This window comes from Streptomyces sp. NPDC088387 (assembly GCF_044753385.1).
In the GTDB taxonomy this organism is placed as follows: domain Bacteria; phylum Actinomycetota; class Actinomycetes; order Streptomycetales; family Streptomycetaceae; genus Streptomyces.
Genome location: NZ_JBIVNC010000010.1, coordinates 283,591 through 335,365, shown reverse-complemented (window position 1 = coordinate 335,365; position 51,775 = coordinate 283,591). Strand labels below are relative to the sequence as shown.

Sequence of the window (51,775 nt, the reverse complement as noted above, 5' to 3'; positions counted from 1 at the left end):
GACTTGATGATCGTGCCGACCGTCTGCCGCGGATTCAACGACGAGTACGGATCCTGGAAGATCATCTGGATCTCCGAACGCACCGGCGCCAGTTGCCTGCGGTTGGCGTGGGTGATGTCCTCGCCGGCGTAGGTGATGCGGCCCTCGGAGGGCTCCAGGAGGCGGGTGATCAGCCGGCCCGTGGTCGACTTGCCGCAGCCGGACTCGCCGACCAGGCCCACGCTTTCGCCGACCCCGACGGTCAGGTCGATGCCGTCGACGGCCTGGACCGCGCCGACCTTGCGTTTGATCGGGAAGCCGCCGTGGATCGGGAAGTGTTTCGTCAGGCCCCGGACGTCCAGCAGGGGCGTGGTCTCGGTCATGGCATGGGGTTCCTAGCGTGAAGTGCCGTGTTGCGCGGGTCAGTCGACCCGGGCCGTCGTGTAGTCCGCGAAGAACTCGCGGCGCTGTCCGGCCGTGAGATGACAGGCGGCGCCCCGGCCCGCCGTCAGGTTCAGCACCGGGCGCTCGCCGGCGCAGCGGCCCCCGGGCACCTGCTCGGCGAAGGCGCAGCGCGGATGGAAGGGGCAGCCCGGCGGCGGGTCGAGCAGCGAGGGCGGGGTGCCCGGGATCGGCGCCAGCGGCACGTCCACCGGCCCGCGCAGACTGGGCATGGAGCCCAACAGGCCAAGGGTGTACGGGTGTTGCGGGTCCGTCAGTACCTCGGCGCGGCTGCCGCGCTCCACGCACCGGCCCGCGTACATCACAAGGACGTCGTCCGCCATCTGCGAGATGACGCCGAGGTCGTGGGTGATGAACACGATCGCCGTGCCGTACTCGTCCTGGAGTTCACGCAGCAGGTCCATGATCTGGGCCTGCACGGTGACGTCCAGGGCGGTGGTCGGCTCGTCGGCGATCAGCAGCCGGGGGTCGCAGACCAGGGCCATGGCGATCATCGCGCGCTGGCGCATACCGCCGGAGAACTGGTGCGGGTAGTCGTCGACCCGCACCTCCGGCTGCGGGATCCCGACCCGCCGCAGCATCTCGACGGCCCGCGCGCGGGCCTCCCGGCGGGACGCGCCGGTGTGCTTGCGGTACGTCTCGGCGATCTGGACGCCGACCGTGTGGTACGGCGACAGGGAGGCCAGCGCGTCCTGGAAGATCATCGCCATCTTGTTGCCGCGCAGCCGCTCCAGCTCCCGTTCGGGGGCGGTCAGCAGCTCGGTGCCGTCGAGGACGATCTCGCCCTCGATGGCCGTGCGGCGGCGGTCGTGCAGGCCGAGGACGGTGAGGTTGGTGACGGACTTGCCGGAGCCGGACTCGCCGACGATGCCGAGGGTCCGGCCCGCCTCGACGTCGAAGGAGAGCCCGTCGACGGCCTTGACCACACCGTCGTCGGTGGAGAAGTGCACGTGCAGGTCGCGGACCGACAGGAACGGGGTGCCGGTGGCCTCGCGGGTGCCGTCGGTGACGGCCGCTTGAGTGGTCATGTTCGCCTCTCCTACGCCAGCCGGATCCGTGGGTCGATCAGCGCGTACACGGCGTCCACGACGATGTTCGCCACGACGATCGCCGCCGCCGCGACCAGCACCACACCGAGCAGCAGCGGCAGGTCGTTGTCGCGTACGGCCTTGATGGACAGCGCCCCGATGCCGTGCAGTCCGAAGGTCTGCTCGGTGATGATCGCGCCGCCCAGGAGGTAGCCGATGTCGAGGCCGAGAATGGTGACGATCGGGCCCATCGCGCCGCGCCAGGCGAACCGGAAGAACACCGTGCGCCGGGACATGCCCTTGGCGCGGGCCGTACGGACGTAGTCCTCGCTGAGGGTCTCGACCAGCTGGGAGCGGGTCATCCGGGTGTAGTTGGCGGTGAAGATCAGCGCGAGCACCAGCCAGGGCAGTAGCAGGCCCTTGAACCAGGCCGCCGGATCCTGGGTGAAGCCGGTGGCGTCGGAGGGGCGGGCGAAGACGTGCCATTGGTCGGAGAGGTAGTACATGGCGACCACACCGACGATGTAGATCTGGAGCGAGGAGCCGATCAGGGACGCCGAGGAGGCGATCTTGTCGAGCGGGCGGCCCTGCCTGACCGCCGCGATCATGCCGGTGCCGACGCCGGCCACGACGAACACCACCGTGGAGCCGAGGGCGAGCGAGAGGGTGGTCGGGAAGCGGTCGGTGATCAGGCCGAGCACCGGCTCGTGGTTGGTGAAGGAGTAACCGAGGCAGGGGGCCGGGCAGTTGCCGAGCCCGGCGTAGTCGCGGCCGGCGAAGACGCCGACCAGCCAGTGCCAGTACTGCACCGGGAGGGGTTCGTCGATGCCGAGGTTGCGCCGCACCAGCGCGAGCGTCTCGGGCGTGCAGAGCTTGCCGCAGGCGGTGCGCGCCGGGTCGCGCGGGGCGACGTAGAACAGGACGAAGGTGAGCACGCTGATGATCAGGAGGATCAGCAGCGCGCCCAGCGTCCGGCGGAGGAGGAAACGGGCCATGGTCGTCGATCAGGCCTTGGCGTAGAGCTTGTAGAGCAGGAACGCGGAGAACAGCGGGTCGAACTGGCTGCCGCCGACCTTGTCGCCGTACAGGTAGTAGCGGCGCTGGTAGGTCTCCGGGATGATCGGCGCCTCCTTCTGCATCAGCTGCCGGTCGAGGGAGGCCCAGGCCGCGTTGGCCTTGTCGGGGTCGGTGATGACGGCGTCCTGCCTGATGTCGGAGTTGACCCAGCCGACGTTGAGCTCCGAGACGTTGTTGGCGCCGTTGGCGATCGTCGTGCCGTCGAACAGCGGCTGGAGGATGGTGTATCCGGTGGGCCAGTCCGGGGACCAGCCGAACCACATCACGTCGAACTGGTTGTCGATCTGCTGGACCTGGTCGTAGTAGCTGGTGGACTCCACCGGCTTGATGACCGGATCGAAGCCGGCCTTCTTCAGCGCGTCCGCGATGACCACCTTGGTCTTCTCGTAGACGTCGTTGCCGCCCTGCGGATACGTGTAGACGATCTTCTGGCCGAGCGCCCCGGCCTCCTTCAGCAGCGCCTTCGCCTTCTCCGGGTCGCCCTGCGGCTTGGTGAGCTTGCCGTACAGGTCGAACTTCTGGCGGCCCGCGATGTCCGGGCTGAGGATCGTGGTCGCGTAGTCACCGGCCGACGGGCCGCCGTAGATCGTGCGGATCTGCTGGAGGGGCCAGGCGTGGTTGAGGGCCTGGCGGATCCGGACGTCCTTGATCCGGCGGCAGTTGATGGCGTAGTAGTACAGGCCCGACAGCAGTCCGTCGATCGTGCGGGCCTTGAGGTCGGCGTCGCCGAGCACCTTCTGGATCCGCTCGGCGGGGACACCGCTGTAGGCCATCACCGCGAACTCGTCGTCGCCGGAGTCGGCGATCAGCCGGTCCGTCGCCTGGAGCGCCTCGGGGCCGAACTCGAAGGCGAACGTGTCCGGGTAGGCCGTGCGGATCGGGTCGGTCGCCGGGTTCCAGTGCGTGTTGCGCACAAACGTCATCGACTTGTCGACCGAGTGCTGCTTGATCCGGTACGGACCGCAGGAGAACGGGTCCTTGTCGTAGTTCTGCTTGGTGTCGTGCTTGACCGGCACGGCCCCGTAGGAGTGCATTGCCAGCGTGTAGTTGAGGTCCGGGCGGGCCGTCTTCAGATGGAAGGTGATGGTCCGCTTCGCCGGGTCGGTGACGATCGAGGACAGGTGCTTGCCGCTGTACGGGCCCTTGTAGACCGAGCGGAAGTCGCTGGTGCCGGTCAGCGCGGACTGGACGTAGGTCGCGCCCTCGGTGGTGAAGCTGGCGAAGCCGCGCTCGATGCCGTGGCGTACGTCGTCCACGGTGAGGTCGCTGCCGTCCTCCCACTTGACCCCGTCCTTCAGCGTGAAGGTCCAGGTCCTGCCGCCGTCGGACATCGTGCCGGGGTCGGTGGCCAGGTCGCCGACCAGCTTCATCGAGCCGTTCGAGGCGATCTTGTAGCCGGTCAGACAGCGGACGTAGAGATTGGCCGCCGTGGAGTTCCAGGCGAAGTAGATGCGCTGCGGGTCCAGATGGGAGAAGTCGTCCGGGCCGAGCGCGTGGATCGTGCCGCCCTTGCGCGCGCCGGACACCTCCGGTGCCGGGCCGGTGGAGTCGTCCGCGGTGCCGATGGTCACCGCGGAGTAGTCGGCCGTACCGGCCGCGCCGCCGCCGCTGTCCGACGTACCGCCTCCCCCGCCGCCGCTGCTGCACGCCGAAAGCAGCAGGGAGCCGCCGGCCGCGGCCACCGAGGTGGCGATGACGAAGTTTCTGCGGGAGAGGGGCGAACCGGAGAGAGACATGACTGTCCTGTCTGAAGGGTGGGTCGGGTCGGGTTGGGCTCGAGGGAGGGGGGATCAGCGCCTGGTCTTCGGGTCCAGCGCGTCGCGCACGGAGTCGCCGAGGAGGTTGAAGGCGATCACGAAGACCACCATCGACAGGCCGGGGAAGAGCATGTACGTGATGTCGTTCTGGTAGACCTGCGCGCCGCGCTGGATCATCACGCCCCAGTCGGGGGTCGGGTCGCTCAGGCCGACGCCGAGGAACGCGAGGGCGGCCTCCGTGGTGACGTACATGGGCAGCGCGAGGGTGGCCTGGATGAGGATCGGCGTCCACAGGTTGGGCAGCAGCTCGCGGAAGATGATCCGGGCGGGGGAGGCGCCGGTGACGCGGGCTGCCTCCACGAACTCCCGTTCGCGCAGGCCGAGTACCTCGCCGCGGAGCAGGCGGGCGATGGGGGCCCAGCCGAACGCGGTCATCACGGAGATCAGGCTGACCACCGTCAGCCAGGTCGGGGTGTTCTCGTCCGGCGACACGAAGATCGAGATCATCACCGGCCAGAAGGCGATGAAGAACAGCGTGGACGGGAAGGCCAGCAGGATGTCGATGACCCGGCCCACGAAGCCGTCGACACGGCCGCCGAGGTAACCGGCCGTCAGTCCTACGACGATGCCGAGGAACGTGACGAGGACGGTGGTCGCGGTGGCGATGAGCAGCGAGTTGCGGATGCCGTAGAGCAGGAGGGTGAAGACGTCCCGGCCGAGCTGGGGCTCGACGCCGAACCAGAAGTCGCCGCTTACGCCTCCGTTGGGGCGGACGGGGAAGCCGAACTCGTTCAGGAGGCCGGACTGGTTCTGGCCGTAGGTGGTGTACGGGTCCTTGCCGTACAGCTTCGCGATCAGCGGGGCGGCGATGCCGGCGACGAAGAAGACGACGACGATGCCGGCCGAGATCACTCCTGCCTTGTCCCGGCGGAACCTCAGCCAGGCGATGCGGGCGGGTGAACGGCCGTTGCCGGCGCCGGCGCCGGGTCTTGGGGGTGGGGCGGGTTGCGCCGGTGGGGGTGCGGCGACGGAGGTGGGCGAGGTCATGGTGCTCCCGGCCCGTGCGGGGGGTGGGTGAACAGTTGGCGAACGCACGGGCTAGCGCGACTGTTCAACGCGGTGTCAGGGCGGGTCAATGAAACCCCGGTGGGTTTGATCGGCTCTTTTGTCCTTTGACCTGCCGGTGGGGGAGGGAATGTCGGGCCTTGGCCGCAACATGACGCCCCGCTGGCGCTGCCGCTGGCGCTGCCGCTGGGGCGGTGCCCACAGGAGGCGGTTCCCGCTCACCCACCGCCGCCGCGGGCAGCCGCACCCACCGCCGCTGCGGGCAGCTGTGCCGCTGGGGCGGCACGGGTGGGCGCGGCGGCACCCCGTCGCGCCGGGTTGCGCAACGCCCCGCGGTCCAGCCCCCACGCCGGGTGGTGTTGTCGGGTGCGGCGCCGTCGTGGCCGTTCGCGCAGTTCCCCGCGCCCCTGGGGGGTGACGGTTGTTGTGACGGTGCGGGGCCGTGGTGGCTGGTCGCGCAGTTCCCCGCGCCCCTGGAGGGGCCTCCGTCGTCGTGCCGGTGCGGCCCGGTGGGGGCTTGGCGCGCAGTTCCCCGCGCCCCTGGGGGTGGGAGCTGTCGTCGTGACGGTGCGGGTGTGGGGTGGGGTCAGGGCTCTTCGGGGGGCCGGGGCCCCTCGTACGGGTGGGTGGGCGTGCGGGTTGGGGGGAGTGCGTACATATTGTCCCGTAATGAGCCAGCGCCAGCGCTGACGCACACGCACTGACGAGGAGGCACCCCATGCGTGGAGCCACGCACGCCAGATGGGCCGCATGCGCCACGGCGATCGCCCTCGCGGCGACGGCCTGCGGAGGCGGCGACAGCGGCGGGGACAGCGGCGGCGACTCCGGCGCCGTGCTCAGCGCCTCCTGGGGCGACCCGCAGAACCCGCTGGAGCCGGCCAACACCAACGAGGTGCAGGGCGGCAAGGTCCTCGACATGATCTTCCGTGGTCTGAAGCGGTACGACCCGGAGACCGGCGAGGCCAAGGACATGCTCGCCGAGTCCATCGAGACCACCGACTCGCAGAACTTCACCGTCACCGTCAAGAGCGGCTGGACGTTCAGCAACGGCGAAGCCGTCACCGCCCAGTCCTTCGTCGACGCCTGGAACTACGGCGCCAGCCTCAAGAACAACCAGCGCAATGCCTACTTCTTCGGCTATATCGACGGGTATGAGCAGGTGCACCCCGAGAGCGGCGCCCAGAGCGCTCAGACGCTCTCCGGGCTGAAGGTCACCGGTGAGCGGACCTTCACCATCCGGCTCGGGCAGAAGTTCTCCACGTTCCCCGACACCCTCGGCTACCCGGCCTACGCCCCGCTGCCCAAGGCGTTCTTCGACGACCACGCCGCCTGGGTGAGCAAGCCCGTCGGCAACGGCCCGTACACCATCGACTCGTACCAGAAGGGCTCGCAGATGTCCCTGCGCGCCTGGGACGGCTACCCCGGTACCGACAAGGCGCAGAACGGCGGCGTCGACCTCAAGGTCTACACCGACAACAACACCGCCTACACCGACCTGATGGCCGGCAACCTCGACCTCGTCGACGACGTCCCCGCCTCGCAGCTCAAGAACGTCAAGAACGACCTCGGCGACCGCTACCTCAACACCCCGGCCGGCATCATCCAGACCCTCGCCTTCCCGTTCTACGACAGCGACTGGAACAAGGCCGACTCGGTCAAGGTCCGCCAGGGCCTGTCCCGCGCGATCGACCGCGACCAGATCACCCAGACCATCTTCCAGAAGACCCGCACCCCGGCCACCGACTGGACCTCCCCGGTGCTCGGCGAGGAGGGCGGCTTCAAGGAGGGGCTGTGCGGGGAGTGGTGCGAGTTCGATGCCGCTGAGGCGAAGAAGCTCATTCAGGAAGGGGGTGGGCTTCCTGGGGGGCAGGTGAAGATCACCTACAACGCCGACACCGGGTCTCACAAGGACTGGGTGGACGCCGTCTGCAACTCCATCAACAACGCGCTCGACAACGACCGCGCCTGCGTCGGCAACCCCGTCGGCACCTTCGCCGACTTCCGCAACCAGATCACCGAGCGGAAGATGAGCGGACCGTTCCGGGCCGGCTGGCAGATGGACTACCCGCTCATCCAGAACTTCCTCCAGCCGCTCTACTACACCAACGCCTCCTCCAACGACGGCAAGTGGTCCAACAAGGACTTCGACGGACTCGTCGACCAGGCCAACGCCGAGACCGACACCGCGAAGGCCGTGGGCCTGTTCCAGCAGGCCGAGGAGGTCGTCCGGGACAACATGGCGGCCATCCCGCTCTGGTACCAGAACGGCAGCGCAGGCTACTCGGAGCGGCTCTCCGACGTGAAGCTCAACCCGTTCAGCGTCCCGGTGTACAACGAGATCAAGGTGAGCTGACCCGGCATGGGACGGTACGTCGTCCGGCGGCTGCTCCAGATGATCCCGGTCTTCATCGGGGCCACGCTGCTGATCTTCCTGATGGTGAACGTGATGGGCGACCCCATCGCCGGACTCTGCGGCGACCGGGAGTGCGACCCGGCCACCGCCGCTCAGCTGCGCAAGGAGTTCGGCCTCGACAAGCCCGAGTGGCAGCAGTACCTGACCTACATGGGCAACGTCTTCACCGGCGACTTCGGCACCGCCTTCAACGGGCAGCCGGTCACCGAGCTGATGGGCAGCGCCTTCCCGGTCACCATCCGGCTGACCATCGTGGCGATCGTCTTCGAGGTCGTCATCGGCATCACGCTGGGTGTCATCACCGGGCTGCGCCGCGGGCGGCCCATCGACACCGCCGTACTGCTGCTGACCCTCGTCGTCATCTCCGTCCCCACCTTCGTCACCGGCCTGCTGCTCCAGCTGCTGCTCGGCGTCGAGTGGGGCTGGATCAAACCGTCGGTGTCCACCGAGGCGTCCTTCGACGAGCTGATCGTGCCCGGCCTGGTCCTCGCCTCGGTCTCACTCGCCTACGTCACCCGCCTGACCCGCACCTCCATCGCCGAGAACCGCCGCTCCGACTACGTCCGTACGGCCACGGCGAAGGGCCTCCCGAGGCGCCGGGTGGTGACCCGGCATCTGCTGCGCAACTCGCTCATCCCCGTGGTCACCTTCATCGGCACCGACATCGGCGCCCTGATGGGCGGCGCCATCGTCACCGAGCGGATCTTCAACATCCACGGGGTCGGCTACCAGCTCTACCAGGGCATCCTCCGGCAGAACACCCAGACGGTCGTGGGTTTCGTGACCGTCCTCGTCCTCGTCTTCCTGGTCGCCAACCTGCTGGTGGACCTTCTGTACGCCGTACTCGACCCGAGGATCCGCTATGTCTGAGCCTTCGCAGCCGTACGCCGCCGGCGGGGGACGGGCGAACGAGGACTCCGCCATCGCCTCCACCGGCATGGGCGGCGCCATGGACCTCGCCGCCGCCGAGGCGGAGACGCTGGGCACCCCGCCCGGCGGCCCCGGCCCCCAGGAGCGCGCCCGCAGCCTGTGGTCCGACGCCTGGCACGACCTGCGCCGCAACCCCGTCTTCATCATCTCGGGCCTGGTGATCCTCTTCCTGGTCTTCATCTCCCTGTGGCCGCACCTCATCGCCTCGGGCAACCCCCTCAAGTGCGACCTCTCCAAGGCCCAGGAGGGCTCCCAGCCCGGCCACCCGTTCGGCTTCAACGGCCAGGGCTGCGACGTCTACACCCGTACGGTCTACGGCGCCCGTACGTCCGTCGCCGTGGGCGTCTGCGCCACCCTCGGGGTCGCGATCCTCGGCTCGGTCCTCGGCGGCCTCGCCGGGTTCTTCGGCGGGATCTCCGACTCGATCCTGTCCCGCATCACCGACATCTTCTTCGCGATCCCCGTCGTCCTCGGCGGCCTCGTGCTGCTGTCGGTGGTGACCAGCAACTCCATCTGGCCCGTCATCGGGTTCATGGTGCTGCTCGGCTGGCCGCAGATCTCCCGGATCGCCCGCGGCTCGGTCATCACCGCCAAACAGAACGACTACGTGCAGGCCGCCCGCGCCCTCGGCGCCTCCAACTCCCGGCTCCTGCTGCGGCACATCACCCCCAACGCCGTGGCGCCGGTCATCGTCGTCGCGACGATCGCGCTCGGTACGTACATCGCCCTGGAGGCGACCCTGTCGTACCTCGGCGTCGGACTGAAGCCGCCGAGCGTCTCCTGGGGCATCGACATCTCCGCCGCCTCGCCCTACATCCGCAACGCCCCGCACGCCCTGCTCTGGCCGTCCGGCGCCCTCGCGCTCACCGTCCTCGCGTTCATCATGCTCGGCGACGCGGTGCGCGACGCCCTCGACCCGAAGCTGAGGTGAGCCGCCGTGCTCCTCGAAGTGCGTGACCTGCACGTGGAGTTCAAGACGAGGGACGGTGTCGCCAAGGCCGTGAACGGCGTCGACTACGCCGTGGACGCCGGCGAGACCCTCGCCGTGCTCGGCGAGTCGGGCTCCGGCAAGTCGGTCACCGCACAGGCCGTCATGGGCATCCTCGACATGCCGCCCGGCCGGATCACCGGCGGCGAGATCCTCTTCCAGGGCCGCGACCTGCTGAAGCTCAAGGAGGAGGAGCGGCGCAAGGTGCGCGGCGCCGAGATGGCGATGATCTTCCAGGACGCGCTGTCCTCGCTGAACCCGGTGCTCTCCGTCGGCGACCAGCTCGGCGAGATGTTCATCGTGCACCGGGGCATGTCGAGGAAGGACGCACGGGCCAAGGCCGTCGAGCTGATGGACCGGGTGCGCATCCCCGGCGCCAAGGAGCGGGTCAAGCAGTACCCGCACCAGTTCTCCGGCGGTATGCGCCAGCGCATCATGATCGCGATGGCGCTCGCCCTCGAACCCGCCCTGATCATCGCCGACGAGCCGACCACCGCCCTCGACGTCACCGTCCAGGCCCAGGTGATGGAACTCCTCGCCGACCTCCAGCGCGAACTGCGGATGGGCCTGATCCTCATCACGCACGACCTCGGGGTGGTCGCCGACGTCGCCGACCGCATCGCCGTCATGTACGCGGGCCGGATCGTGGAGCAGGCGCCCGTCCACGACATCTACAAGGCGCCCGCCCACCCGTACACCCGCGGCCTGCTCGACTCCATCCCGCGCCTCGACCAGAAGGGCCAGGAGCTCTACGCCATCAAGGGCCTGCCCCCCAACCTGCTCAACATCCCGCCCGGCTGCGCCTTCCACCCGCGCTGCCCGCTCGCCCAGGACGTCTGCCGCACCGACGAACCACCCCTGTACGACGTCTCCGAGGGCCGCGAGAGCGCCTGCCACTTCTGGAGGGAGTGCCTCGATGGCGACAACGGCTGAACCCGGGTCCGCGCCGGCGCCCGCGCCCGCCCCCGAACCCATCCTGGAGGTCACCGGGCTGGTCAAGCACTACCCGCTCACCACCGGCATCCTCTTCAGGAAGCAGGTCGGCGCGGTGAAGGCCGTCGACGGCGTCGACCTCACCCTGGCCCGCGGCGAGACCCTCGGCATCGTCGGCGAGTCCGGCTGCGGCAAGTCGACCGTCGCCAGGATGCTGGTCAACCTGGAGCGCCCGACGGCCGGTTCGATCAAGTACAAGGGCGAGGACATCACCCGCCTGTCGGGGCGCGCCCTGAAGGCCGTACGCCGCAACATCCAGATGGTCTTCCAGGACCCGTACACCTCGCTCAACCCCCGGATGACCGTCGGCGACATCATCGGCGAGCCCTACGACATCCACCCCGAGGTGGCCCCCAAGGGCGACCGCCGCCGCCGGGTGCAGGAACTGCTCGACGTGGTCGGCCTCAACCCCGAGTACATCAACCGCTATCCGCACCAGTTCTCCGGCGGTCAGCGCCAGCGCATCGGCATCGCGCGGGGGCTGGCACTGCGCCCGGAGATCATCGTCGCGGACGAGCCGGTCTCCGCGCTGGACGTCTCGGTCCAGGCCCAGGTCATCAACCTGATGGAACGCCTCCAGAACGAGTTCGACCTCGCCTATCTCTTCATCGCCCACGACCTGTCGATCGTCCGGCACATCTCCGACCGGGTCGGCGTGATGTACCTCGGCCGGATCGTCGAGACCGGCAGGGACGCCGAGATCTACGACCATCCCACGCACCCCTACACCCAGGCGCTGCTGTCCGCGGTCCCCGTGCCCGACCCCGACGCCCGTGAACACCGCGAGCGGATCATCCTGGCCGGCGACGTCCCGTCCCCGACGCACGTCCCCTCCGGCTGCCGCTTCCGCACCCGCTGCTGGAAGGCCCAGGAACGCTGCGCCCAGGAGATCCCGCCGCTGGCCGTACCGCCCCATCTGCGGTCCCTGTCCGGCCCGGCGGTCCACGACTCGGCCTGTCTCTTCGCCGAGGAGAAGCAGGTCGTGCCGTCGGACGGGGAGCGGTAACAAAGCGGCAACTCCGCCGACCCGGCACCGATATGGGGACACGCCACACTGAAGAACGTACGGCCGTGCGGGTGCCGTAACCAGACCGGGGTGCGCCATGTCACCCCGGTCTGGTTCTTGTCCGGGTACGGCCGGGTCGCGGCTCAGGCGTCCATCTTGAGAGCCCGCTTGAGGAAGTCCACCTGGAGCAGCAGCAGGTTCTCGGCGACCTGCTCCTGCGGGGTCATGTGCGTGACGCCGGACAGGGGCAGCACCTCGTGCGGGCGGCCCGCCGAGAGCAGCGCGGAGGACAGCCGCAGGGCATGGGCGAAGACGACGTTGTCGTCCGCCAGACCGTGCACGATCATCAGGGGCCGGTGCGGCTCGGCGGGGGAGGACAGCCCGTTGTCGGTGATCAGGGAGTTGTGCGCGTACGACTCCGGCGAGCGGGCGGGATCGCCGAGGTACCGCTCGGTGTAGTGCGTGTCGTACAGCCGCCAGTCCGTCACCGGGGCGCCCGCGACGGCCGCGTGGAAGACGTCGGGGCGGCGCAGTACCGCCAGCCCCGCGAGCCAGCCGCCGAAGGACCAGCCGCGCACGGCCACCCGGGAGAGATCCAGCGGGAACGACTCCGCCAGGCCCTGGAGCGCCTCGACCTGGTCGTCGAGCGTGAGCGTCAGATCCCCGTGGACGGCCTTCTCCCACGCCGGTGAACGGCCCGGTGTGCCGCGCCCGTCCGCGACGACCACCGCGAACCCCTGGTCGGCGAACCACTGCGAGGTCAGATACGCGTTGTGCGCGGCGACGACCCGGGACGCGTGCGGACCGCCATAGGGGTCGAGGAGCACCGGCAGGGGAGTGTCACCGGGGTAGTCACGCGGCATAAGTACGGCGCACGGGATCTGCCGTGCGCCCCCCGTGGTGAGCGTCACGCGCGGGGAGAAACCGGGATGCTCGGCGTACGAGGGGACGATCGCGGCGGGCTTGCCGTCGCGCAGCACCTGCACCTTGGCCCCCGGCCGGTCCAGGGCGAAGGACGCCAGGACCGTGACGTCGCCCGAACGCACCGCCGTGTGCACGCCGGGCTCCTCCGACAGACGCGCCACGCCGAGTTCGTTCACCCGGTAGACGTGTACCTCGCCGATTTCCGGAAAGGCCGCCTCCGTGCCCGCCGAGGCCGCCACCAGCACATCGTCGTCCGACACGTCGAGCACCGCGCGGACGTGCAACTGCGGTCCCGTCAACGGCCGTTCACCCACCGCGAGGACCCGCGCGCCGCCCTCGTCGGCGATCCGCACGAGCCGTCCGGAGGGCGACCAGCTGGGCACTCCGGGGAAAAGTTCCAGCCAAATCGGATCTTCGTCGGCATGCACCATCCGGGTCGTGCCGGTGTCCGGGTCCACCGCCAGATACAGCGCGCTGCGCTGGTCGCGCGCCTGCACCAGGATCAGCGGCGCACCCGCCGCTGACCAGTGCACACGCGCCAGATACGGGTACCGCGCACGGTCCCAGGAGACCTCCGTGCGCACCCCGCCGAGGTCGATCACAAAGAGCCTGACCTGTGCGTTGGGTGTGCCCGCCGCCGGATACGGGACGTGTTGTGGATCACGTTCCGGCTGCGCCGGGTCGGCGATCCACCAGCGCCGCACCGGCGTGTCGTCCACCCGCGCCACCAGCAGCCGGTCGGACTCCGGCGCCCACCAGAAGCCGCCCGGACGGTCCATCTCCTCCGCGGCGACGAACTCGGCCAGCCCGTACGTCACTTCGGGCGCCTCGGGCTCCGCGAGTGCCCGGTCCTCCTCGCCGTCCGCGCCCGTGACCCGAAGCGCCCCCGCGGCGACATACGCGACAAGGCGGCCGTCGGGGGAGGGGCGCGGGTCGATCACCGGCCCCGGAACCGGCAGTTCGCGTGCCGTGCCGGTCCGCAGCTCCGCCGTGAAGAGCCGCCCCGACAGGGCGAAGGCGGCCAACTCCACGGCCGCGTCGGTGGCATACCCGACGATCCCCGCGCCGCCCTCGCGGCTGCGTTCGCGGCGCGCCCGCTCCTCGGGCGACAGCCGCTCCGCCGAGCCGCCCAGCAGCGCGCGCGGATCCGCCGCCACCCGCTCCCCGCCGTCCGGCAGATCGAGCACCCACAGGGTGTTGGCGTGATCCGTGCCCGACGGAGAGCGCAGAAACGCGACACGCGAGCCGTCCGGCGCGACGGTGAACGAACGCGGCGCGCCGAGCGAGAAGCGCTGGGTACGGGCGTGCCGGCGGGGGAAGGAGTCAGCCTCGGTCGTCATGCTCCGACGATATTGGCCATGCGCCCCCTTGTGCGGCCGTGCGCCGAGAGATGCGCGCGTACGGATAGTTATGATCACTGGCGCTGGGTGGGTATGAACCTGCTGGCTGCTGCATGGATTTACACGTCTCTACACGTCTGTACGGATGGGCAAGTCCGCCCGCTCTGCTTGGAGGTGATCCGCCGTGGCACTCTCGATTTCGGCGGTGGTGCTGCTGGCGATCGTCGTCTTCCTGCTGGTCAAGAAGTCCGGCCTGAAGGCGGGGCATGCGGTGGTCTGCGTACTCCTGGGCTTCTACCTGGCGTCCTCGACGATCGCCCCGACGATCAACGAGCTGACGACGAACATCGCGGGGATGATCGGCAGCATCAACTTCTGACCCCGGTCAGCGCGACACGTCCACCACGAAGTCGGCCCAGGCCTCCGGCGTGAGCTGGAGGCGGGGGCCGGTGGTCTGGTGGTGCTTGGAGTCACGGACGTGGATAGTGCCGGTGCCGAGGGCGACCTCGACGCAGGAGTCGCCCTCGCTGCTGCTGCTGTAGCTGCTCTTGAACCACGCGAGCTCGGAGGCGTTCCCGGCCGAGGCGTTGCGGATCATGTCTCTCCCAGCAGTTGTTCGACGAAGGCCGCTGACTCACGCGGTGTGAGCGCTTGGGCCCGGATGGTGCCGTAGCGCAGTTCCAGGATACGGAGCTGTTTGGGTTCGGACACCGGTCGGCCGTTGGTCAGTGCCGGAGACCGTCCCACGGCCGATCCGTCCTCGAACTTCAGCACCTCGATACCGCCGGCCAGCCCCGCGTGCTGCTCGCAACTCATCGGCATCACCTGCAACTCGACGTTCCGTAGTCGCCCGATCTCCAGCAGGTGTTCCAACTGGCGGTGCAGCGTCGCCTTTCCGCCCAGTGGGCGCCGTAGCGTCCACTCCTCCAGCACGAAGCTCAGTTCGGGTCGGGGATCCCGCTCGAACACGGCCTTGCGGGCCACACGCGCGGCGATGAACCGCTCCACCTCGTCCTCGGTGTACGTGGGCCGACGCATCAGGAGAAGCCCGCGCGCGTACTCCGGCGTCTGTAGCAGCCCATGAATGTTCAACGGGTCGTACAGCTGGATCTCGACCGCCTTGGCCTCCATCTGGGCCAGATCCCGAACCTTCTTCGGGTAGCGGACCTTCTTCACGTCCTCCCAGGTGGCCGAGATCAGCCCGCCCGCGCCCAGCACCTGGTCCGCCTTGTCCAAGTACTCCTGCCGGGGAATCCGCTTCCCGGCCTCGATCTTGTAGACCATGTCGTCGCCGTACCCGACCGCGCCCCCGAAGTCGGGGACCCGCATCCCCACCGCCTCTCGCCGCAGCCGTAGCTGCCTCCCCACCGTGGCGATGATCGCGAGCCCCCACTCGTCGTCGGGGTCCACCTCCCACCCCGGCTCGTCCGCTCCGCTCACGACCTCGACGTCCGTCGCCATCCCGCGCCCCTCCGTCGTACGACCCTGCCGCGACGCCCTTACCCGTACGGCCGCCGTCGACAGCCTGGACACGTCCGGACAACCGTTGGACAGTCACCGTACGCAACGGCTTCATCACTGTTCACGGTAGGCGTGGATGGCCACGCTGAGTGACGTGAATCAAGAAACCGCCGCCCCCGAGGCCCAAGTCCACACCCCCGTCCGCAACTTCACCGCGCAGCTGTCACCCACGCCACGGGGAGCCCGCCTCGCCCGCCTCCTGGCCACCGAGCAACTCCGCGCCTGGGGAGTCCCCTTGGCCCCGGCGGAGCACATCGTGGCGGAACTCGCGGCGAACGCCGCCACGCACAGTCGCGTCCCCGGCAGGGACTTCCGCCTGACGCTCTACGTCGTCGGCGGCACCCTGCGTATCGAGGTCACCGACACCCGAGGCGACCGCACGCCGGAGCTGCAACACCCGGATGTCGAGGCGGAGTCGGGAAGGGGTCTGATCCTGGTGGACGCGCTGGCGGACCGCTGGGGAACCGCCCGGGGCCCGCACCCCCGCAAGACGGTCTGGGCCGAACTGGAGGTAGGCCCGGAACCGGAACCCGGGTGCACGTGCTCCGGTGCGAGGGGCGACCTTTCCAAAGAACCACGACGGTGAAAGAACCCGCCCAAGCCCCACCCCACCCGCCCGCAGAGCCGGCTCACTCGGGCGAGTGAACATCACCAACTCGGCTGGATTCACGGCCCCTTGCCTGTCCTACGCTCAGCGTGATCGGCAACCGCCTCGCCCAGCATGCGGAGTTGTCCCTCTTCGCCATCGGTCTGGGCTGCCACACGTATCGCGGCCGCGTTGCGCGAGGTGGAGGCCCACGGCTGCCCGCGTCGCGAACGCAAGCGCGTCTCGGTGTCGTGCAACCTTCCGCTTGCCTGAGCCTGGCCGCTGCCGGGACCGCGGTGCCGTTTTCTCACTAGACGAACCGGAAGCCGTCGTAGACCCCATCGTCGAATTCATCGCGCAAGGTGTCGGCGGCAATCGCCGGGCCGCAGAACTCTGGAGGAACCTGGTGGCTGTGGACCTTTCTTTCGACAAGTCGTACCTCATCGAAGAGATCCGCGAAGAGGCCCGCGAAGAGGCCCGCGAAGAGGCTCGCGCCAAGGAGCGCGCCGAGGACATCCTGCTGGTGCTCGAAGCGCGCGGTGTCGACGTTTCCGACGAGGTCCGGGAACGGATCACCGGCTGCGCCGACCCTGATCTGCTGCGTCGCCGGCTCACTCGGGCGGTCACGGCCCCGTCCGCAGCGGAGATCTTCGCGCAGGCGGAACTCTGAGCCCTCATGGCGCCGCTGCTTCCTGCCCGCCTGGTGGGTGGGCGGGAGAGGCGGCGCAGGGCCTCGTAGGGTGAGGGTATGACCGAACTGCCCGGCCGTCGGATGTTGCTTGTGCATGCTCATCCGGATGACGAGTCGATCAACAACGGCGCGACCATGGCCGCGTACGCCGCCCAGGGTGTCCATGTGACGCTCGTCACCTGCACGCTGGGGGAGCGGGGTGAGGTCATTCCGCCGGAGCTTCGCCATCTCTCCGGTGCCGCCCTCGGTCAGCACCGGCTGGGTGAGCTGGCCGACGCCATGCGCGAGCTCGGGGTCGACGACTTCCGGCTGCTCGGGGGCGCCGGGCGGTACAGCGACTCCGGGATGATGGGGCTGCCCGACAACGATGACCCGGGGTGCTTCTGGCAGGCCGGTCTTGATGAGGCTGCCGGGCAGCTGCTGGATGTCGTTCGTGAGGTGCGGCCGCAGGTTCTCGTGACCTATGACCCCAACGGCGGCTACGGCCACCCCGACCACATCCAGGCCCACCGCGTCGCCACCCGCGCCGCCGAACTCGCCGAGGCCGAGGGCGTCGGGATCGACCGGGTGTACTGGAACCGGGTGCCGAGGACCGTCGTAGAGGACGCCTTCGCCCGGCTCGCCGACGGCCTCGCGCACCTGCCGTACAAGAAGGCCGCGAGCGTCGGCGACGTGCCCGGTGTGGTCGACGACCACCACGTCACCACCACCGTCGACGGCACCGCCCACGCCGCCGCCAAGGCCGCCGCGATGCGCGCCCACGCCACCCAGATCGAGGTCCTGGAGCCGTACTTCGTGCTCTCCAACGAACTCGTCCAGCCCCTGTTCACCACCGAGTACTACGAGTTGGTGCGCGGCGAGCCGGCCGACGGCATCGACCGTGACCTGTTCGCCGGGATCGCCGGGATCGGAGACACCTCGTGAGTGACCGTGGATCGATGCTCGCCCAGCCGCTGCGGCGGCCGTCCGCCGTACGGATCCTCGCCCACCTCGGGCTCTTCGCGCTCGGCGCGGTCGTCGCCGTCGCCGGTGCCCTGATGCAGTCCGCCTGGTTCCCCGGCGGCCTGCTGCTCGCGCTCCTCGGCGCCGCCGGGACCTTCCTCGGTGGCGCGCGGGCGACCGGCGGGCGCAGCGGAGCCGTGGCCGGCGCCGCCGGCTGGATGATCTCCGTGGTGCTGCTCACCGCGAGCCGTCCCGAGGGCGACTTCCTGTTCGCCGCCGGCAGTGGCTCGTACCTCTTCCTCCTCGGCGGCATGGGTGTGGCTGTGATCTGCGCCACGCTTGCCCTGGGGCGGCAACCGGGTGCCCCTTCCGTCCGACTTGGCAAGTGACGTACCACTTCGCCGGTCTGCACACGTGCGAGTCCCGTGTGGGTTTCCCCAGCGGTCATGGGATGCGCGCGTGTGGCGGCCAGTATGGTGGTGCGCGCCGCCGAGCTTCCCCCAACAGCTCGACCACCGCTCGACTCGGTTCGAGCCGGGGGGACCCCCTAGCAAAGTGAGGTCGCACGGGCGGCGAGCCAACCGGGAGAACCTGCCTTGAGTCGTGAAACTGACAGTCCGTCCTCCGGGCCCAACGGGCGCGGTGGAGCCGCATACCCCTCGGGCACGCCGCCCTACGGGACGCCCGCGGTTCCCGACGCCGGTGCGGAGCAGGGCCGTTCGGCCGCGCAGCCGGAGGAACGCAAGACCGAGACCACGCTGACGACCCGGATCCGGATCAACATCCCCGGGTCCCGGCCGATCCCGCCCGTCGTGGTGCGCACACCCGTCGCCGACACCGACGGCGCCGGCGAGCAGCGCACCGAGCCCGCCCAGGCCCCCGCCTCGGCTCCCTCCCACGGCAGAGCCGAGCCGGCGCCCGTCGCGCCCGCGGCCCAGGCCGAGGAGAAGACCAGCGACTGGTTCGCGCCCCGCAAGTCCGGCCAGCCCGCGCCCGGTCAGGGCGGCGGCACCGCCAACGGGGCCGGGCAGAGCGGCGGTTCACCCGCGCCCGCACCCGCGGCCCCCGCGCCGGGTGCCGCACGACCGGGCGGCCACCGTGCCCTCGGCCCCGGCAGCACCCCCGCCCCCGCCCGCCCCGGCACCGGCTCCGGACCCACCGGCGGCCCCGTGGCCCCCGGGCACGGCGGCGGCACCGGCTCCTTCGACGTCACCGAGGCCCTCGCGGCCGGCCCCCTCGGCAACGGCAACGGCCAGGGCCACAGCGCCACCAACGGCAACCCCCACGGCACCGGTGAGACCCGCCGCGACGACCTGCCCTACTTCGCCAACGGCGGCGAGAACTTCGCCGACGGGGGACAGGGCGGACCCGGACAACACCAAGGCCGGCACACCCAGCAGGGGCAACAAGGCCAGCAGGGCCAGCAGGGGCAGTACGGTCCCGGCGGCGCGTACGGCGGTCCCGGCGGTCCCGGCGGACCCAACGGCCAGGGCGGCCACGGCGGCCCCCACGGCTACGGCGGCCCGCAGGGCCCCGCGGGCCCCACCGGCGGCCCCGTCACCGGCGACAGCCCCCTCGCGCCGCCCCTGGGCGCCGGCGGACCCGGCGGCCCCGGAGCGAACGGCACCACCGGCATCTCCAGCGGTCCCGGCGTACCCGGCGGCCACGCGATTCCCGGCGGCGGCCTCAGCGACGACACCGCGATCCTCACCCCGCAGAAGCACGTCACCGAACCCCCGGGCGGCCGCTACCCCAACACGGGCAACGTCTCCGGCGACACCGTCAGCAGCGGCATCCCCGTGGTGCCGGCCGGCGACCGCGGCCCCTCCTTCGCGCCGGGCGGCGGACCCGGCGACGGCGCGGTCACCCACACCCCGCCGAAGCTGCCCGAGCCCGCCCAGCAGAGCGCGCCCGCCGCACCCCGCAAGAAGAAGGGCCGCAACAAGCTGGTCCTGCTCGGCACCGGTGTCTTCTTCATCGCCGGTGGCGTCTACGGCGCCGGACTGCTGATGAACCACTCCGACGTGCCCAAGGGCACCACCGTGCTCGGCGTCGACATCGGCGGCGGCACCCGTGACGACGCCGTCAAGAAGCTCGACGACGCGCTCGGCGACCAGATCAACAAACCGCTGAAGCTGGCCGTCGACGGCGAGACCGTCTCCCTCAGGCCGGACCAGTCGGGCCTCCAGTTCGACGCCGACGCCACGGTCGACGCCGCCGCCGGCAGCGACTACAACCCCGTCTCCGTAGTCGGCTCCCTCTTCGGCCAGAAGCGGATCGTCGAACCGGTCATGCCGGTCGACGAGGAGAAGCTGCGGGCCGCCCTGGAGGAGGCCTCGGGCAGCGCGGGTACCGCGGGCGACGGCACCATCAGGTTCGAGTCCGGCAAGGCCGTCGCGGTCTACGGCAAGGCGGGCAAGGGCATCGACGCCGGCCAGGCCACCGAGGCCGTCGAGAAGGCGTACCGCACCCAGGTCGAGTCCGGCACCACCGACCCGGTCCGGCTGCCCACCACCAGCCAGGAACCGACCGTCAGCAACGCCGAGGTCGACCGCATGATGAAGGAGTTCGCGGAGCCGGCGATGTCGGCCAACGTCATCGTGCGCACCGACGCCACCCGCTTCATCGAGTTCAGCCCCGAGAACTCGCTGTGGAAGTTCCTCAAGGTCAAGGCCGTGGACGGCAAGCTCGTCGACGCGCCCGACCTCACGGTGCTCCAGGAGCTCTACGGGCAGACGTTCGACGGGGTGCAGATCACGCGGGCGACCGGCGACAAGACGGACGTCACCCCGCAGGATGTCTACGGCGCGCTTCGGCAGGCGCTGCTGAGCACGAGTGACCGGGACGTCACCATCGAGACGGACCCCAGTTAGGTAGGCGCGCTCCGCGCGGGGGGTGCGTGGTCGGCTGCGGGTCCGATGGGGCTGGTCGCGCCCACGCGGCGGAGCCGCACAATGTCACGGCCCCGCGCCCCTTGAGGGCGCGGTGGAACCGCGTCCCGACCATCCCCCTATGACATCTGTCATCCGCAACACCGGATCCCCGACACTGCCCCGCCCCCGTCCCGCCCGGCCACGCTTGGGTGCATGACGACAACTGCACCGGTCACGACCACGACCCCCGTGGTCGGCTTCGACCGGGTGAGCAAGACGTACGGGGACGTACGGGCCGTGGACGGGCTGACGTTCGCCCTGCACCCGGGGGAGACGGTGGCGCTGCTCGGGCCCAACGGGGCGGGCAAGTCCACCACGCTCGATCTGCTGCTCGGACTGAAGCGGGCCGACACCGGGACGGTCCGGGTGCTCGGCGACGGCCCCCGCGAGGCCATCGTCGCCGGGCGCGTCGGCGCGATGCTGCAAAGCGGCGGCCTGATGGACGAGGTGACGGTCCGTGAACTCGTACGGCTCGCCTGCGCGCTGCACCCGCGCCCGCACCCCGTGACCGACGTCCTCGCCCGCGCCGGCGTCACCCAGATCGCCGACCGCAAGGTCAACAAGCTCTCCGGCGGCCAGGCCCAGCGCGTCCGCTTCGCCCTCGCCACCGCCGGCGACAGCGACCTCATCGTGCTGGACGAGCCCACGACCGGCATGGACGTCACCACCCGCCAGGCCTTCTGGGCGACCATGCGCGAACAGGCCGCCCAGGGCCGCACGGTGCTGTTCGCCACCCACTACCTCGAAGAGGCCGACGCCATCGCCGACCGGGTCCTCGTGCTGCACCGCGGCCGGCTGCTGGCCGACGGCACCGCGGCCGAGATCAAGGCGAAGGCCGGCGCCCGCAGGATCTCCTTCGACCTCGAAGGGCCCGTCGACCGGGCCGCGCTCGACACCCTGCCCGCCCTCTCCGCCCTCGACGTCTCCGGGCAGACCGTCCGCATCCGGTCCACCGACGCCGACGCCACCGTCCACGCCCTCTACGGCCTCGGCGTCTACCCCCGCAACCTCGAAGTCGCCGGGCTCGGCCTGGAGCAGGCGTTCCTCACCCTCACCGCCGCCGAGGAGGCCAAGCGCGTATGAACGGCCTGATCAAACTGGAACTCGTCCGCGCCCTGCGCAACCGCAAGTTCCTGTTCTTCTCCGTGATCTACCCGTCCGTGCTGTTCCTGATCATCGCGGGCAGCGCCGACTCGACCGCGCGGGTCGACGGCACGGACCTGACCCTGCCGACGTACATGATGGTCTCCATGGCCTCCTTCGGCGCCCTGACGGCCGTCCTCATGGGCAACAGCGAGCGCATCGCCAAGGAGCGCGAGAACGGCTGGGTACGGCAGCTGCGGCTCACCCCCCTGCCCGGCCACGGTTACGTCCTCGCCAAGACAGCGAGCGCCGCCGTGGTCAGCCTGCCGTCCATCGTCATCGTCTTCGTGGTCGCCTCGGCCGTGAAGGACGTACGCCTCGACGCCTGGCAGTGGCTCGCGCTCACCGGCGCGATCTGGGCGGGCAGTCTCGTCTTCGCCGCGCTCGGCGTCGCCATCGGCTACCTCGCGACCGGGGACGCGGTCCGGCCGATCACGATGATCGTGTACTTCGGCCTGTCGCTCCTCGGCGGCCTGTGGATGCCGACCACGACCTTCCCCGACTGGCTCCAGTCCCTCGCGAAGTGGCTGCCCACCCACGCGTACGCTGCCCTGGGACAGGCCATCGAGCAGAGCCGGGCCCCGGAGGCGAGGGACGTCCTCCTCCTCGCCGTGTCGTTCGCCGTGTTCGCGGGCGGCGCCGCCTGGCTGTACCGGAAGGACACGCTGAAGGCGTGAGCGGCATCGGCATCGGACAGCGCCCCGTCAACCGCAGACAGCGGTTCGTCAAAGGGCTGTGGACGGCCATCTGGTTCGCCTACCTCGGCGCCCCCGTCACCGACCTCCTGCACGGCGGACACGCCACCGGCGTCCGGGTGCTCGGCTGGCTCGGCCTCGCCGCCTTCGTGACCTGGTACATGATCCTGGTCTTCCGGACCGGCCGGCGGGACCACGAACGCCTCGTCCTCGCCTCGCTCGCCGTCCTCGCCGCCCAGTCGGTGCTGCTCGCCGTCACCCTGGGCCGCGAGTGGCTGGTGCTCTTCGTCTACGTGTCGATCGCGTCCGGCGCCGCACTGCCCGTGCGGTACGCGCGCTGGACCATCGCAGGCGCCTCCGCCCTGATGAGCGCCGTCGCCTTCGCCGTCCCCGACGGCCGCGCCTATCTCGCCGGGCTGCTCATCCCGGCCCTCCTCGGCGGCTTCGCCATGACCGGCGTACGCGAGATGGTCCGCACCACGATCCAGCTGCGCGAGGCCCGCGCCACCGTCGCCCAGCTCGCCGCAAACGAGGAACGGCTGCGCCTCGCCCGCGACCTGCACGACCTGCTCGGCCACTCGCTCTCCCTGATCACCCTCAAGAGCGAACTCGCCGGCCGGATGCTCCCCGACCAGCCCGACAAGGCCGCCCAGCAGGTCGCCGACATCGAGCGGGTCAGCCGCCAGGCCCTGGTGGACGTACGGGAGGCCGTCTCCGGCTACCGCCGCCCCCGGCTCGCCGCCGAACTGGCCGGCGCCCAGGTCGCCCTCACCGCCGCCGGCGTCACCGCCGCGGTCCCCGTCGAGGCCGACCTGGCCGCTCTCCCGGAGGACGCGGAGACCGCCCTCGCCTGGTCGCTGCGCGAGGCGGTCACCAACGTCGTACGGCACAGCGGCGCCCGGCGCTGCACCGTCGAGGTACTGCGCCGCGAGACCCTCGACGGCACCGTCGTGGAGCTGACCGTCGCCGACGACGGATCCGGCGGCAGGGGCGGTGTCCCCGGCAACGGCCTCACCGGCCTCACCGAACGCCTCCACAAGGCGGGCGGAACCCTGGAGGCGGGCCCGCAGAAGCAGGGTTTCCGGCTCGTCGCCCGCGTCCCGGCGGGCACCGTCCCCGACGGCCCCGGCAGGGACGGTTCCGGTACAGACGGTTCCGGTACGGACGTAGGATCCCCGGCATGAGCCGCACGATCCGGGTCCTGCTCGCCGAGGACCAGTCGATGGTCCGTGAGGCACTGGCCGCGCTGCTCGGCCTGGAGGACGACATCGAGGTGGTCGCGCAGGCCGCCCGCGGCGACGAGATCCTGGCCCTGGCCCGCGCCCACGAGATCGACGTGGCCCTCCTCGACATCGAGATGCCCGGCGCCACCGGCATCGAGGCCGCGGCTCTGCTCCACCGCGAACTGCCCCACGTACGGCTCGTCGTCCTCACCACCTTCGGCCGCCCCGGCTACCTCCGCGGCGCGATGGAGGCGGGCGCCGACGCCTTCCTGGTCAAGGACGCCCCGGCCGCCCAACTCGCCGACGCGGTACGCCGGGTCCTCGCCGGCGAACGTGTCATCGACCCCACCCTCGCGGCGGCGGCCCTCGCCGAGGGCGCCAACCCCCTCACCGACCGCGAACGCGAGATCCTCCGTGCGGCGGCCGACGGCTCCACCAACGCGGAACTCGCGCGGACCCTGCACCTCTCCCAGGGCACGGTCCGCAACTACCTCTCCACCGCCATCCAGAAACTGACGGTCCGAAACCGAGCGGAGGCAGTGCGGGTGGCTAGGGAAAAGGGCTGGTTGTAGAACCGGGTGGGGCAGCGGCGTCGGCTTTCGGCGCAGGCCGCCTGCAACCCCCCAGGAGCCCGGGGAACTGCGCGACAAGCCACAACGCACCCGCACCCGCACCCGTACCCGCACCCGAAGTCCCCCGGACGAACCCCTAGTTCAAAAGGGCCCGAGCGGCCCGAGCCTCCCCTCTCAAGGACTCCGCCGCACCCCCATCCACCCCCTCCACAACCTCCGCATACGCCTCCAACTCCACGGCCCCACCCAGCACATCCCCCCGCCGCACCAGCAACTGCGCCCGCTCGTACCGCAGCCGCGCCGGATGCGAAGGCAACAGCAGCGACAGCTCCACCGCCCACAGCCCCACATCCGTCCGCTCGGGCCGGGCAAGCGCCCACGCCCGCACGTTGTTCAGAATCCGCAGCACCACGTCCAGCGGATCCGCCGGCGTCAGCATCGACGCATCCAGCGAGGCCCCCGTCGCCCCCGCGACCAGCAACTCCGCGTCCGGCCCCGTCAACACCCGCCCCCCGTCGAAGGGATCAACGAGCACCTGCTCGCCCACCTGCTCGTCCACCGGCCCGAACCCGACCACGAAGTGCCCCGGCAGCGCGACCCCGTACACCGGCGCCCCGGCCCGCCGCGCGACCTCGATCCACACCACCGACAGCAGGATCGGCAGCCCGCGCCGGCGCTCAAGGACCTGGTGCAGCAGCGAGGACTCCAGCCGCTGGTAGTCGACGGGAGCACCCCGGAAGCCACACCGCTCGCCGAGCAGCTTCCGCAGCGCCTCGGCCCAGGCACCCGGCCCGCCCGGCCGGTACGGCAGCTCCCCGGCCAGTCTGTCCAGCTCCGCCTGCGCGGCGTCGACACCGGTGTCGTCCAGCGAGGCGTCGGCCTGCGCGCCGACCAGCAGGCACAGCGCCGACAGATCGGGCCGCTCGGCGCGGGCCTCCTCGGCGAACCGGCGACGCAGTTCGGCGGAGCGTTCGGACGGGGGCGGGAACGGGGAACCCATGACTGCTTCGTGCCCTTTCGAGGTGATCGGTAAGGGGAATACGTAGCCCGGCCGGCCGGGGTGACTCAGTGCCGGGCCGTACCGGACGATCCGTCCGGCTCCCGGTAGTGGTGGTACGAGTGGTGCGCGCCGAACCCCATCCCGGCGTACAGCGCCCGCGCACCCACATTGTCCGCCTCGACCTGGAGCCACGCCGCGGAAGCGCCCTCGGCCAGCGCCCGCCGGGCCAGCGCGGCCATCACCTCGCCGGCCAGCCCCCGCCGCCGTAGCGCCGGATCCACCTCCACGGCGGCGAAACCGGCCCACCGGCCGTCCACCACACACCGCCCGATCGCGGCCGGGGCGCCGCCCTCGCCCTCGCCGGGGATGCTCGCGAACCACACCGAGGCCCCGCTCCCCAGCACCCGCAGCGCGACCTCGTCGACCCCCTTGCGCTGATAGCGGCCCAGCCAGCCGGCGTCCGCCTCCCGGGACAGCACCACCGCCGCGCCCTCGGCCCGGTCCGCGACCGGCGCGAGACCGCCGGTCCACAGTTCGGCGGTCACCTCCCGCACCCACCCGCGTTCCGCCAGCTGCGCGCCGAGCAGTTCCTGTGTGCCGTCGGCGCCGGTGGCGATCTGGAGGTAGGCGGGCAGCCCCCGTTCGCCGTACCAGCCGCGCACGGTGTCGAGCGCGGTGTCCAGCGGCAGCCCCGGATCGCCGAGCGGCAGCACGGAGTTGGCGCGCCGGGTGAATCCGGCGGCCGCCCGCAGCTCCCAGTCGCCGAGCCGCTCGCTCTCCAGCGGCCGCCACGCGCGCGAGGCGACCCGGCTCAGTTCGTCGTACGACGCCGAGGGGCCCCGGCGACGGGCCGGTGCGGCCGGCACCACCTTGCCCGCGACCAGCGAGGATTCCACGATCCGGACACTCTCGCCGTCCCGGCGTGTGATCACGAGCACACCGTCGTCCCAGGATGTGAGAACACCCACCGTGTCGGTGAATTCACCCGTCGTATCGCCGGTGTCCAGACGCTGCCGGACGGAGACCCGTTTGCCCACGTCAGCTGCGGTAATGCGGACTACGAGGCGCCCTGACGCCGAGATATCCACAGGTTGGTCCACCCCTCCTGTTCGGATCATGCCCAAGAACGGAGATACTAGGGGCGGGCATCGACGACGCCGCGCTCCCGCGCGCCAGGCGGCGGAGCCTGAGGTGGCCCGCCAGCGCCCGTATCGAGGAGGAACGACAGCGTGACCTACGTCATCGCGCAGCCTTGTGTCGACGTGAAGGACAAGGCGTGCATCGAGGAGTGCCCGGTCGACTGCATCTACGAGGGCTCCCGGTCCTTGTACATCCACCCGGACGAATGCGTTGACTGCGGCGCCTGCGAACCGGTCTGCCCGGTCGAGGCGATCTTCTACGAGGACGACACTCCGGAGGAGTGGAAGGACTACTACAAGGCGAACGTCGAGTTCTTCGACGAGCTCGGCTCCCCCGGCGGCGCCAGCAAGCTCGGTCTGATCGAGCGGGACCACCCCTTCATCGCCGCGCTGCCGCCGCAGAACGGCTGAGAGCGGCCCGGACCACGCGCGCCGCCTCGGTCCCGTACGGCCCGATCGTGAAGATCGCCGCCTGCGGGGCCGGGGCGTTTGCCGTACCGGCGCCGGCAGTACGTACCAGAAAGTGAGCAAGAACCCGTGTCCGCAGTCACCGACCGCCTGCCCACCTTCCCCTGGGACAAGCTGACGCCGTACAAGAAGACCGCGGCGGCCCATCCGGACGGCATCGTCGACCTGTCGGTCGGCACACCTGTCGACCCGGTCCCCGAGGTGATCCAGAAGGCGCTCGTCGCGGCGGCCGACTCGCCGGGCTATCCGACGGTCTGGGGCACGCCCGAACTGCGTGACGCGATCACCGGCTGGGTGTCGCGGCGGCTCGGCGCGCGGGACGTCACCCACCAGCACGTCCTGCCGATCGTCGGCTCCAAGGAACTGGTCGCCTGGCTCCCGACCCAGCTCGGGCTCGGCCCCGGCGACAAGGTCGCGTACCCGCGCCTCGCCTACCCGACCTACGAGGTCGGTGCCCGGCTCGCCCGCGCGGAGTACGAGGTCTACGACGACCCGACGGACCTGGATCCCTCGAACCTGAGGCTGCTCTGGCTCAACTCCCCGTCCAACCCGACGGGCCGGGTCCTCTCGCAGGCCGACCTGACCCGGATCGTCGCGTGGGCGCGGGCGCACGGCGTCCTGGTCTTCTCCGACGAGTGCTATCTGGAACTGGGCTGGGAGGCCGACCCCGTCTCCGTCCTCCACCCGGACGTCAACGGCGGCTCCTACGACGGGGTCGTCGCCGTGCACTCGCTCTCCAAGCGGTCCAATCTCGCCGGGTACCGGGCCGCGTTCCTCGCCGGTGATCCGGCCGTGCTCGGGCCGCTGCTGGAGATCCGTAAGCACGGGGGCATGATGACGTCGGCTCCGACGCAGGCTGCGGCGGTCGCGGCGCTCGGTGACGACGAGCATGTGCGGGTGCAGCGGGAGCGGTATGTGGCTCGGCGGGAGGCCCTGCGGGCGGCGCTCGTCGGGCATGGCTTCCGGATCGAGCACAGTGAGGCGAGCCTGTACCTGTGGGCCACTCGGGACGAACCGTGCTGGGACACGGTCGGTCACCTGGCCGAGCTGGGGATTCTGGTGGCGCCGGGGGACTTCTACGGTGAGGCGGGCGCGGAGTTTGTGCGGGTTGCTCTGACGGCCACGGATGACCGCGTCCGGGCCGCGGTGGCTCGCCTGTAGCCCGGGTGCGGGCCGGTGGGGGTTGATCGCGCAGTTCCCCGCGCCCCTACAGGCGGCGGCTGACGCCGCCGATCCACCTACGTCCGACCTGCGGGTCTGATTTCGGTCGAAAAGCGACGGGGCCCAGGGGTGACCCCCTGGGCCCCGTTGTGGGGAAGTGTCAGCCGCCCAGGGGGAGGCCCTGGACCGGGAGGGGGCCGGCCTTGGTGAGGCCGTCCGTCGGGAGGCCGCCCTTCGTCGCGGTGGACGCGGTGTCACCGACCACGTCGCCCGCCGACCCGGCAACATCCCCCGCCGCCTTCTGCGCAGCAGGCGTCGCCTTCTTCGCCGCACCACCCGTGGTCTTGCCCGCGGTCGGCACCGCCTTCTTCACGGCCTTGCTGCCGGTCTCACCCGCGAGCCCGGTGACGTTCTGCGCCGCACCGTCGACCGTGTTGCCGACGTTCGCGCCGTCCAGCGCGGTGAGCCCGCCCAGGTTGGGGGTGGCCGGCAGTTCGGGGGCCGCGCTGGCGGAGCCGGCCGCACCGACCCCGGCGGCCGCTCCCGCAGCGACGAGCAGCGCGGCACGGGCGATCCGACGGGTCAGGGGGAGGGACATGATGCTCCTTTGACGGAAGAGAACGGTGAAGTGTCCTGCCGCGCCCGGCAGTTGACCAACGGACCCGGTCAACGCGAGAGGGACCAACCGGCTGTTGATCCCTCGGGCTCGGACGCAGTGACTACCGCTCGACCCCCCGCGAAGGTTGCGGAGCGCCAACGTAAAGAGTTGGTAATGCGTCGCATTATCGGTTGCGGATAAAAACGGGCAAAGAGCATCCGGTGAGAATGTCTGCGGAATCCTTACAGCCCTGTGTTCCCAAGGGTTTCACCGAATACCGGGGTGACCGCACGAATACCTGCGCACCCCTCGATCGCAACCCTCCCCGGCCAACCCCGGAGAGGGACGCCTCGCACTAGCGACCGGTAACGATTCGCACCGCGTCCCGGGACGTGTCGGCGCTGTCCACCCACGGGTCGTCCCGCGTCCCCGCGTTCCACTCCCGGCCCGCGTACGAGACGCGCTCGATCCGCAGGTCCGAGGCGTTGGCCACCGCCCAGTGCGCCAGCTGCCAGCCACGCTCCTCGACGGAACTGCCGTCCGCCGCGTTGGTCTCCCGCGACACCGGCACCGTCACCGTGCGCCCGCTGGTCTCGGCAGTGACGCCGGTCGGCGAGGGCGACGGCGAGGACTGCGCGCCCGCGCTCACCTCCGCGCCGGTCTGCTGCAACTGCCCGAAGTCCCGTACGAGAGCGGAGCGCACCGCGTCCGGGCCGACCGCCTGCGCCTGCGCGCCCTGGGTCTGGGTGGCCTCGGGAAGGCCCGCACAGGTCAGGGTGGCCGCCGACCGCCCGGTGAAGGCGTTCGCCAGCAGCAGGGCGTCCGGCTCGTGCTTCGCGTACGCTGTCGGGAAGCCGCTGCGCTGGACCTCCTGCGCGGCGACGGTGAGCGGCAGGTCCTCGTAACCGCGCACTTTTTCGAGGTGTTCGTAGAACATGCCCGCCGAGTACGTCGGGTCCATGATCTCCTGCTCGGTGCCCCAGCCCTGCGACGGACGCTGCTGGAAGAGGCCGAGCGAATCACGGTCGCCGTGCTCGATGTTGCGCAGGGCGGACTCCTGCATGGCGGTGGCGAGCGCGATGGTCACGGCCCGCTCGGGCAGACCGCGTGCGGTGCCGACGGCGGTGATCGTCGCCGCGTTCACGGCCTGCTCCGGCGTGAACTCGTACGCCGTGCCGTCGCCGTCGGACGAGACGACCCGGCAGCCGGATCCCCCCGCTCCGGTGACGTACTGCACCACGAGGTAGCCCGCCACGGCGAGCAGGACGACGAAGGCCGCTCCGAATCGGAGAAGTCGGCCACGGCGCTTGGGGGAGGGGGACTGCGCTGACACGCGTACAAGGTACTGGAGCTTGCCGGTCCACTTCAGGCGGGTGGCGAAAGCATGTACGGAAGGGCCGACGATAGTCTCGGCTCCATGGCCGACACCCCGCTTGACCTCACCCTGGACGCCGCCCGTCTGACCGCGCGGCTTGTCGACTTCCCGTCCGTCAGCGGCACCGAGAAGCCGCTCGCCGACGCGATCGAGAACGCGCTGCGCGCCCTGCCGCACCTGACGGTCGACCGCTACGGCAACAACGTCGTGGCACGTACGGAACTGGGGCGCGCGCAGCGGGTCGTGCTGGCCGGGCACATCGACACCGTGCCGATCGCGGACAACGTTCCGTCCCGGCTCGACGAGGACGGCGTCCTGTGGGGCTGCGGCACCTGCGACATGAAGTCCGGGGTGGCGGTCCAGCTCCGTATCGCGGCGACCGTCCCGGCCCCCAACCGGGACCTGACGTTCATCTTCTACGACAACGAGGAGGTCGAGGCCGAGCGCAACGGCCTGCGCCACCTCGCCGCGGCGCACCCCGAGTGGCTCGCGGGCGACTTCGCGGTCCTCCTCGAACCCTCCGACGGCCAGGTCGAGGGCGGCTGCCAGGGCACCCTGCGCGTCCTGCTGAGGACCAGGGGGGAGCGGGCGCACTCGGCGCGCTCCTGGATGGGCTCCAACGCGATCCACGCGGCCGCCCCGATCCTGGCCAGGCTGGCGGCGTACGAACCGCGTTACCCGCTGATCGACGGCCTGGAGTACCGCGAGGGTCTCAACGCGGTCGGCATCTCGGGCGGGGTCGCCGGCAACGTCATCCCCGACGAGTGCGTGGTCACCGTGAACTTCCGGTACGCCCCCGACCGCACCGAGGAGGAGGCCGTCGCGCACGTCCGCGAGGTCTTCGCCGACTGCGGTGTCGAGGAGTTCGAGGTCGTCGACCACAGCGGCGCCGCGATGCCCGGTCTCTCCCACCCGGCCGCGGCGGCCTTCATCGAGGCGGTCGGCGGCACCCCGCAGCCCAAGTACGGCTGGACCGACGTCTCCCGCTTCAGCGCGCTCGGCATCCCCGCCGTCAACTACGGCCCCGGCAACCCGCACTTGGCCCACAAGCGGGACGAACGGGTCGAAACCGCGAAAATCCTGGCCGGCGAGGAACGGCTGAGGGCCTGGCTGACGGCGTAGACGGAGATCGTCTCGGCTCCGGACATCAGGTTCCCGTACGGCGCTTCACGCAGGACATGCCGACGTCCCCCGCGCGTAACCCGCGTAGATCTACGCTGAGGTGGATAGACGTTCTTCCCCGGGCGTCCGGCCCCGGCCGGTCCGGGGAGGATCCTGAACGGAGGGAGCGCACATGGCCACCGGCAACCCCGAGGGCAAGCAGCAGCCGCCGGAAGAGCAGCGCCTCGGACCGGTCCTCCGACGGAGGAGCCAGGTCACGGCGAGCACCACGGACCAGCGGCTGCTGGACGCGGGCGGTCCGTCGGACTGGGTCCACACCGACCCCTGGCGCGTCCTGCGTATCCAGTCGGAGTTCATCGAGGGCTTCGGCACACTCGCCGAACTCCCGCCCGCGATCAGCGTCTTCGGCTCCGCCCGGACCCGCGCGGACTCCCCGGAGTACGAGGCGGGCGTACGGCTCGGCAGCGCGCTGGTGCAGGCCGGCTGGGCGGTGATCACCGGCGGCGGACCCGGCGCGATGGAAGCCGCCAACAAGGGCGCGGTCGAGGCCGGCGGCACGTCGGTGGGCCTCGGCATCGAGCTCCCCTTCGAGCAGGGCCTCAACCCGTACGTCGACATCGGCCTCAACTTCCGCTACTTCTTCGTGCGGAAGATGATGTTCGTGAAGTACGCGCAGGGTTTTGTGGTGCTGCCCGGCGGCCTCGGCACCCTGGACGAACTCTTCGAGGCCCTGACCCTCGTCCAGACCCAGAAGGTCACCCGCTTCCCGATCGTCCTCTTCGGCACCGAGTACTGGGGCGGTCTGGTCGACTGGATCCGCAACACCCTGATCGCCCAGGGCAAGGCCTCGGAGAAGGACCTCCTCCTCTTCCACCTCACGGACGACGTGGACGAGGCGGTGGCCCTGGTCTCGAAGGAGGCAGGCCGCTAGCGGCGGTCCGGAACGCCGGCCGGGCGAGTTCAGCCCGTCCGGCGTTCGAGGACGAGGCCCTTCGGGCCGAAGCGGGGGTCCGGGGGCGGCAGCCCCCGGGAACGGGACGGGTAGGGGCGGCGGGGGCGAAAACCCCCTACGCCAGCCCCCGCCGGGCAACCGCGGGATCCCGATGCCCCGCGATCGCCGAGACCATCTCCAGCACCTGCCGAGTCTCGGCAACCTCATGCACCCGGTACACCTGAGCCCCCAGCCACGCGGACACCGCGGTCGTCGCCAACGTCCCCAACACCCGCTCCTTGAGCGGCACGTCCAACGTCTCCCCCACGAAGTCCTTGTTGGACAACGACACCAGCACCGGCCACCCCGTCTCCACCAGCTCCCCCAACCGCCGGGTCGCCTCAAGACTGTGCCGGGTGCTCTTCCCGAAGTCGTGCCCCGGATCGATCATGACCGACTCGCGCGGCACCCCGAGCGCCACCGCCCGCTCGGCCAGCCCCAGCGTCACCCGCAGAATGTCGGCCACGACATCGTCGTACGTCACCCGATGCGGCCGCGTACGCGGCTCCGCGCCGCCGGCGTGCGTGCACACCAGCCCCGCCCGGTAGCGCGCCGCGACCTCCGCGAGCCGCGGATCCACACCGCCCCACGCGTCGTTCAGCACGTCCGCGCCCGCCTCGCACGCGGCCTCGCCGACGTCCGCCCGCCAGGTGTCCACGCTGATCACCACGTCCGGGTGCCGCCGCCGCACCTCCGCGACGAAGCCGACCGTGCGCCGCGCCTCCTCCTCGGCGGTGACCTCCTCGCCGGGCCCGGCCTTGACGCCGCCGATGTCGATGATCGCGGCACCCTCGGCGACCGCCTGCTCCACGCGCGCGAGGGCCGCCTCGTCGTGGAAGGTCGCCCCCTGGTCGTAGAAGGAGTCCGGGGTCCGATTGACGATCGCCATGATCACCGGCTCGTGCGGATCGAACTCCCGCCTGCCCAGCCTGAGCATCCCCTGTGACCTCATCTCGTACATCCAGCTCCCACGGCCTTTCCGGCCGCCTGCGACCCTAACCTTCGGGCGCGCATGGCACGATCTGACCCTGACAGCTTCGTACCGAGCACACCGAGCGTGGGGGCACACACCCGATGGTCATGTTCCTGTTCCTGGTCGTCGCGCTCGCCGTCGTGGTCGCCGCCGTCACCCTCGCGGTGGTGGGCGGCGGCGACGGCGGCGGCCCGCTGCCCGAGGCGGCGCCCCAGCGGCTGCACGACCCGCTGCCCGCCGACCGCCCGGTCGCCCGCGGCGACGTCGACGCGCTGCGCTTCCCGCTCGCCGTCCGCGGCTACCGCATGGGCGACGTGGACGACGCGCTGAACCGCCTCGCCGCCGAGCTCGCCGAGCGCGACGCCCGGATCGCCGACCTGGAGTCCGCGCTGGCCGGCGCCCGCACCCCCCGGGTCGACATGGAGAAGCCCGCCGAGGGAGAGCACGAGTGACCGACGGCACCGTCGCGGGCCCGGACGGCGCCCTGCGCTGCCCCTGGGCCCTGTCCACCCCGGACTACGTCGCCTACCACGACGAGGAGTGGGGCCGACCGGTCCACGGCGACGACGCGCTGTTCGAGCGGCTCAGCCTGGAGGCCTTCCAGTCGGGGCTCTCCTGGATCACGATCCTGCGCCGCCGCCCCACGTTCCGTACGGCGTTCGCCGGCTTCGGGATCGCCGCCGTGGCCGCCTTCACGGACGACGACCGCGAACGGCTGCTCGCCGACCCCGGCATCATCCGCAACCGCGCCAAGATCGACGCCACCCTCGCCAACGCCCGCGAGCTCACCGCGTGGGCCCCCGGCGAGCTCGACGAACTGATCTGGTCGCACGCCCCCGACCCCGCCCTGCGCCCGGTCCCGAAGAGCCTCGCCGACGTCCCGGCGGTCACCCCCGAGTCGACGGCCCTGTCGAAGGCCCTGAAGAAACGCGGACTGCGCTTTGTCGGGCCCACGACGGCGTACGCGCTGATGCAGGCGTGCGGTCTGGTCGACGACCATCTGGAGAACTGCGTCGCCAGACGCGCCGCCTAGGAAGCGGAGGCCTCTTGCCGGGCGGCAAAGGGCTCAGCGGCCCAGGTACTTCGGCTGTTCCTTGTTCACGAAGGCCCGCACCGCGATCGCGTGGTCCTCGGAGGCGCCCGCCCGCGTCTGGAGCTCGTCCTCCTTCTCCAGCGTCTCCTCGAAGGAGTGCGACAGCCCGTAGGCCACGGACGCCTTGAGCGCCGAGTACGCCACGGTCGGCCCCTCCGCCAGCGCGCGGGCTACCTTCCGCGCCTCGGCGGCCAGGTCGGCGGCCGGCACCAGCCGGTTCGCGATACCCAGCTCGTACGCCTCCTGCGCCTTCACACTGCGCGGGAAGAGCAGCAGGTCCGTCGCGCGGCCCGGACCGACGACCCGCGGCAGCGTCCACGAGACACCGGAGTCCGCGGTCAGCGCCACACCCGCGAAGGACGTGTTGAAGGCGGCCGTGTCCGCGACCACCCGGTAGTCGGCGGCCAGCGCGAAGCCGAAGCCGGCCCCCGCGGCGACCCCGTTCACCCCGGCGACCACGGGCTTCGCCATCCCGGCCAGCGCCTTCACGATCGGGTTGTAGTGCTCCCGCACGGTGCTCATGGTCTGCCCGCCGCCCGCCTCGCGGTCCTCGGCCAGCAGCCCGATGTGCTCCTTGAGGTCCTGGCCCACACAGAACGCCCGGTCACCGGCGGCGGTCAGCAGGACGGCCCGTACGGCCTCGTCGGCCGCGGCGGCCCGCACCGCCTCGCGGAGGGCGACCTTGGTGGCGATGTTCAGCGCGTTCATCGCCTCGGGGCGGTTCAGCGTGATCGTCGCGAGTCCGTCGCTCACCTCGTAGAGCACGGTGTCGGCCATGGCGTATCCCCTCCGCGTCGCGGCTCGTGGCGTACCGCTCGGTACGTCGTGTTCCGAGGACAGCATGGCGGAGATCGCCGTCGATGCACCGGAACGGGTGTGTGACCTGCGTCAAAGAATTCAAGCCGGATTCCGGTGGCCGGAAGTCTGTGCGGGCGCGCAGTATCGCAGTCCGATCGCCGAATTGAGTGGTTTTGCTCGCGTGCGTTGCCCAAGCGATGCCGACTGATGTTGGTCATCGGGTCACGAGATGCGGGATAATGGCTGGGAAGCAATGTGTTCGATGCCGGTGTCGCGCGTCCGTTCCGGGCTCGTGCATGCCCTTCAGGGGCCGTCGGCTTTGACGATGAGCTGGTTTCAGGAAGGGGAACGAGCATGGCGGCCATGAAGCCGCGGACGGGCGACGGCCCGCTCGAGGTGACCAAGGAGGGGCGGGGCATCGTCATGCGCGTTCCGCTCGAAGGCGGCGGTCGGCTCGTCGTCGAGCTGACCCCGGACGAGGCCGACGCGCTCGGCGACGCCCTCAAGAAGGTCGTGGGCTGACCGCGGGCGACCATACCCTTTCAGCCGCCCCCGCACGCGCTCGGTGCCGGGGCGGTTGTTCGTTCCCCGGGACGTACGGATTCCTCCGGGCGTACGGATTCCTCCGGGCGTGCGGATCCTCCGGGCGTACGGAGGAAGGCGTCAGCGCTTGACCGCGCAGAGCAGTCCGTCGCCCATCGGCAGCAGGGACGTCACCAGATCCTGGGTCTCCCGCACCGAACGCAGCAGCTCGCGCAGCCGCAGCACCTCCGTCGGCTGCGGCCCCGAATCGACCGTCCGGCCGTTGGCGAACACGCCCTCGAACACCACCAGGCCGCCCGGACGTAGCAGGCGCAACGATTCAGCGAGGTAGTCGAGGACCTCAAGACGGTCCCCGTCACAGAAAACGAGGTCGTAGCCGGCGTCCGCGAGCCGCGGCAGTACGTCGAGGGCGCGGCCCGGGATGAACCGGGCCCGGTTGCTGGCGAAGCCGGACGCGCGAAAGGCCTGCCGGGCGAACTGCTGGTGGTCGGGCTCGGGGTCGACGGTGGTCAGCACCCCGTCGGGGCGCATGCCGTGCAGCAGATGGATCCCGGACACGCCGGTGCCCGTACCGATCTCCGCGACCGCCTTGGCGTCCACCGACGCGGCCAGCAGCCGCAGCGCGGCACCCGTGCCGGGCGAGACCGAGCGCAGCCCTGCGTCACGGGCCCGGTCCCGGGCCCAGTGCAGCGCTTCGTCCTCGGCGACATAGGCGTCGGCGAACGCCCAGCTCGTCGGCCGGTTGCCGGTAATGACCCTCTCCTGTCCCCGTGGTTGCCTCGGCGTGACTGTATCCGTTGCCGCCGGGAACCCGCAGATGGGACCAGGCGTTTAGAAGGGTGAGCGCGACGGCTGGGGGACACAGTTGGATCACGACGACGAGCGGCTGGACGAGCAAGTACTGACGCAGCCGTATGAGCCGTATCAGCACAGATCAATTTCTCGTAAAACCGCTTATGGGGAGCTAACGGGCGAGGTGGCTATGGTAGGGGCTCCACTGGAGACAACCAGAGCCGACAGGGGAGGTGCGGCCGTACCTGTGGATCGGGGAGGAGTGCTGCGGCGCTTTCTCGGATCGGCGGGCAGGCCGAAATCCGTGAACAACACCGCTGCTGACCACAGCCACGCCGCTGACAAGACCCAGACCGCGACCTTCTCCACCGACGCGGACGGGCAGGCGTGGACTCCGCCCACGTGGGAGGAGATCGTCAGCACGCACAGCGGCCGGGTGTACCGCCTCGCCTACCGCCTCACCGGCAACCAGCACGACGCCGAGGATCTCACCCAGGAGGTCTTCGTCAGGGTCTTCCGTTCCCTGTCGACGTACACCCCGGGCACCTTCGAGGGCTGGCTGCACCGCATCACCACCAACCTCTTCCTCGACATGGTGCGCCGCAAGCAGCGCATCCGCTTCGACGCCCTCGGCGAGGACGCGGCCGAGCGGCTGCCCAGCCGCGAGCCCAACCCGCAGCAGGTCTTCAACGACGCCCACTTCGACGCGGACGTCCAGCAGGCCCTCGACACCCTCGCACCGGAGTTCCGCGCCGCGGTCGTCCTGTGCGACATCGAAGGCCTGTCCTACGAGGAGATCGCCGCGACCCTCGGCGTCAAGCTCGGCACCGTCCGCTCCCGGATCCACCGCGGCCGTTCCCAGCTCCGCAAGGCCCTCGCGCACCGCTCGCCGGAAGCGCGCGCCGAGCGCCGCTCCTTCGCGGCCCGCGTTCCCGCACTGGGAGGAGGGGGCGCGTCCGCGTGAGTGCCACACGGCCCAAATCTGCCGAGGAGCGCCTCGCAGAACAGCACCTGGGAGACCGACTCGCCGCCCTTGTCGACGGCGAGCTCGGTCATGACACGCGTGAGCGTGTGCTGGCGCATGTGGCGACCTGTCCGAAGTGCAAGGCGGAGGTCGACGCACAGCGCCGTCTGAAGAACGTCTTCGCGGAGGCCGCCCCGCCGCCGCCCTCCGAGAGCTTCCTGGCCCGTCTTCAGGGGCTGCCGGGCGGCGACCCCGACGGCGACGGCAGCCCGCTCGACGACGCCGGTTTCTTCGGCGGACTCGGCGGACGACCGCCCGCCGGTGTCTTCGGCACCAGGCGCGGCGAGCGCTTCGACTTCGACTACGTCCCGTCCGCTCCGCACACCCCCGTGCTACCGGCCTCCGCCTCGCGCGGCTTCCGGATCCATGACGTCGGCCGGTCCGAGAGCGACCGGATGTCGTCGCGCGGGCGCCGGTTCGCGTTCGTCGCGGCCGGTGCGGTGTCGCTGGCCGCGATCGCGCTCGGCGGTGTCACCACCGGCGTTCCCGGTGACACCACGGACGCCCGTGGCGGCAACGGCAGCAATGTGACCCCGATGCGTACGCCGGGCTCGGGCGCCTCGACGACGTCCGAGAACCAGCGCCGCCGCGGCTCCGGGCCACTGCTCGCCCAGGGCCAGCGCACCCTCGGCGAGACCCCGTCGGCCCCCAGCTCGATCTCCGCCCCCCTGCTGCCGGGTGTCCCCGCGCCCGGCTCCGGCCGGGTGGAGCAGGCGTCGCATCCGCTCACCGCAGCCGTGGAGGCCGGCGCCGCCGCGATGTCCCCGCTGATACGCCCGTTCTCCGCGACCCGGCCGCTCACGCTGACGGCCTGGTCCGAGGTGCCGGAGGTCGTCACCCCCGGTCTGCTGGCCGGACCCCTCGTGGCCGCGTCCACACCTCCGTCGGCCGGCCCGACCTTCGGCCCCTCCTCCCCGGCGCACTGAACCGCGCCCTGCTCGCGGGCCGGCGAACCTGGTTGAATCCGGAGTGGACCGCGCCCGCGGCAGGCAGCCGTGCGCGGAGTCGACGTACCGCGGCCACCGCACGCGTGCCGTGCCGCGGTCAGCTGTGGGGAGAGCATGGACGAGGGGAAGCCCACGCAGGGCCCTGACGGGCACCCGGACACCACCGTGGCCCCGCTGCCGGGCGAGGCACCGGTGGCGGGCGCGGGAGCGCCGGGCGACGGCCCGGACCGTGACTCCGACGCCAACGCCAACGCCAACGCCAACGCCGAAGGCGACTTCGAGCTGAGACATCCCGCGCCGGCGCCCGGGTCCGTGCCCGCGCAGGGCGGCGAGGCGGTCGCGCAGGACGGCGACTTCGTGCTGGAGCGGCCCGTAGAGACCGCCCCTTCGGGCAGAACCGCACCGGCGGACGGGCAGAGTGCGAGCGCCGGGTCGGCGGACGGGCGAAGTGCGAGCGCCGGGCCGAAGCCGCTGCACGATCCCGACCCGTACAGCACCCCGCCGTACGGCGAGCCCGGCCCATGGGCTCCCGCACCGCCGGTGCGGCACCCGGCGGAGGGCGCAACGGTCGCACCGCCGGCGCCCCCGCAGCCGGTCACCCCCTTCGCACCTCCCTCGGCCCCGGCACCCGCACAGGCGAGCCCGCCCGAAGCGCCCTCGGAACCCGCACCCGCCCAGGCCGGTCCGTACGAGGCGCCCCCCGCGCCCGCCCACGCCGGTCCCTACGAGGCTCCCCCCGCTCCCACTCCTCCCGCCCCCGCGCCCCAGCCCGCCGAGACCCCGGCTTCCGCCGACCCCTGGCACCGCTACGACCCCTGGGCCGCTCCCGCCGGCGCGACCGGTACACCCGGTCATCTTCAGCAGACCGGTGCCGGCGTGCCGAGCGAGGAGCAGCGGCGGCGGCGCGGGCGCAAGGCCCTGATCGGCGGGGCGCTGGTGCTCGCGCTGGTGTCCGGCGGCGTCGGCGGGGCCGTGGGCGTCCATCTGGAGCGCAACGGTGGCGTCACGGACGTGGAGCTGCCGCAGGCCGGCAAGGAGTCCGAGGAGCGGCCGCCCGACAGCGTGGCCGGGATCGCCGCGCGCGCCCTGCCGAGCGTGGTGACCCTGCATGTCGTCGGCAGCGACGAGGAGGGCACCGGCACCGGCTTCGTCCTCGACGGCACCGGCCACATCCTCACCAACAACCACGTCGTCGAGCCCGCCGGCTCCGACGGCGAGATCACGGTGACCTTCAACAGCGGGGACACCGCGAAGGCCGAGGTCGTCGGCCGGGACAGCGGGTACGACCTGGCCGTCGTGAAGGTGGCCGGCGTCAAGGGCCTCAGGCCCGCCCCGCTCGGCAACTCGGAGAATGTGCAGGTCGGCGACCCGGTCGTCGCCATCGGCGCCCCCTTCGACCTGGCCGGCACGGTCACCTCCGGCATCATCAGCGCCACCGAGCGGCCCATCACGGCAGGCGGCGACAGCGGCGACGGCAGTGACATCTCCTACGTCGACGCCCTCCAGACCGACGCGCCCATCAACCCGGGCAACTCCGGCGGCCCGCTGCTGGACGCCGTGGGCCGGGTCATCGGCATCAACTCGGCCATCCGCTCCGCGGGCAGCGGCTCGGAGCCGGACGGCGGACAGGCCGGTTCGATAGGCCTCGGCTTCGCCATACCCATCAACCAGGGCAAACGCGTCGCAGAAGAGCTGATCAACACCGGCAGGGCCACCCACCCCGTCATCGGCATCACGCTCGACATGAACTACACGGGCGACGGCGCCCGCGTGGGCCGGGAGAGCCGCGACGGAGGCCCCGCGGTCACTGCGGGCGGCCCCGGCGACGAGGCCGGCATCGAGTCCGGGGACGTGATCACCGAGGTCGACGGCCGGCGGGTGCACTCCGGCGAGGAGCTGATCGTCAAGACCCGTTCGCACCGCCCCGGTGACCGGCTGGAGCTGACGCTGGAGCGCGACGGCAAGGAGCGTACGGTCTCCCTGGTGCTGGGCTCCTCGGACGGTGACTGAGCGTGGCGGCCGTATGCGGAAGATGGCAAACATCGGGAAAAACCGGTCGGATGCACGTACTCGGACGACCCGGGACGGTACCGGTCGGACAGGATCGCCGGGTACCTTGGTTCCGGCCCGGGACATGGCAAGGAGCTTCAGGTGTTCAATGACATAGGACCGCTTGAGCTGGTGACGATCATCGTCCTCGCCGTGCTCGTTTTCGGTCCGGACAAGCTCCCGAAGGTCATCCAGGACGCGATGCGGACGATCCGGAAGATCCGCGAGTTCTCCGAGAGCGCCAAAGAGGACATCCGGCAGGAACTCGGTCCTGAGTTCAAGGACTTCGAGTTCGAGGATCTCAACCCCAAGACGTTCATCCGCAAGCAGATGGACAACGACGAGCTGGGGCTCAAGGAGATCCGCAACGGCTTCAACCTGAAGAAGGAGATGGCCGACGTCACCGACGCGGTGCACAGCCGTGACGCCGACGCCGCCACCCCGTCCTCCGGGTCGTCGTCCGCCGGCGGCTCGACCGGCGCCCGTATCGACATGACGAAGAAGCCCGAGACCGCCGACGAGCGCCCGCCCTACGACGCCGACGCCACCTGAGCCCGCGTTCCAACGGGACGCCGCACGGGGAGAGTTCGGGGGCGCACACACGTGACGCTTCTCATACGTCCGTGATGTCCCGCGCGCCCTGTACGCGCCTTCTGGGCGACCCACGCGCCGGGCGATTTCCCGGATGCCCTCAGAGGTGTGGATATGCTGCCGAGTTGTTGTGCGGACCGGACGAGTACGCCCGAAGGGGGGCGGGCCGCTCCGGTCCGACGAGAGCGAGGAGGCGTCCGGGCACATGGAGACGACGAGTCGGGCAGTCGCGCAGACGCCGGCCGCGGAGGGCGAGAAGCAGCTCCCCTCCGCCCGCCGCACGGTCGACGGCTACCTGAGCGCGCCCTTCCCGTGGTACGGCCTCGACGAGGCGTTCACGGGACCGCGCTGGCTGATGCAGGTGGGTACGGCGGCCGACGGGGCCGTGGAACACGGTTCGATCGGCCACGGTGACGAGCCCTCGGTACGGGCCGAGACGACGGCGGAGGACCGGGAGCGGTTCGCGGTCGTCGTGACCGTCGCCGCGAACCCGTCCCGGCGCAGCGCCGACGGTACGGGGCTGCTGGAGGCCACCTCGGTGTCCTCGGCGGCCTGGCTGGCGGGTGTCGGGCTGCTGGCCTTCACCTGGCCGGGGCAGATGGACCACACCCTGCGGGACGACTGGCTGGAGCAGCAGACGGACACGGCGTGGGTCCTCGCGGACGATCTCGCCGGGGCCGAGTGGTCGACGCTGTCGCTGCCGGTCGACGGTGTGCCGCAGCCCTTCCACTACCGCGAGTCCGAGTTCGGCTGGGTGCTGGCCGGATCCACGCAGCAGGGCGTTCACCTGGGGGCGTACGGCAGGGGCATGAGCGCGTACGGCCTCGGCTTCGCCGTGGTGAAGGACATCGCCGAGTACGAGTAGCCCGGGGGCGCCGTGAGGGGCGGCGCCCCATCGCCGTAGGGCCGGCCGGTGGCGGTCGGTCGTGTCCGCACGGCGGAGCCGCACGTCCACACGGCCCCGCGCCCCGGGGCGGCCGCGCGCCCGTCTCTCAGAACTTGTTGCGCGGGGTGATGCCCAGGGACAGCCCCGCGAGTCCGCGCTGCCTGCCGCCGAGCTTGCCCGCGATGTCGCGCAGGGCCGAGCCCGCGGGGGAGTCGGGGTCGGTCAGGACGACCGGCCGGCCGTCGTCGCCGCCCTCGCGCAGCCGGACGTCGATGGGGATACTGCCGAGCACCGGCACGGTCGCCCCGGTCGTCCGGGTGAGGCCGTCGGCGACCGTCTGACCGCCGCCGCTGCCGAACACGTCGACCATCTCGCCGCAGTGCGGACACGGCAGCCCCGCCATGTTCTCGACGACACCGACGATCTTCTGGTGGGTCTGCACGGCGATGGAACCCGCGCGCTCGGCGACCTCGGCGGCAGCCTGCTGCGGGGTCGTCACGACCAGGATCTCGGCGTTGGGGACCAGTTGGGCCACGGAGATGGCGATGTCGCCGGTGCCGGGCGGCAGGTCGAGGAGGAGGACGTCCAGGTCGCCCCAGTACACGTCCGCGAGGAACTGCTGGAGCGCGCGGTGCAGCATCGGGCCGCGCCACACGACCGGGGCGTTGCCCGGGGTGAACATACCGATCGAGATGACCTTCACGCCGTTCGCCGACGGCGGCATGATCATGTTCTCGACCTGGGTGGGACGGCCCTCGGCGCCCAGCATGCGCGGCACGGAGTGGCCGTAGATGTCGGCGTCCACAACGCCCACCTTGAGGCCGTCCGCCGCCATCGCCGCCGCCAGGTTGACCGTCACGGACGACTTGCCGACGCCGCCCTTGCCGGAGGCGACCGCGTAGACCCGGGTCAGGGAGCCGGGTTTCGCGAAGGGGACCTCGCGCTCGGTCTGGCCGCCGCGCAGGGCGGTCGCCAGTTCCTTGCGCTGCTCGTCGCTCATGACGTCGAGCGTGACGTCGACGCGGATGACGCCCTCGACCGCCGCGACCGCGTCCGTCACGCGCTGCGTGATCGTCTCGCGCATCGGGCAGCCGGAAACCGTCAGGTACACGGCGACCGCGACCGCTCCGTCCGCACCGATCTCCACCGATTTGACCATCCCGAGTTCGGTGATGGGGCGGTTGATCTCGGGGTCGTTCACCGTCGCCAGCGCTGCACGCACCGCGTCTTCCGTAGCCATACGCACGATGGTACGGCGCCGCACCGGGCCCCCGGTAAGCCCTGTCACCGGTCGTCTACGTCACGTGCTCCCGAGGGTTCGGCCGGGAATACGCGGTGGCCGTCGCGACCACGCCCGTCGACGCGTTCCTCCAGCTCCTTGACGATGTCCTGGAGTTCGGAGCGGATCCAGTCCCGGGTGGCGACCTCGCCGAGGCCGATACGCAGCGCGGCGATCTCCCGGGTGAGGTACTCGGTGTCCGCGATCGACCGCTCGTTCTGCTTGCGGTCCTGTTCGAGGTTGACCCGGTCGCGGTCGTCCTGCCGGTTCTGCGCGAGCAGGATCAGCGGGGCGGCGTAGGACGCCTGGAGCGAGAGCATCAGGGTCAGGAAGATGAACGGGTACTGGTCGAAGCGCAGGTCACGCGGTGCGGAGACGTTCCACACCACCCAGGCGATGATGACGAACGTCATCCAGACGAGGAACCGTCCGGTGCCCAGGAAGCGGGCGATGCGCTCCGAGAACCGTCCGAAGGCGTCCGGGTCCCACTCCGGCAGGACCCGGCGGCGCGGCGGCCGGGGCTGGTCGAGGCGGGGCCGGGACCGGGGCGCCGCGGTGGCGCCGGCCGGCGCCCGCTCCCGGGAGCCCTCGCGGGTGCCCTCACGCTCAGGCGTCATCGGCGACCGCCCCCTCCCCGAGATGGAACTCGTTCTCCCGCCAGTCCTCCGGCAGCATGTGGTCGAGCACGTCGTCCACGGTCACCGCCCCCAGCAGCCGCCCGGACTCGTCCACCACGGGCGCCGCCACCATGTCGTACGTCGCGAAGAACCCGGCGACGACCTGGAGCGCCGCCTCCGGGTCCAGGGTCTGGAGATCGTCGTCGACGAGCGAGCTGACAAGGGTGTACGGCGGGTCGCGCAGCAGCCGCTGGAAGTGGACCGTGCCCAGGTACTTGCCGGTCGGTGTCTCGTCCGGCGGCCGGCAGACGTAGACCTGGGCGGCGAGGGCGGGGGAGAGGTCGGCGTTGCGGACCCGGGCCAGGGCGTCGGCGACGGTGGCGTCCGGGCGCAGCACGATCGGCTCGGTCGTCATCAGCCCGCCGGCCGTGCGCTCCTCGTACGCCATCAGCCGCCGCATGTCGGCCGCGTCGGCCGGCTCCATCAGGCTGAGCAGCCGCTCCTTCTCCTCCTCGGGCAGTTCGGAGAGCAGGTCGGCCGCGTCGTCCGGGTCCATCGCCTCCAGCACGTCGGCCGCCCGCTCCTTGCGGAGCTTGCCGAGGATCTCGATCTGGTCGTCCTCCGGGAGCTCTTCGAGTACGTCGGCGAGCCGGTCGTCGTCGAGCGCGGCGGCGACCTCCGCGCGCCGCTTCGGCGACAGATGGTGCAGGACGTTCGCGAGGTCGGCGGGGCGCAGCTGTTCGAAGGTGGCGAGCAGGGTCTCGGCGCCCTGTCCCTGCTCCTCCAGGGTGAACCCGGTGACCGCGGACCACTCCACGGTCAGCGTCTCCCCCTTGGCCCTCCGGAACCCCCCTGTACGGCCCTTGCGGGCCTTGCGGACGAAGACCCGGTCGATCTCCCAGTCCCGGCGGGCCGGGAGCTGCTGCACCGACAGATCCAGGACGGTGACCTCCTCACCGGTCTCGGTGAGCACGACCCGCCGGTCGAGCAGCTCGCCGAAGACCAGCCGCTCGGTGGGCCGCTGCTCGAAACGCCGGACGTTGAGCACACCGGTCGTGATGACCTGCCCCGACTCGATGCCGCTGACCCGGGTCATCGGCAGGAAGATCCGGCGCCGGGTGGAGAGTTCGACGACCAGCCCGAGCACCCGGGGCGGCCGCTGCCCGACCCGCAGGGTGACGACCACGTCCCGTACCCGGCCCACCTGGTCGCCGCTCGGGTCGAAGGCGGCGACGCCGGAGAGGTGCGAGACGAAGATCCGGGGGGCGCCTGCGGCCATGGCTGCGCCTCCTTCGTGTGCCGGGCGTACCGGTGCGCGCCCCGCGGGTACCGTGCGCGCTTTGCCGTACTCATGGTGAATTGCTGGCTGAATCGGGCTTCAGGCTAGCCCGTCCCGATCGGATCCGCCCTGGTGAGCGGTCCGGACGGACTGGCTCCGCCATCCGTGGGAAGCCCCGGTACGCTGCGGTACGCCGCTCAGGACACCCGTCAGAAAGGCAGCATCATCCGTGACCGCTTTGCGCCGGGGCCGTATCCGCCGGAAGACCCTGGTGGGCGCGGTGTGCGCCCTGGCCGTGACCGGGTTCGGGCTGACGGGGTGCAGCAGTGAGGACCCGGACGCGGGGACGAACGGGGTCGGCAAGCTGACCCCCGACAAGATCCAGGTGAAGACCCGCGCGGCGGCCGACGCGGCGGCCGCGGTCCGGCTGTCCGGGAACGTGACGGCGGGCGGGACGACGTACCGGCTCGACATGCGTCTGAAGGCGGACGGCGGCAGCGGGTCGGTGACGGCGGAGGGCGCGACGTTCCAGCTGCTGCGGATCGGCGAGCAGCTGTTCCTCATGGCGGACGCGCAGTTCTGGACCGACGGCGGCAAGAGCGGCGACGAAGGGTCCGGCGGCGAGGGGGCCGGCGGCGATGAGTCCGGCTCGGACACGGCCGCCGCCGACAAGCTCGACGGCAAGTACGTGAAGGTGCCGGAGGGCGACCCCTCCTACAAGCGGTTCAGCGGCTTCACCGACAAGGACGTCCTGCTCGACGGTCTGCTGACGCTGCACGGCTCCCTGTCGACCGACGGCCGCCACGAGGCGGCGGGGGTGCGCACCATCCGCATCACCGGCGACAAGGGCGCGGGCGGCAGCCTCGACGTCTCCCTGGAGGGCACCCCGTACCCGCTGCGGCTCGGCCGCGCGGGCGACGCGGGCACGCTCACCTTCTCCGACTGGGGCAAGGACTTCGCCCTGAAGGAGCCGGCGAAGGACGACACGGTGGACTACGGGCAGGAACTGCCCACTTCGTAGCGCCGAGTGCGCCCCCGCGCTGCCCATGCCCTGAGGCGGCTGTCCCCTGCGGCGCGCATGCCTCGCGGCGCCTGTGCCCTGCGGCGCCCATGCCTCGCGGCGGCTGCTCCGTGTGACGCCTATGCCTTGCGGCGTCGCTTCGCCAGCAGCCGGGGCAGCCCCGCCGGGACCGGTTCCCGGGTGGTCGCCGGTGACGGCTGCGGCGGCTCGGCCAGGGAGCCCTCCGGAAGTGGCGACAGCGCCCCCGTGGGCTCCAGCCGCACCACCCGGCACTCCCGGCGCCAGCGGTCGGTCATCGCCTCCCCGTCGGGCGCGTTGAGCCGCTTGCCCTTCAGTTCGGCGACCACCGCCTCCCACGCCGCGGAACCCGGCGCCAGCTCCACGACCGTCGCCGCCCAGGCCACCAGCCGCCCGCCCTTGTCCTTGCTGCGCACGGTCACCTCGGCGGCCACCCCGTCGGCCAGTCCCGGCAGCGGCTGCTCGTCCGGTCCGTCGCCGACGACACAGGCCGCGCCCTCGTGCCACACGTGCCACAGCGCGCGAGCGGGGATGCCGGGCCCCCGCACCCAGATCAGGCCGGACTTCCTGGTGGCCTCCTCGACGAGGGCCCGGTCCATCAACGGGTGCCGGTCGGGCGTGGGGCTGGCCGCGTCAGTCATGGGAGAAGCGTAACGACGCCGCTCACAGCCAACCGTTGCGCTTCAGCGTCCGGTGGATGCCGAAGCAGATCACCGCGGTGATCCCGAGCACCATCGGGTAGCCGAACCGCCAGCGCAGCTCGGGCATGTGGTCGAAGTTCATGCCGTAGACACCACACACCATCGTCGGTACGGCGATGATCGCCGCCCATGACGTGATCTTCCGCATGTCCTCGTTCTGCGCGACGGAGGCCTGCGCGAGGTTGGCCTGGAGGATCGAGTTGAGCAGCTCGTCGAAGCCCATGACCTGCTCCTGCACCCGGGCCAGATGGTCGGCGACGTCCCGGAAGTACTTCTGGATGTCCGGGTCGACCAGCCGCATCGGCCGCTCGCTCAGCAGCTGCATGGGCCGCAGCAGCGGGGCCACGGCCCGCTTGAACTCCAGTACCTCACGCTTGAGTTGGTAGATCCGCCCGGCGTCCGTGCCGCGCGGCGAGCCCTTGCGGCCCGGCGAGAAGACCTCGGTCTCCACCTCGTCGATGTCGTCCTGCACGGCGTCGGCCACCGCGATGTAGCCGTCCACCACATGGTCGGCGATGGCGTGCAGCACGGCCGAGGGGCCCTTGGCGAGCAGCTCCGGGTCGTCCTGGAGACGGTGCCGCAGCCCCTTGAGCGAGCCCTGCCCGCCGTGCCGGACGGTGATGAAGAAGTCCCGGCCGGTGAAGCACATCACCTCGCCGGTCTCGACGATCTCGCTGTTGGCGGTCAGTTCGTCGTGGTCGACGTAGTGGATGGTCTTGAAGACCGTGAACAGCGAGTCGTCGTAACGCTCCAGCTTGGGCCGCTGATGGGCCTGTACGGCGTCCTCGACGGCCAGCGGGTGCAGCCCGAACTCACTGGCGATACCGGCGAATTCGGCCTCGGTCGGCTCGTGCAGACCGATCCACACGAACCCTCCGCTGCGGCGCACCTGGCGCATCGCCTCGTGCGGCGTCAGCGCCTTGTGGGTCTCGACACGGGCGCCGTCACGGTAGACGGCGCAGTCGACGACGCACGAGGGCGACGCCGGGTCGCGGGTGGTGTCGTAGGGGGCGGCGCTCTCCTTGCGCAGGGCGCCCGGGCGGGCCGGACGGACCGCGGCACGCAGGTCACGAATCATCGACATGGCAAGCTCCTTCGCGACGGAGCAGCGATCGAGCGGGCCTGGCGACGGTTGGAACTGCCCGGAATGGGGACGTCCTTGCTGCGGAATGTTTGGCACGTCCACAAAGCGGGGAGCACCGCACCGTCGCGGTGGCGAACTTTCGCTGCTGAGTCAGACAAGACGGATCACGCAAACGAAACGAAGTGCTCTTCCGCGGTGACGAGCGCGAGAGGTGGCAGCCGGCTACAGCGACAGCTGCATCAGAGACCGGAAGAGCGGGTAGTACTGCACGGTCGACTTCGATCCATTGCAGCCCCACCTCCTCCGGCCAGTCCCTGCTGAGGGACGATCCATCCCCCGAAGGGGAGTCTCCCCGCAGGGAGTCCAGTGCCGGTCGGGCTTCGATCGACGCTTGCCGCGCGCTGCCCGACCACCGGCCAAGAGTATCAGCCGACTGAAGTGTCAAGGCGCTGCTTTGCCCGGTACTGACGAGTTCTATGCTCCCGACATGGTTGATGTTCTTCCCTTCGTCGAGGCCCGGTTGCGCTCCGCGCTCGGCGAACCGGACGCCCGCGCGGCGGTCACCTTCCTCGGCACGGACCGCGTCGAGGTGCTGCGGTTCCGCGACGCGGACCAGGGGGACGTCGTCCGCTACGCCACGCTCGGCATGTCCGCACAGCCGATGGCCGACCCCACGGCGACGCTAGCCGACCCGGTCAAGGGCCCCCGCGCGGAGCTGGTCCTCTCGGTCCGCGCCGGCCGCGCCGACACCGACAAGGTGCTCCGCCCACTCGCCGTACTCGCCGCTTCCCCGCAGGTCGAGGGCGTGATCGTGGCCCCGGGCGCCTCCCTCGACGTCGGTGAGCCGCTGTGGCCCGGCGCCCCCTTCACCTCGGTCCTGGTCGCCGAGCCGGGCGGCCTGGTGGAGGACCTTGAGCTGGACGCGCCCCTCGATCCCGTACGGTTCCTGCCGCTGCTGCCGATGACCCCGAACGAGGCAGCCTGGAAGCGGGTGCACGGTGCGCCGGCCCTCCAGGAGCGCTGGCTCACCCACGGCACCGATCTGCGCGACCCGTCCCGGAAGTCCGTCGCGCTCGACTGACCCGCGCCGGTGACGGAACTCACCTGTCCGACCGGTCAGTTGGCGGGATCCCGTGCCGGCGGCCGGACACCCCGGTCTCTTCGATCTTCGAGGCGCGGTGCCCGCGGAACGGTCCTGCGCGGCAGGTCCTGTGACGGGTTCCGCCCGGACGGGTGATCGTCCTTGACGGGAGGGTGCGCGGGTAGGACCGTGGGGCCCTATGAGGGGCGAACCCAGTTGCCCGAAGTGCGGTGGCCGGGTCAGGGCTCCCGGTCTCTTCGCCGATTCCTGGCAGTGCGATGTCCACGGCACGGTGCATCCGGTGCAGCCCGTGATCCCGCCCAGCGTCGACGCCCTCGGGGTCGTGGTGCACCGGACGCAGGTACCGGTGTGGATGCCGTGGCCGCTGCCGGTCGGCTGGCTGTTCACGGGCGTGGCCTGCGCGGGCGACGACCGCAGCGGCGGCCGTGCCACCGCGGTGGCCTGCTCCGGACCCGGACCGCTCGGCGGCATGGGCGAGCTGATCCTCGTCGCCGAGGAGCTCGGCGTGGGTCTGGGCGCGCGGTACGCCGGCATCGACGGCCCCGACCCGGGCCCCTACATGAGCGTCGAGAAACCGGCCGAGACCAAGGTCCTCGCCGCCGGCCGTCCCACCCCGCTCTGGCATGTCGCGGGCGCCCCCGACGACCGCGCGGTGTTCGCGGGCGAGGCGCGCGGGCTGTGGCTGTGGGCGGTCGTGTGGCCCGAGCAGTCGGGACTGCTGATGTACGACGAGCTGGTGCTGACGGATCTGCGGGATGCGGGTGCGGAGGTTGAGCTGGTGCCGTGCGGCGCGTTGTCGCCGCGCTTGCTTGAGCCGTAGGGCGCCTGGGGAGTGGGGGGTTTCGCCTGTCGGGCGGGTGCTGGGTGGTGGGGGGCTGGTCGCGCAGTTCCCCGCGCCCCTTCGCGTCGGGTGGGGCTGGGGTGTTGTTGTCGGGCGGGTGCGGGGTGGTGGGGGGCTGGTCGCGCCGTTCCCCGCGCCCCTTCGCGTCGGGTGGGGTTGGGGTGTTGTTGTCGGGCGGGTGCGGGGTGGTGGGGGGCTGGTCGCGCAGTTCCCCGCGCCCCTTCGCGTCGGGTGGGGCTGGGGTGTTGTTGTCGGGCGGGTGCGGGCTGCTTGTGGTTGCTCGCGCCGTTCCCCGCGCCCCTCGGGGCGGCTGGTGGTCGGGGCGTTGTCATGTGCCGTTAGGCTTGGGTGTCTCTTGTTGCCGTTGGTTGGAGTTGTGTCGTGCGTATTGATCTGCACGCTCACTCGACTGCTTCCGACGGGACGGACACGCCCGGGGAGCTGGTGCGGAACGCGCGTGCCGGCGGGCTTGATGTGGTCGCGCTGACCGATCACGACACCACTCGTGGATACGCCGAGGCGATCGCCGCGCTGCCCGAGGGGCTCACCCTCGTCACCGGCGCCGAGCTGTCCTGCCGTATCGACGGTGTCAGCATGCACATGCTGGCCTATCTCTTCGACGCCGAGGAGCCCGCGCTGCTCGCCGAGCGTGAGCTGGTGCGCGACGACCGGGTGCCCCGCGCCAAGGGCATGATCACCCGGCTGAACGGGCTGGGTGTGCCGGTGACCTGGGAGCAGGTCGCGCGGATCGCCGGTGACGGGTCCGTGGGCCGGCCGCACATCGCCACCGCGCTCGTCGAGCTCGGGGTGGTGGGCAGTGTCGACGAGGCCTTCTCCGAGAACTGGCTCGCCGACGGCGGGCGGGCGTACGTGGAGAAGCACGAGACCGACCCGTTCGAGGCGATCCGGCTGGTCAAGGCCGCGGGCGGGGTCACCGTCTTCGCCCACCCGGGCGCGAGCAAGCGCGGGCGTACGGTACCGGAGGCGTCCATCGCCGAACTGGCCGCCGCCGGTCTCGACGGCATCGAGGTCGATCACATGGACCACGACGCCGACACCCGGGCACGGCTGCGCGGGCTGGCGAAGGAGCTGGGCCTGCTGGTGACCGGCTCCAGCGACTACCACGGCAGCCGGAAGACCTGTGTGCTGGGCGAGTTCACCACGGACCCCGAGGTGTACGGGGAGATCACCCGGCGGGCCACCGGGGCGTTCCCCGTGCCCGGGACCGGCGGGGCCTGAGGCGTACACCGCCCGCCCCTCCGTCCGTCGTCCGTAGCGTCAACAGCAACAAGGCTTCCCCGTGTTCGACACCGCCGTCTTCGGCTCCCTCTTCCTGACCCTCTTCGTCATCATGGATCCCCCCGGGATCACCCCGATCTTCCTCGCCCTGACCTCCGGGCGGCCCGCCAAGGTGCAGCGGCGGATGGCCTTCCAGGCCGTCTGTGTCGCCGGCGGTGTGATCACCGTGTTCGGGCTGCTCGGGCACCAGATCCTGGACTATCTGCATGTGTCCGTGCCGGCGCTGATGATCGCCGGCGGGCTGCTGCTCCTGCTGATCGCGCTCGATCTGCTGACCGGCAAGACGGACGAGCCCAAGCAGACCAAGGACGTCAACGTCGCCCTCGTACCGCTCGGCATGCCGCTGCTGGCCGGGCCCGGCGCGATCGTGTCGGTGATCCTGGCCGTGCAGAAGGCGGACGGTGCCGCCGCGCAGGTCTCGGTGTGGTCCGCGATCCTGGCCATCCACGTGGTGCTGTGGCTGGTGATGCGGTACTCGCTGCTGATCATCCGGGTCATCAAGGACGGCGGGGTGGTCCTCGTGACACGGCTCGCGGGCATGATGCTCTCCGCGATCGCCGTGCAGCAGATCATCAACGGTGTGACACAGGTGGTCCGGGGGAGCTGAGCCGGACACACGGAGGCCCCGTACGGGATGTCCGTACGGGGCCCTCGGGCGTCGTCAGTAAGCGTCGTAAAAAAGAATTCGGTGTTACGAGGCCGTGGGGTCGGCCGGA

The 51,775-nt window shown here is 71.1% G+C and carries 54 protein-coding genes and 1 pseudogene (1 of these 55 cut by a window edge); 34 read left to right on the top strand and 21 right to left on the bottom strand.

Annotated features, from left to right (window positions below):
* The 5 genes from ACIQAC_RS27095 to ACIQAC_RS27075 all read right to left on the bottom strand — a co-directional run.
* The coding region (locus tag ACIQAC_RS27095) for an ATP-binding cassette domain-containing protein (RefSeq protein WP_402195084.1) at window positions 1-362 on the bottom strand (362 nt) is incomplete at its 3' end.
* A 39-nt stretch (window positions 363-401) separates the two neighbouring features.
* The gene (locus ACIQAC_RS27090) at window positions 402-1,469 is read right to left on the bottom strand and encodes an ABC transporter ATP-binding protein (RefSeq protein WP_402195081.1); all 1,068 of its coding nucleotides are present in this window, start codon (window positions 1,467-1,469) and stop codon (window positions 402-404) included.
* 11 nt (window positions 1,470-1,480) lie between these two features.
* Window positions 1,481-2,464, bottom strand: a complete 984-nt coding sequence (locus ACIQAC_RS27085; protein WP_402195079.1) for an ABC transporter permease — start codon at window positions 2,462-2,464, stop codon at window positions 1,481-1,483.
* A 9-nt stretch (window positions 2,465-2,473) separates the two neighbouring features.
* Window positions 2,474-4,282 (bottom strand): ABC transporter substrate-binding protein, encoded by a 1,809-nt coding sequence (locus ACIQAC_RS27080; protein WP_402195076.1) that lies wholly within the window; start codon window positions 4,280-4,282, stop codon window positions 2,474-2,476.
* Between the two features lie 54 nt (window positions 4,283-4,336).
* Window positions 4,337-5,350 carry an ABC transporter permease gene (locus ACIQAC_RS27075; RefSeq protein ID WP_402195073.1) on the bottom strand — a complete coding sequence of 338 codons (1,014 nt, stop codon included), beginning with the start codon at window positions 5,348-5,350 and terminating at the stop codon, window positions 4,337-4,339.
* Between the two features lie 736 nt (window positions 5,351-6,086).
* Here ACIQAC_RS27075 and ACIQAC_RS27070 point away from each other — a divergent pair.
* From ACIQAC_RS27070 to ACIQAC_RS27050, 5 genes are read left to right on the top strand one after another with little or no spacing between them, the layout of a single operon-like run.
* A complete protein-coding gene (locus ACIQAC_RS27070) occupies window positions 6,087-7,721 on the top strand; it encodes an ABC transporter substrate-binding protein (RefSeq protein ID WP_402195071.1) in 1,635 nt (544 codons plus the stop codon).
* Between the two features lie 6 nt (window positions 7,722-7,727).
* Complete coding sequence (locus tag ACIQAC_RS27065) at window positions 7,728-8,651, top strand: ABC transporter permease (RefSeq protein WP_402195069.1); 924 nt, start codon at window positions 7,728-7,730, stop codon at window positions 8,649-8,651.
* Entirely contained in the window at window positions 8,644-9,642 is a 999-nt protein-coding gene (locus tag ACIQAC_RS27060; protein ID WP_402195067.1) for an ABC transporter permease, read from the top strand. The genes ACIQAC_RS27065 and ACIQAC_RS27060 overlap by 8 nt, the downstream gene beginning before the upstream one ends.
* 6 nt (window positions 9,643-9,648) lie before the next feature.
* Complete coding sequence (locus ACIQAC_RS27055; protein WP_402195065.1) at window positions 9,649-10,632, top strand: ABC transporter ATP-binding protein; 984 nt, start codon at window positions 9,649-9,651, stop codon at window positions 10,630-10,632.
* Window positions 10,616-11,698 (top strand): ABC transporter ATP-binding protein, encoded by a 1,083-nt coding sequence (locus ACIQAC_RS27050; RefSeq protein ID WP_402195063.1) that lies wholly within the window; start codon window positions 10,616-10,618, stop codon window positions 11,696-11,698. Before ACIQAC_RS27055 ends, ACIQAC_RS27050 begins: the two co-directional genes overlap by 17 nt.
* A 143-nt stretch (window positions 11,699-11,841) precedes the next feature.
* Here the strand turns inward: ACIQAC_RS27050 and ACIQAC_RS27045 are convergent, their stop codons facing one another.
* Window positions 11,842-13,962 (bottom strand): prolyl oligopeptidase family serine peptidase, encoded by a 2,121-nt coding sequence (locus ACIQAC_RS27045; RefSeq protein ID WP_402195061.1) that lies wholly within the window; start codon window positions 13,960-13,962, stop codon window positions 11,842-11,844.
* 184 nt (window positions 13,963-14,146) lie between these two features.
* Between ACIQAC_RS27045 and ACIQAC_RS27040 the strand changes: the two genes are divergently transcribed.
* Window positions 14,147-14,341, top strand: a complete 195-nt coding sequence (locus ACIQAC_RS27040; protein ID WP_402195059.1) for a hypothetical protein — start codon at window positions 14,147-14,149, stop codon at window positions 14,339-14,341.
* A 6-nt stretch (window positions 14,342-14,347) separates the two neighbouring features.
* Here the strand turns inward: ACIQAC_RS27040 and ACIQAC_RS27035 are convergent, their stop codons facing one another.
* On the bottom strand, window positions 14,348-14,560 hold the full coding sequence (locus tag ACIQAC_RS27035; protein WP_402195058.1) for a DUF397 domain-containing protein: 213 nt from the start codon (window positions 14,558-14,560) through the stop codon (window positions 14,348-14,350).
* A complete protein-coding gene (locus tag ACIQAC_RS27030; RefSeq protein WP_402195056.1) occupies window positions 14,557-15,423 on the bottom strand; it encodes a helix-turn-helix domain-containing protein in 867 nt (288 codons plus the stop codon). The genes ACIQAC_RS27035 and ACIQAC_RS27030 overlap by 4 nt, the downstream gene beginning before the upstream one ends.
* Before the next feature lie 154 nt (window positions 15,424-15,577).
* Between ACIQAC_RS27030 and ACIQAC_RS27025 the strand changes: the two genes are divergently transcribed.
* The 10 genes and pseudogenes from ACIQAC_RS27025 to ACIQAC_RS26980 all read left to right on the top strand — a co-directional run bounded on the left by ACIQAC_RS27025 (window position 15,578) and on the right by ACIQAC_RS26980 (window position 24,268).
* Window positions 15,578-16,069, top strand: a complete 492-nt coding sequence (locus ACIQAC_RS27025) for an ATP-binding protein (protein WP_402195054.1) — start codon at window positions 15,578-15,580, stop codon at window positions 16,067-16,069.
* A gap of 74 nt (window positions 16,070-16,143) precedes the next feature.
* Window positions 16,144-16,333, top strand: a pseudogene (locus tag ACIQAC_RS27020) (hypothetical protein); the annotation flags it as partial.
* A 1-nt stretch (window position 16,334) separates the two neighbouring features.
* Complete coding sequence (locus tag ACIQAC_RS27015; RefSeq protein WP_402195051.1) at window positions 16,335-16,739, top strand: hypothetical protein; 405 nt, start codon at window positions 16,335-16,337, stop codon at window positions 16,737-16,739.
* 78 nt (window positions 16,740-16,817) lie between these two features.
* Complete coding sequence (gene mshB / locus ACIQAC_RS27010; protein ID WP_402195049.1) at window positions 16,818-17,684, top strand: N-acetyl-1-D-myo-inositol-2-amino-2-deoxy-alpha-D-glucopyranoside deacetylase; 867 nt, start codon at window positions 16,818-16,820, stop codon at window positions 17,682-17,684.
* On the top strand, window positions 17,681-18,091 hold the full coding sequence (locus ACIQAC_RS27005; RefSeq protein ID WP_402195047.1) for a DUF6113 family protein: 411 nt from the start codon (window positions 17,681-17,683) through the stop codon (window positions 18,089-18,091). Before mshB ends, ACIQAC_RS27005 begins: the two co-directional genes overlap by 4 nt.
* Before the next feature lie 207 nt (window positions 18,092-18,298).
* Window positions 18,299-20,575 carry a hypothetical protein gene (locus ACIQAC_RS27000; RefSeq protein WP_402195044.1) on the top strand — a complete coding sequence of 759 codons (2,277 nt, stop codon included), beginning with the start codon at window positions 18,299-18,301 and terminating at the stop codon, window positions 20,573-20,575.
* 213 nt (window positions 20,576-20,788) lie between these two features.
* Window positions 20,789-21,718, top strand: a complete 930-nt coding sequence (locus tag ACIQAC_RS26995) for an ABC transporter ATP-binding protein (RefSeq protein ID WP_402195041.1) — start codon at window positions 20,789-20,791, stop codon at window positions 21,716-21,718.
* Window positions 21,715-22,455, top strand: a complete 741-nt coding sequence (locus ACIQAC_RS26990) for an ABC transporter permease (RefSeq protein ID WP_402195038.1) — start codon at window positions 21,715-21,717, stop codon at window positions 22,453-22,455. Before ACIQAC_RS26995 ends, ACIQAC_RS26990 begins: the two co-directional genes overlap by 4 nt.
* Window positions 22,452-23,657, top strand: coding sequence for a sensor histidine kinase (locus ACIQAC_RS26985; protein WP_402195035.1), 1,206 nt, complete (start codon window positions 22,452-22,454; stop codon window positions 23,655-23,657). Before ACIQAC_RS26990 ends, ACIQAC_RS26985 begins: the two co-directional genes overlap by 4 nt.
* Window positions 23,654-24,268 carry a response regulator gene (locus tag ACIQAC_RS26980; RefSeq protein WP_402195032.1) on the top strand — a complete coding sequence of 205 codons (615 nt, stop codon included), beginning with the start codon at window positions 23,654-23,656 and terminating at the stop codon, window positions 24,266-24,268. Before ACIQAC_RS26985 ends, ACIQAC_RS26980 begins: the two co-directional genes overlap by 4 nt.
* A gap of 136 nt (window positions 24,269-24,404) precedes the next feature.
* On the opposite strand, the gene ACIQAC_RS26975 is transcribed toward ACIQAC_RS26980, so the two are convergent.
* Both ACIQAC_RS26975 and ACIQAC_RS26970 read right to left on the bottom strand, forming a co-directional pair.
* Window positions 24,405-25,268: a transglutaminase-like domain-containing protein gene (locus ACIQAC_RS26975; protein ID WP_402195031.1), complete on the bottom strand. Its 864-nt coding sequence runs from the start codon at window positions 25,266-25,268 to the stop codon at window positions 24,405-24,407.
* 65 nt (window positions 25,269-25,333) lie between these two features.
* On the bottom strand, window positions 25,334-26,356 hold the full coding sequence (locus ACIQAC_RS26970) for a GNAT family N-acetyltransferase (RefSeq protein ID WP_402195126.1): 1,023 nt from the start codon (window positions 26,354-26,356) through the stop codon (window positions 25,334-25,336).
* Between the two features lie 141 nt (window positions 26,357-26,497).
* Between ACIQAC_RS26970 and fdxA the strand changes: the two genes are divergently transcribed.
* Both fdxA and ACIQAC_RS26960 read left to right on the top strand, forming a co-directional pair.
* Window positions 26,498-26,818 carry a ferredoxin gene (gene fdxA / locus ACIQAC_RS26965; protein ID WP_003985062.1) on the top strand — a complete coding sequence of 107 codons (321 nt, stop codon included), beginning with the start codon at window positions 26,498-26,500 and terminating at the stop codon, window positions 26,816-26,818.
* Window positions 26,819-26,944: 126 nt separating this feature from the next.
* Window positions 26,945-28,036, top strand: a complete 1,092-nt coding sequence (locus tag ACIQAC_RS26960) for a bifunctional succinyldiaminopimelate transaminase/glutamate-prephenate aminotransferase (RefSeq protein ID WP_402195028.1) — start codon at window positions 26,945-26,947, stop codon at window positions 28,034-28,036.
* A gap of 160 nt (window positions 28,037-28,196) precedes the next feature.
* Here the strand turns inward: ACIQAC_RS26960 and ACIQAC_RS26955 are convergent, their stop codons facing one another.
* Together ACIQAC_RS26955 and ACIQAC_RS26950 are read right to left on the bottom strand one after the other, a co-directional pair.
* Complete coding sequence (locus ACIQAC_RS26955) at window positions 28,197-28,634, bottom strand: ATP-binding protein (RefSeq protein WP_402195026.1); 438 nt, start codon at window positions 28,632-28,634, stop codon at window positions 28,197-28,199.
* A gap of 355 nt (window positions 28,635-28,989) precedes the next feature.
* Window positions 28,990-29,967, bottom strand: a complete 978-nt coding sequence (locus ACIQAC_RS26950) for a heavy metal transporter (RefSeq protein WP_402195023.1) — start codon at window positions 29,965-29,967, stop codon at window positions 28,990-28,992.
* Between the two features lie 84 nt (window positions 29,968-30,051).
* On the opposite strand from ACIQAC_RS26950, the gene dapE reads away from it, so the two are divergent.
* Together dapE and ACIQAC_RS26940 are read left to right on the top strand one after the other, a co-directional pair.
* Window positions 30,052-31,131 (top strand): succinyl-diaminopimelate desuccinylase, encoded by a 1,080-nt coding sequence (gene dapE, locus ACIQAC_RS26945; protein WP_402195020.1) that lies wholly within the window; start codon window positions 30,052-30,054, stop codon window positions 31,129-31,131.
* Between the two features lie 172 nt (window positions 31,132-31,303).
* A complete protein-coding gene (locus tag ACIQAC_RS26940) occupies window positions 31,304-32,062 on the top strand; it encodes a TIGR00730 family Rossman fold protein (RefSeq protein ID WP_402195018.1) in 759 nt (252 codons plus the stop codon).
* A 136-nt stretch (window positions 32,063-32,198) separates the two neighbouring features.
* On the opposite strand, the gene folP is transcribed toward ACIQAC_RS26940, so the two are convergent.
* On the bottom strand, window positions 32,199-33,059 hold the full coding sequence (gene folP / locus ACIQAC_RS26935) for a dihydropteroate synthase (RefSeq protein ID WP_402195123.1): 861 nt from the start codon (window positions 33,057-33,059) through the stop codon (window positions 32,199-32,201).
* A gap of 137 nt (window positions 33,060-33,196) precedes the next feature.
* Here folP and ACIQAC_RS26930 point away from each other — a divergent pair, with 137 nt between their 5' ends.
* Both ACIQAC_RS26930 and ACIQAC_RS26925 read left to right on the top strand, forming a co-directional pair.
* Window positions 33,197-33,547, top strand: a complete 351-nt coding sequence (locus ACIQAC_RS26930) for a DivIVA domain-containing protein (RefSeq protein WP_402195017.1) — start codon at window positions 33,197-33,199, stop codon at window positions 33,545-33,547.
* On the top strand, window positions 33,544-34,128 hold the full coding sequence (locus ACIQAC_RS26925; RefSeq protein ID WP_402195014.1) for a DNA-3-methyladenine glycosylase I: 585 nt from the start codon (window positions 33,544-33,546) through the stop codon (window positions 34,126-34,128). Before ACIQAC_RS26930 ends, ACIQAC_RS26925 begins: the two co-directional genes overlap by 4 nt.
* A 33-nt stretch (window positions 34,129-34,161) precedes the next feature.
* On the opposite strand, the gene ACIQAC_RS26920 is transcribed toward ACIQAC_RS26925, so the two are convergent.
* Complete coding sequence (locus ACIQAC_RS26920; protein WP_402195012.1) at window positions 34,162-34,965, bottom strand: enoyl-CoA hydratase/isomerase family protein; 804 nt, start codon at window positions 34,963-34,965, stop codon at window positions 34,162-34,164.
* Between ACIQAC_RS26920 and ACIQAC_RS26915 the strand changes: the two genes are divergently transcribed.
* Window positions 34,964-35,194, top strand: a complete 231-nt coding sequence (locus ACIQAC_RS26915) for a hypothetical protein (protein ID WP_402195010.1) — start codon at window positions 34,964-34,966, stop codon at window positions 35,192-35,194. The two genes, ACIQAC_RS26920 and ACIQAC_RS26915, sit on opposite strands and share 2 nt — an antisense overlap.
* Before the next feature lie 146 nt (window positions 35,195-35,340).
* A complete protein-coding gene (locus ACIQAC_RS26910) occupies window positions 35,341-35,508 on the top strand; it encodes a DUF3117 domain-containing protein (RefSeq protein ID WP_003966491.1) in 168 nt (55 codons plus the stop codon).
* A gap of 141 nt (window positions 35,509-35,649) precedes the next feature.
* On the opposite strand, the gene ACIQAC_RS26905 is transcribed toward ACIQAC_RS26910, so the two are convergent.
* Window positions 35,650-36,348, bottom strand: coding sequence for an O-methyltransferase (locus tag ACIQAC_RS26905; RefSeq protein ID WP_402195121.1), 699 nt, complete (start codon window positions 36,346-36,348; stop codon window positions 35,650-35,652).
* A gap of 163 nt (window positions 36,349-36,511) precedes the next feature.
* Here ACIQAC_RS26905 and sigE point away from each other — a divergent pair, with 163 nt between their 5' ends.
* From sigE to ACIQAC_RS26880, 5 genes are all read left to right on the top strand, one after another.
* Complete coding sequence (sigE, locus tag ACIQAC_RS26900; RefSeq protein ID WP_402195007.1) at window positions 36,512-37,285, top strand: RNA polymerase sigma factor SigE; 774 nt, start codon at window positions 36,512-36,514, stop codon at window positions 37,283-37,285.
* A complete protein-coding gene (locus ACIQAC_RS26895; RefSeq protein ID WP_402195006.1) occupies window positions 37,282-38,271 on the top strand; it encodes an anti-sigma factor family protein in 990 nt (329 codons plus the stop codon). The genes sigE and ACIQAC_RS26895 overlap by 4 nt, the downstream gene beginning before the upstream one ends.
* A gap of 135 nt (window positions 38,272-38,406) precedes the next feature.
* The gene (locus tag ACIQAC_RS26890; protein ID WP_402195004.1) at window positions 38,407-40,302 is read left to right on the top strand and encodes a trypsin-like peptidase domain-containing protein; all 1,896 of its coding nucleotides are present in this window, start codon (window positions 38,407-38,409) and stop codon (window positions 40,300-40,302) included.
* Window positions 40,303-40,443: 141 nt separating this feature from the next.
* On the top strand, window positions 40,444-40,893 hold the full coding sequence (locus ACIQAC_RS26885; protein ID WP_402195001.1) for a sec-independent translocase: 450 nt from the start codon (window positions 40,444-40,446) through the stop codon (window positions 40,891-40,893).
* 169 nt (window positions 40,894-41,062) lie between these two features.
* Entirely contained in the window at window positions 41,063-41,797 is a 735-nt protein-coding gene (locus ACIQAC_RS26880) for a hypothetical protein (RefSeq protein ID WP_402194999.1), read from the top strand.
* A 127-nt stretch (window positions 41,798-41,924) separates the two neighbouring features.
* Here ACIQAC_RS26880 and ACIQAC_RS26875 read toward each other — a convergent pair whose 3' ends face one another.
* The 3 genes from ACIQAC_RS26875 to ACIQAC_RS26865 are packed head-to-tail and all read right to left on the bottom strand — an operon-like array spanning window position 41,925 to window position 44,993.
* On the bottom strand, window positions 41,925-43,058 hold the full coding sequence (locus ACIQAC_RS26875; protein ID WP_402194998.1) for an Mrp/NBP35 family ATP-binding protein: 1,134 nt from the start codon (window positions 43,056-43,058) through the stop codon (window positions 41,925-41,927).
* Between the two features lie 44 nt (window positions 43,059-43,102).
* Entirely contained in the window at window positions 43,103-43,714 is a 612-nt protein-coding gene (locus ACIQAC_RS26870; protein ID WP_402194996.1) for a DUF1003 domain-containing protein, read from the bottom strand.
* Entirely contained in the window at window positions 43,704-44,993 is a 1,290-nt protein-coding gene (locus ACIQAC_RS26865) for a magnesium transporter MgtE N-terminal domain-containing protein (protein ID WP_402194994.1), read from the bottom strand. Before ACIQAC_RS26865 ends, ACIQAC_RS26870 begins: the two co-directional genes overlap by 11 nt.
* A 229-nt stretch (window positions 44,994-45,222) precedes the next feature.
* On the opposite strand from ACIQAC_RS26865, the gene ACIQAC_RS26860 reads away from it, so the two are divergent.
* Entirely contained in the window at window positions 45,223-46,014 is a 792-nt protein-coding gene (locus ACIQAC_RS26860) for a hypothetical protein (protein ID WP_402194992.1), read from the top strand.
* A 119-nt stretch (window positions 46,015-46,133) separates the two neighbouring features.
* On the opposite strand, the gene ACIQAC_RS26855 is transcribed toward ACIQAC_RS26860, so the two are convergent.
* A complete protein-coding gene (locus ACIQAC_RS26855; protein ID WP_402194991.1) occupies window positions 46,134-46,673 on the bottom strand; it encodes a hypothetical protein in 540 nt (179 codons plus the stop codon).
* A 22-nt stretch (window positions 46,674-46,695) separates the two neighbouring features.
* Window positions 46,696-47,817, bottom strand: a complete 1,122-nt coding sequence (locus ACIQAC_RS26850; protein ID WP_402194989.1) for a magnesium and cobalt transport protein CorA — start codon at window positions 47,815-47,817, stop codon at window positions 46,696-46,698.
* 487 nt (window positions 47,818-48,304) lie between these two features.
* On the opposite strand from ACIQAC_RS26850, the gene ACIQAC_RS26845 reads away from it, so the two are divergent.
* The 4 genes from ACIQAC_RS26845 to ACIQAC_RS26830 all read left to right on the top strand — a co-directional run bounded on the left by ACIQAC_RS26845 (window position 48,305) and on the right by ACIQAC_RS26830 (window position 51,666).
* Window positions 48,305-48,898, top strand: a complete 594-nt coding sequence (locus ACIQAC_RS26845; RefSeq protein WP_402194988.1) for a suppressor of fused domain protein — start codon at window positions 48,305-48,307, stop codon at window positions 48,896-48,898.
* Between the two features lie 199 nt (window positions 48,899-49,097).
* Entirely contained in the window at window positions 49,098-49,739 is a 642-nt protein-coding gene (locus tag ACIQAC_RS26840) for a DUF6758 family protein (RefSeq protein ID WP_402194987.1), read from the top strand.
* Window positions 49,740-50,141: 402 nt separating this feature from the next.
* A complete protein-coding gene (locus ACIQAC_RS26835) occupies window positions 50,142-50,999 on the top strand; it encodes a PHP domain-containing protein (protein WP_402194985.1) in 858 nt (285 codons plus the stop codon).
* 61 nt (window positions 51,000-51,060) lie between these two features.
* Window positions 51,061-51,666 (top strand): MarC family protein, encoded by a 606-nt coding sequence (locus ACIQAC_RS26830; protein WP_402194982.1) that lies wholly within the window; start codon window positions 51,061-51,063, stop codon window positions 51,664-51,666.
* A gap of 84 nt (window positions 51,667-51,750) precedes the next feature.
* Here ACIQAC_RS26830 and ACIQAC_RS26825 read toward each other — a convergent pair whose 3' ends face one another.
* On the bottom strand, window positions 51,751-51,775 hold the final stretch of the coding sequence (locus ACIQAC_RS26825; protein ID WP_360215009.1) for a hypothetical protein. Its footprint extends 128 nt past the window's final position; only the last 25 of its 153 coding nucleotides appear in the window; its start codon lies beyond the right edge, outside the window — the gene reads right to left on this strand; the stop codon is at window positions 51,751-51,753.

What these genes read in the sequence shown, in the direction of transcription:
- ACIQAC_RS27090 (WP_402195081.1), bottom strand. Translation starts at nt 1,469, where the DNA reads ATGACCACTCAAGCGGCCGTCACCGACGGCACCCGCGAGGCCACCGGC.
- ACIQAC_RS27085 (WP_402195079.1), bottom strand. Translation starts at nt 2,464, where the DNA reads ATGGCCCGTTTCCTCCTCCGCCGGACGCTGGGCGCGCTGCTGATCCTC.
- ACIQAC_RS27080 (WP_402195076.1), bottom strand. Translation starts at nt 4,282, where the DNA reads ATGTCTCTCTCCGGTTCGCCCCTCTCCCGCAGAAACTTCGTCATCGCC.
- ACIQAC_RS27075 (WP_402195073.1), bottom strand. Translation starts at nt 5,350, where the DNA reads ATGACCTCGCCCACCTCCGTCGCCGCACCCCCACCGGCGCAACCCGCC.
- ACIQAC_RS27070 (WP_402195071.1), top strand. Translation starts at nt 6,087, where the DNA reads ATGCGTGGAGCCACGCACGCCAGATGGGCCGCATGCGCCACGGCGATC.
- ACIQAC_RS27065 (WP_402195069.1), top strand. Translation starts at nt 7,728, where the DNA reads ATGGGACGGTACGTCGTCCGGCGGCTGCTCCAGATGATCCCGGTCTTC.
- ACIQAC_RS27060 (WP_402195067.1), top strand. Translation starts at nt 8,644, where the DNA reads ATGTCTGAGCCTTCGCAGCCGTACGCCGCCGGCGGGGGACGGGCGAAC.
- ACIQAC_RS27050 (WP_402195063.1), top strand. Translation starts at nt 10,616, where the DNA reads ATGGCGACAACGGCTGAACCCGGGTCCGCGCCGGCGCCCGCGCCCGCC.
- ACIQAC_RS27045 (WP_402195061.1), bottom strand. Translation starts at nt 13,962, where the DNA reads ATGACGACCGAGGCTGACTCCTTCCCCCGCCGGCACGCCCGTACCCAG.
- ACIQAC_RS27035 (WP_402195058.1), bottom strand. Translation starts at nt 14,560, where the DNA reads ATGATCCGCAACGCCTCGGCCGGGAACGCCTCCGAGCTCGCGTGGTTC.
- ACIQAC_RS27030 (WP_402195056.1), bottom strand. Translation starts at nt 15,423, where the DNA reads ATGGCGACGGACGTCGAGGTCGTGAGCGGAGCGGACGAGCCGGGGTGG.
- mshB (WP_402195049.1), top strand. Translation starts at nt 16,818, where the DNA reads ATGACCGAACTGCCCGGCCGTCGGATGTTGCTTGTGCATGCTCATCCG.
- ACIQAC_RS26995 (WP_402195041.1), top strand. Translation starts at nt 20,789, where the DNA reads ATGACGACAACTGCACCGGTCACGACCACGACCCCCGTGGTCGGCTTC.
- ACIQAC_RS26990 (WP_402195038.1), top strand. Translation starts at nt 21,715, where the DNA reads ATGAACGGCCTGATCAAACTGGAACTCGTCCGCGCCCTGCGCAACCGC.
- ACIQAC_RS26980 (WP_402195032.1), top strand. Translation starts at nt 23,654, where the DNA reads ATGAGCCGCACGATCCGGGTCCTGCTCGCCGAGGACCAGTCGATGGTC.
- ACIQAC_RS26975 (WP_402195031.1), bottom strand. Translation starts at nt 25,268, where the DNA reads ATGGGTTCCCCGTTCCCGCCCCCGTCCGAACGCTCCGCCGAACTGCGT.
- ACIQAC_RS26955 (WP_402195026.1), bottom strand. Translation starts at nt 28,634, where the DNA reads ATGTCCCTCCCCCTGACCCGTCGGATCGCCCGTGCCGCGCTGCTCGTC.
- dapE (WP_402195020.1), top strand. Translation starts at nt 30,052, where the DNA reads ATGGCCGACACCCCGCTTGACCTCACCCTGGACGCCGCCCGTCTGACC.
- ACIQAC_RS26940 (WP_402195018.1), top strand. Translation starts at nt 31,304, where the DNA reads ATGGCCACCGGCAACCCCGAGGGCAAGCAGCAGCCGCCGGAAGAGCAG.
- folP (WP_402195123.1), bottom strand. Translation starts at nt 33,059, where the DNA reads ATGCTCAGGCTGGGCAGGCGGGAGTTCGATCCGCACGAGCCGGTGATC.
- ACIQAC_RS26930 (WP_402195017.1), top strand. Translation starts at nt 33,197, where the DNA reads ATGGTCATGTTCCTGTTCCTGGTCGTCGCGCTCGCCGTCGTGGTCGCC.
- ACIQAC_RS26915 (WP_402195010.1), top strand. Translation starts at nt 34,964, where the DNA reads ATGGCGTATCCCCTCCGCGTCGCGGCTCGTGGCGTACCGCTCGGTACG.
- ACIQAC_RS26920 (WP_402195012.1), bottom strand. Translation starts at nt 34,965, where the DNA reads ATGGCCGACACCGTGCTCTACGAGGTGAGCGACGGACTCGCGACGATC.
- ACIQAC_RS26910 (WP_003966491.1), top strand. Translation starts at nt 35,341, where the DNA reads ATGGCGGCCATGAAGCCGCGGACGGGCGACGGCCCGCTCGAGGTGACC.
- sigE (WP_402195007.1), top strand. Translation starts at nt 36,512, where the DNA reads ATGGTAGGGGCTCCACTGGAGACAACCAGAGCCGACAGGGGAGGTGCG.
- ACIQAC_RS26890 (WP_402195004.1), top strand. Translation starts at nt 38,407, where the DNA reads ATGGACGAGGGGAAGCCCACGCAGGGCCCTGACGGGCACCCGGACACC.
- ACIQAC_RS26875 (WP_402194998.1), bottom strand. Translation starts at nt 43,058, where the DNA reads ATGGCTACGGAAGACGCGGTGCGTGCAGCGCTGGCGACGGTGAACGAC.
- ACIQAC_RS26870 (WP_402194996.1), bottom strand. Translation starts at nt 43,714, where the DNA reads ATGACGCCTGAGCGTGAGGGCACCCGCGAGGGCTCCCGGGAGCGGGCG.
- ACIQAC_RS26865 (WP_402194994.1), bottom strand. Translation starts at nt 44,993, where the DNA reads ATGGCCGCAGGCGCCCCCCGGATCTTCGTCTCGCACCTCTCCGGCGTC.
- ACIQAC_RS26855 (WP_402194991.1), bottom strand. Translation starts at nt 46,673, where the DNA reads ATGACTGACGCGGCCAGCCCCACGCCCGACCGGCACCCGTTGATGGAC.
- ACIQAC_RS26850 (WP_402194989.1), bottom strand. Translation starts at nt 47,817, where the DNA reads ATGTCGATGATTCGTGACCTGCGTGCCGCGGTCCGTCCGGCCCGCCCG.
- ACIQAC_RS26845 (WP_402194988.1), top strand. Translation starts at nt 48,305, where the DNA reads ATGGTTGATGTTCTTCCCTTCGTCGAGGCCCGGTTGCGCTCCGCGCTC.
- ACIQAC_RS26840 (WP_402194987.1), top strand. Translation starts at nt 49,098, where the DNA reads ATGAGGGGCGAACCCAGTTGCCCGAAGTGCGGTGGCCGGGTCAGGGCT.